We start from the raw sequence: 46,979 nt of genomic DNA, 5'->3' as shown, positions 1-46,979 counted from the left end.
ATTTCATAAAAATAACACCCCAAATGTTAGATTTTTCTGTCTAACTTTTGGGGTGCGGTTCAAAACATTTTCAACGTTTTGGTGAGAGTTTTGTAGTTTGATAAATACTAAGGAGTAGCAGTTGAACTAGAGGAACTTGAAGAGCTAGAGGAGCTAGAAGAGTCTCCGCTACTCTCTTCCTCACTGCTGGATTGGAATTGTTCAGGGTGCAGTGCTCGATAGCTTGGCGAATTGAATAAGTCAATGGAGGACACACCGCCACGTTTTGAGTAAAGGCTGGTCGATTGCTCTCCTTTTTCCTTCTCGATGGCTTGGAGAGCCTTGAAGGAGTTGATGTAAGAATAGTCCTCGGGATTGACTTTTCCTAAGTCATTGCCCGTGTAGAAGCGGAGCAGGTCCCCTGTCTGAATCGCATCGCTCATCTTCAGCTGGGTATTGGCTGCTGTCCGAATAGCTTCCAGTTCTGCAGTTGTGGATTCGTCGGGAAGGGTAATCTCGTCCCCAGTTTGTGTGTTGTAAATCCGTCCGCTGTAGCTTGTATATTTAGGGGTTACAAAGTTATTGGTTGAGCGGAAAGTCACGATTTGCTCATGCTGAGGTGAGAGTAGGTCTTGTCCGACTTGAAGGTAATTTTTTGAGTCAATGCCCAATAGATGCTCCAAAGTTGGCAGCATATCTATTTGTCCACCAAAGGTATCAATGATTTTTCCTTTCTCCATACCCGGTATCACCACCATATATGGGACCCGCTGCAGCATAGCGTTGTCATAACTAGACCAGGTTTCAGAGTCTTTGCCTAGAAGTGGTGCCAGAGCTGGATTGCGAGAATTGGAAATTCCATAGTGGTCTCCGTAAAGGACAATAATTGAATTTTCGTACAGTCCAGCTTCTTTTAAATAGTCAAAGAAGGCTTTGACAGCTGAGTCGAGATAGTTTGCGGTTGCAAAGTAGCCATTGATGGTTTCGTCTTTGGTATCTGCAAGCGGGAAACCAATTTCATCGCCAATCAGACTGGTCGTATAAGGATAGTGATTGGAGACGGTGATGTATTTGGCATAGAAAGGCTGCTGTAAATGTTCCAGATACTTGATGGAATCTTTCAGCATGATCTTGTCGTTCAAGCCGTATTGGAAGGAGTTAGTCTCGTCCTGTTTGGTGAAGTAGGAGGCATCAAAGAAATAATTGTAGCCCCATTGCTTGTAGGCGGTGTTGCGGTTCCAGAAGCTGCCAGTATTTCCATGGAAAACAGCAGATGTGTAATTTCCATTTTGAGAGAGGATAAAAGGAGCTGCTTGCTGGGTATTGGTACCACCGTAGTTTACCATGAAGGAGCCTTGGTTAAGACCGAATAGGCCTGTCTCTAGCATGGTTTCTGCATCGGATGTTTTTCCAGCCTTAACTTGGTTAAAGATGTTAGAAAAGGCCAAAGTTGAGTTGGAATGGTAAAGCGAGTTTAGAAAAGGTGTTACTTCGTATTCCTTGCCGTCCATCTGTAGTTTATAGTCAATTAAAAATTGTTGGAAGCTCTCTAAATGGAGATAAAATACATTGCGCCCCTTGGCAATACCATAGTATTCAGAGTTGGGTTCGGCATAGTGAGATTGAATATATTGTTCGACTGGCTCCAGATCTTTGGCAGAGGCTTTAGAGCGCTCTTTATTGGCACTATAGGTCTGATTGGCGCTGTAGCCTAGAAAAGCTGGCAGGCCGAGAGCTCGGACGACATAGTAATTTGAAAATCCGCGCGTCAGGAGCTCTGGACGATCAATCTCTGCTAGGAAAAGATTGGCTGAAAAGAGCATGGCTGACAGAGATGTTACGGCAAAGCTAGCCCGGATATTGAATGCACGATGATCCAAGCGGATATACTTTTTATAAAAAAGCCAGCCAAGGATTGGGAAATCAATGATATAAATGGCATCCCACGGACGGAAAAGCTCCATGGCCGCTGCTCCCAGACCTGCAGAAACCTTGCTGGAGGCCAGCATGGTATTGACCGTCACAAAGTCGGTAAACTCGCGATAGTAGATGGAGTTGGAGACCAGCCAGACAAAGAGCAGCATGTAAATAGCAGTGCTGACCCAATAAAAAAGCTTGGTCGGTTTGATATAAAGAGCTAGTCCAATCAGCAAAAGTCCGATGGGAAAAGGGTTAATCAGAGCCAGAAAAATCTGGTAGGCTCCTTGAATATCTAAACTAAAATCGACAGTATAGGCCCACATGGTTTTTAACCAGTAAATCGTGAGCAAACTCAAGACGAAACCTAGCCTTGTACTCATAAAATTGAGTAAATTCTTGGTTATTTTTTTCACAGAAAGGTACTTCCTTGTCTTATTTCCTAAAAATTCTCTACCTCTAAGTATATCATAATTTTTTCAGTTGAGGAAAGATTGAGGGTGAATAAGTGATTAGTTTATTTTATTTGTAAAACAATGAAGAGTATCTGTTCTTCTCCTAATTATAATAGAAAGTGGAAATAGGAAAACTCTTTATTAAAGTCCGCCTAATCAGGTGGCTTTTTGTTATAGCAAATAATAAAAATATGTTCCTCTTAAAGCCGATATTGGGTTAAAATAATAAATATGCTTTGAGAATTTTCACAATATTTGGTATAATAATGCTTATGAAGAAACTTACTGTTAAAAAACAGACAGAGGAAAAGTTGAGAAAAGGCATTTTAGTGTTAGATAAAAATGATTTTCCAACTCTTTCTCTCAATAATCAATGTGTGGAATTGCACAATCAGCAGGGGAAATTTTTAGGAACAGCCTATCTATCTTTGCAGAATAAGGGACTTGGTTGGCTGATTTCCTATGCTAAGGTAGAGTTGAACCTAGCTTTCTTTCAGAAGTTGTTTGAAAAGGCTAAAGATAAGCGCTTCTATTATCGCCATGCTGAGGATACAACAGCTTACCGACTGTTTAATCAAGAAGGTGATGGTTTTGGTGGTTTCACGGTTGATTTGTATGAGGGATATGTAGTTTTTTCTTGGTATAATTCCTTTGTTTTTTCAATCAAAGACCAGATAGTGGCTGCATTCCAGCAGGTCTTTCCTGAGGTCGCTGGAGCTTACGAGAAGATTCGCTTCAAGGGCTTGGACTATGAGTCTGCCCATCTCTACGGAGCAGAAGCGCCAGCCTATTTTACGGTTTTGGAGAATGGCGTGCGCTATCAAGTCTTCATGAATGATGGCCTGATGACTGGGATTTTTCTGGACCAGCACGAGGTGCGGGGGAGTCTGGTTAACGGCTTAGCTAGCGGAAAAAGTCTGCTCAACATGTTCTCCTACACAGCGGCTTTCTCGGTGGCAGCTGCCATGGGTGGCGCTAGTCAGACAACTTCTGTTGATTTGGCCAAGCGCAGTCGTGAGCTTTCCCAAGCACATTTTGAAGCCAATGGCTTAGATTTGGAGCCTCATCGTTTCGTAGTTATGGATGTCTTTGATTATTTCAAATATGCCAAGCGTCATGAGTTGAAGTATGATGTGATTGTCCTAGATCCGCCGAGCTTTGCTCGCAATAAGAAACAGACCTTCTCTGTTGCGAAAGATTATCATCGTTTGGTGGCTCAGGCTTTGGAAATTCTGAGTCCAAAAGGAACATTGATTCTCTCGACCAACGCAGCCAATGTCTCTAAAAGTAAGTTTAAAAAAGAAATTGAAAAAGGATTTGCAGGAGTTCCTCACCGCTATCTGGCGGAATATGGTCTACCAGCAGACTTTGTATACAATAAGAAAGATGAGAATAGTAACTACCTCAAGGTATTTACTATTAAGGTGGACAAATGAAATTAGTCGTTTCAATCATGCCCAGAAGTTTAGAAGAGGCTAAAGCTATCGATCTTAGCCGCTATGATGATGCAGACATTATCGAATGGCGAGCGGACTTTTTGCCCAAAGAGAGCATTTTAAACGTTGCTCCTGCTATTTTTGAGAAATTTGCTGGGCGTGAATTGCTCTTCACACTGCGGAGTCGGCAAGAAGGTGGCGAGCTTGATTTGTCAGATGATGAATATGTTGCATTAATCAAAGAAGTAGCGAGATTTTATCAGCCAGACTATGTTGACTTTGAGTATTATTCGCACAAAGATAAATTCGAAGAAATGCTTGATTTTCCCAATCTAGTCCTCAGCTATCATAATTTTGAGGAAACACCGGAAAATATGATGGAGATTTTGTCAGAATTGACAAGTTTGACACCAAAAGTGGTTAAAGTTTCTGTCATGGCTCACAATGAGCAGGATGTGCTGGACTTGATGAACTACACTCGGGGCTTTAAAACCTTAAATCCTGAGCAGGACTTTGTCACGATTTCCATGGGAAAAGTTGGAAAAATTTCTCGTATAGCAGCTGATTTGACAGGCTCTATCTGGTCTTTTGCCAGTCAAGAGGTTCCATCGGCTCCTGGGCAGATTTCTTTGGCCAATATGAAGAAAATTCAGGAGATTTTGAATGAAAATTGACGGTCACACTCGCTTAGCAGCTGTAATAGCCAAACCAATTAAACATAGCATTTCTCCCTTTATTCATAATCTTGCTTATGACCTAACAGAGATTAATGCTGTCTATGTTGCTTGGGAAATTGATAGGGAAGATCTGCAGCAATCTATTGAGAATATTCGTCGATATGATATGCTGGGGGCAAATATTTCAATGCCCTATAAGCAAGAAGTCCTGCAATATTTAGATGGTATTGATCAATCAGCACAGCTGATAGATTCTGTTAATACGATTGTAAATCAGAATGGTAGTTTGATTGGCTATAATACAGACGGATATGGATTTTTCCGCAGTCTGCCTGATTTTGATGTTAAAGACAAGACCATCACCGTTTTAGGTGCGGGGGGAGCTGCGTCAGCAATTATTGGACAGGCTGCTATAGAAGGTGCAGCAAAGATTCATGCTTTTGATCGCTCTCTGATCCTTGAGCAAACGAAGGTTAAAATAGATCAATTGGCATCGAGAGTTGGGCAGGATATCTTTCTGCATTCTGTCGAAGATGAAGAGGCTTTAAAGACATCAATTGCTCAGTCAGCTTTAGTTGTAAATGCCACAGGTGTAGGCATGGATGGTAAGTCTCTTCCTATCCCAAGTCAATTTGTCTTCCCTGAACATATTTTAGTTGCTGATTTAACTTATAATCCTGCTGAAACTCCGTTTTTGAGATTAGCGAGAGAGCAAGGTTTGCAAACAACGAATGGTTTTGGGATGCTGTTTCATCAAGCTAAAAAAGCTTTTGAACTGATGACAGGAAAAACAATGCCATCAGAAGAAGTTTGGGCAAGTTTGCTAGAGGAAATCAAGAAATAGTCTAATAAACATAGCATTATAGTGATGAAATAGATGTCCTCTTGGTTCTTCAATGATTTGGATGTCTATTTTTTTAACGATTTAGAGGCATTATTTGAAAATCAGCTCAAAAAATAAGTCAGCAGCAAATATACAGTCTTATCAGAAAACAAGCAGGATAAATTCAGGAGGTACTTATGAAACTGAATGTAAATCTCCCACATCATCCCTATGATATTCTCATCGAAAAGGGGTGTTTATCTCAGGCCGGAAGCTGGTTGAGTCAGCTTTGGCAACCTCAGAAGGTGGTTGTCGTCACGGACAATCGAGTGGCTCGACTCTATGCGGAAAAGGTCAAGCTGAGCTTGGAAGCTGCGGGTTTTGAAACCTATGTCTTTGACTTTTTGGAAGGTGAAGCTAGCAAGAACTTAAAGACGGTCAACAAGGTTTACGAGTTTCTGGTTAAGGTTGGTCTGACCCGCAGCGATGGTATTGTGGCCTTGGGTGGCGGCGTTGTTGGTGATTTGGCAGGTTTTGTCGCTTCGACCTATATGCGGGGCATTCATTTCGTGCAGATTCCGACCAGTCTGACAGCTCAAGTAGACTCCTCCATTGGTGGTAAGACGGGCGTCAATACACCTTGGGCTAAGAACATGGTCGGGACTTTTACCCAGCCCGACGGAGTTCTGATTGACCCAGATGTCTTGCTGACCTTGGGTCGGCGTGAATTGATTGAAGGCATGGGGGAGGTGGTTAAGTACGGTCTCATTGATGACAAGGAGCTTTGGCGAGAGCTGGAGGAGATGGATGGCAGTCCGGAGTCGATTTTGGAGCATGCGGAGAGTATCATCTATCATTCCTGCGATGTCAAGCGTAAGATTGTGGTCGAAGACGAGCTGGATAATGGCGTCCGCCTCTATCTGAATTTCGGCCATACTATTGGGCACGCCATTGAGGCGACTGCGGGCTATGGAAAAGTCATGCACGGTGAAGCTGTAGCGATTGGGATGGTACAAGTTTCCCTCGTCGCTGAAAAGAAAGGCCTTATGCCAACCGGGATTACAAAAGATATCATCCGTATGTGCCAGAAATTTGGCCTGCCGGTGGATTACCAGCCTTGGGATGAGAACGCTCTCTATCAGGCCTTGACCCATGATAAGAAGGCTCGAGGTAACTCTATTAAGCTAGTACTGGTGCCCGAGCTGGGCTCGGCTAGTATTCACCAGATTCCTCTGGAAGAGATGAAAGAATTTCTGAAGAAATAAGTGCCAGATAGAGCCTGAGACGAAATGGGCAGTTTGGATGAAAAGCAAACGGACTGTCCAGCTCTTCCCATCCCAGAAATAGGAGAAAATGTATGAGATACTTAACTGCAGGAGAATCCCACGGACCACGTCTGACAGCTATTATTGAGGGAGTGCCGGCTGGTCTTCCTCTGACCGCTGACTATATCAATGCTGAGCTCAAGCGTCGTCAGGGCGGTTATGGCCGTGGTGCCCGCATGAAGATTGAAAGCGACCAAGTCGAGATTACGTCTGGGGTTCGGCATGGCTTGACCATGGGCGGTCCGATTACCCTCAATGTCACTAATCTGGATCATCAGAAATGGCTGGATATTATGAATGTAGCGGATGTCGAAGATGAGAAAAAGGGGCTGCGCAAGATTACCAAGCCGAGGCCCGGTCACGCTGACCTAGTTGGTGGGATGAAGTACCGCTTTGATGATTTGCGAAATTCCCTAGAGCGTTCTTCTGCCCGCGAAACGACTATGCGTGTAGCAGTCGGAGCAGTAGCCAAGCGTTTGTTGGAAGAAATCGGTGTAGAGGTGGCTAGTCATATCGTGACCTTTGGTGGCATTGATATTGATGTGCCAGACAATCTGACTGTAGCAGAGATCAAAGAAAGAGCTGCTCAGTCGGAGGTTTCCATTGTCAACCCCGAGCGCGAAGAAGAAATCAAGGCCTACATTGATCAAATTAAGAAAGACGGGGATACCATCGGCGGTGTCATTGAGACTGTCGTTGGCGGTGTGCCAGTCGGTCTGGGTTCTTATGTCCAATGGGACAAGAAACTGGATGCCAAGATTTCTCAGGGAGTTGTGTCCATCAATGCTTTCAAGGGAGTAGAGTTTGGTGTGGGCTTTGAAGCTGGCCGTCTCAAGGGCAGTCAAGTCATGGATGAAATCCTCTGGTCGGAGGAAGACGGCTTCACTCGCCGAACCAATAATCTAGGCGGTTTTGAAGGCGGTATGACCAATGGTCAGCCCATCGTGGTGCGTGGGGTCATGAAGCCAATCCCTACCCTTTACAAGCCATTAATGAGCGTAGATATTGAAACGCATGAGCCCTACAAGGCGACAGTAGAGAGGAGCGATCCGACGGCTCTGCCAGCAGCAGGTGTTGTTATGGAAAGCGTAGTGGCAACAGTTCTAGCTACAGAAGTACTGGAGAAGTTCTCTTCGGACAATCTGGAAGAACTGAAGGATGCTGTAGCCCGACATCGAGAATTTGTCAAGAACTTTTAGGAAAATTCCAATGAAATAACTGAGCCATTTAAAAACCAAGGAGTGAAAATGGAGAAAAAAAGAGTCTATATCGCAGGTCTTGGCCTGATTGGAGCTTCGTTGGCTTTGGGCATCAAGCGTGACCATCCTGAGGTTGAAATTCTTGGCTATAACCGCAGTCCGGAATCACGCCAGATTGCCTTGGAACGTGGAATGGTAGATCGAGTGACGGATGATTTTGTGACCTTTGCACCTCTTGCTGATGTGATTATTCTGGCGGTACCTATCAAGCAGACGATTGCTTTCCTGGAAATGTTGGCTGGCCTAGAACTGAAGGAAGATGTTATCATTACCGATGCTGGCTCAACCAAGTCAGAAATTGTCGCGGCAGCAGAGAATTATCTGCAGAATAAGCCCGTCCGCTTTGTCGGTGCTCATCCCATGGCCGGTAGCCACAAGACCGGAGCCAGAGCAGCGGATGTTAATCTCTTTGAGAATGCCTATTATATCTTTACGCCTTCCAACCTGACCAAGGTGGGGACCATTGCTGAAATGGAGGAACTGTTGAGCGGTCTTCACGCTCGCTTCATCCAAGTTGATGCTGCAGAACATGACCGAGTGACCAGTCAAATCAGCCATTTTCCGCATATTCTGGCTTCCAGCCTCATGGAGCAGGCCGGGGCCTACAGCCAAAACCATGAACTGACCCAGTCCTTTGCAGCTGGGGGCTTCCGAGATATGACTCGGATTGCTGAAAGTGAGCCGGGCATGTGGACTTCCATTCTTTTGACCAATCCTGAAGCAATCTTGGAGAGGATTGAAGACTTTAAGGAGCGTTTGGATCAGGTAGCCGCGGATATTGAGGCTGGGAATGAAGATGCCATCTGGCAGTTTTTTGACCAAGGCCGACAGATTCGCAAGTCTATGGAAATTCACAAGCGAGCTGGTGTAGATAGTTTCTATGATATCTTTATCAATGTTCCTGACGAGGAAGACGCCATCTTGGGAGTTTTGGAACGTTTAAGAGGAACCTCTATTGTCAACATTCGCATCAATGAGGAAAATCGCGAAGATATCAACGGAATCTTGCAGATTACCTTTAAAAATCGTGAAGATTTGGAAAAATCTGCTAAAATAATCAGAGAGCAAACAAATTATCAAGTCTTTTTAGACTAATCTAGAAAATGGAGAACGATTTATGGCAAATATCTATGATTTAGCAAATGAACTCAGTCGCAGCCTGCGGGAACTTCCAGAGTACAAAGCGGTTGCTGAAAGCAAAAAAGCTGTGGACGCGGATAGTGAAGCAAAAACCATTTTAAATGAGTACCTTGCTTTTCAGCATGAATTGCAAGTAATGGCTCAAACAGGTCAAATGCCTACCAAAGAAGTTCAGGATAGAATGACCTCTTTTGGAGAAAAAATTCAGAGCAACTCAGCTTTGACGGACTTCTTCAATAAGCAACAGCAACTATCCATCTATCTTGCAGATATTGAGAAGATTATTTTTGATCCGGTTCAAGATTTGCTCAAATAAACTTAAAAGAGGCTGGGACAAAAGTCCGACCTCAAATATAAAAAGCGAACAAAACTAGTTTTCTGGTAATCAGAATTCTGCTTTGTTCGCTTTTTGCATTTAATTATAGATTTGAAGGGCTTAATAATTAAGATTTTTAAAAATTGAAATCTTTTTGTCCCAGCCTCTTTTTGGGGATTATAAGGCTGAAAGTGTGTCTGAATGACAGTGAATTTTGAGTTATTAGGTCTAGAATTGATTTGTCGACAGCAGTCATCTAACAATATATAATCTTGGTCTAGCTAGCCTTGTGTTTTCACCTTTTGAGTCATGAGTTTTCGCTTCAAACATGATATAATGTTTCTATATTTTGTTGTTGAAAAGAGACGGTATGAAATTACTCTATACGGATATCCGCAGTCCTTTGACGGCGCATTTGACTAAGCAAGCTCAGGACTTGGCAGCGGCCGGCAAGCGGGTCTTTTATATAGCGCCCAACTCGCTTTCTTTTGAAAAGGAGCGAGCAGTTTTGGAGGCATTGGAAAATCACGCGTCCTTTGCTATTACGGTGACACGTTTTACCCAGATGGCTCGGTATTTTGTCCTCAATGATGTTCAGGAAGGACAGCCCTTAGATGACATTGGTCTAGGCATGTTATTTTATCGGATTTTATCGGAAATGGATGACCGGGAGCTCAAGGTTTATGGACGGATCAAGAAGGATGCACAATTTATCCAGCAACTGCTAGACCTTTATCATGAGCTTCAGACAGCCCAGATGACCTTCGCAGATTTGAATTATCTAGAAGAGCCAGAGAAGCGTGAGGATCTGCTCAAGATTTTCACGGCTTTTTCGGTTGCTCTTCAGGCGGGAAATTATGATGCGACCTCTAAGCTCACAATTTTCGCTCAGCATATTCTAGCTGGTGATCTGGATGAGGAATTGGGCAATCTTGCGCTGGTTATCGACGGATTTACCCGCTTCTCAGCAGAGGAGGAATATCTAGTGGATTTGCTGCACCGCAAGGGAGTGGAGATTGTCATCGGCGTTTATGCCAGTCAAAAAGCCTATCGCTCCGCTTTTCGTGAGGGTAATCTTTACCAAGCCAGCGTGGACTTTTTGCTCAAGTTGGCTCAAACCTATCAGGTCAAGCCAGAGTATTTATCAGACGATCTAGGTCAGGTTGATGATACCTTTGGCAAGATTTCCAAGATTCTAGAGAGTCGCTATGATTTTTCTGAAACCCATGTGGAATTGACTGAGGAGGATCGGTCTCATTTACAGATTTGGTCGGTTCGCAATCAAAAAGAGGAACTGGAATATGTGGCCAAGTCCATCCGTCAGCGGCTCCATGATGGCGCCCGCTACAAGGATATCCGTCTGCTTTTGGGTGATGTGGAGGCCTACCAGCTCCAGCTGAAGACCATCTTTGACCAATATCAGATTCCCTTTTATTTGGGGCGGTCTGAGTCCATGTCCCAGCATCCTTTAGTCCAATTTTTAGAGTCACTGGAACGGCTGAAACGCTATAATTTTCAGACGGAAGATTTGCTCAATCTTCTAAAAACTGGTCTTTATGGTGGCTTGAGTCAGGAGGAGCTGGATAACTTTGAACAGTACCTTCGCTTTGCTGATATTAAAGGGGTAGCTAAGCTAGGGAGAGATTTTACCATTAATCGTCAGGAGAAATTTGACCTGAAGCGGCTCAATGCTATGCGTCGGAGTCTTATCACGCCTCTGTTGGATTTTTTCAAATCTCGTAGTCAGACAGCGGCTGGTCTCTTGGCTAAATTTACTAGCTTTATCAAAGAGGTTCGCCTGGATGCCAATCTGACTGATCTGCTGGAAGGAGTAAGTCAGCAGGAACTAGAACGGCAGGATGAAGTCTGGAAAACTTTTTGCCATGTCTTGGAGCAGCTTGCACAGGTGTTTGACGGCAGTAAGCTCAAGCTGGATGATTTCTTGGCTCTGATCCTGTCTGGTATGCTTCTGGCCAAGTACCGAATGGTGCCGGCGACAGTGGATGTGGTGACAGTTCAGTCCTATGATTTGATTGAGCCCATGGCTGCGCCTTATGTCTATGCTATCGGACTGACGCAGGAGCGCTTGCCCAAGTTAGCGCAAAATAAAAGTCTGCTCAGTGACGAAGAACGGCAGAGATTAAATCAAGCGACTGGGGACGAGTCTGAGTTGCAGGTAGCCAGCAGGGAAAATCTCAAGAAAAACCGATTTGCAGCGTTATCTTTACTTAATTCAGCGACAGAAGATTTGGTTCTGTCTGCCCCTGTCTTGATCAATGAAGTAGAGGATGCCATGTCTTCCTATCTGACGGAGCTGGGAATAGCGCCTATTTCCCTGCCCATTATCAGCAAGCGGCCACAGGCTAGTAGCGACGATATTGGGACTTATCGGGCTTTGTTGGCGCGCGTGATTGACCTCTATCAGGAGGATATTGACCGTGAATGGACGCCGGAGGAGCAGACTTTCTGGGCAGTGTCAATCCGAGTCTTGCGTAAGAAGTTGGCGGCTGAGGGAATCTCTATTCCCCAGATTAGCAAGGAGTTGAAGACGGAGACTCTCAAGGAGGAAACACTCCAAGCTCTTTATCCTAAAGAACAGCCTTTGAAACTGTCAGCCTCTGCCCTCAATGAATACTTTAAAAACCAGTATGCCTATTTTCTTAAGTATGTCTTGCGGTTGCAGGAGGAGTGGACGATTCAGCCGGATGCGCGCAGTCACGGGATTTTCCTCCACCGAATCTTTGAAAAAGTTATGAAGGAGCACTTGGAGCAGGACTTCGACACTCGCTTGCAACGGGCTATGGAGGAGACTAGCTGGGAGGCTGAGTTTGAAGCGGTCTATGGTGAAAATGGTGAGACCCAGTTTGCCCGCCGTTTGCTATTGGATACCGCTCAGGCTACTGGCCGTATCTTGGCTCAGTCTGAGGGGCTGGAGATCATTGGTGAGGAGACTGACTTTGGTCATGATGATCGGCCTTTCTTGCTTTTGGATAATGGCAGAGTTCTTCAAGTGAGCGGCAAGGTGGATCGGATTGATCGTCTGACTGAGACGGGGAGTCTGGGAGTTGTGGATTACAAGTCTGGCGATACCAAATTCAGCTTTGAGAAGTTCTTTAATGGGCTTAATTCCCAGCTGCCGACCTACCTAGCAGCTATCCGAGAAATGCCAGAATACCACGAGGACAAGGGACTTTTCGGAGCCATGTACCTACAGATGACGGAGCCTCTAGCCAGCCTCAAGGAGACCAAGGTACTGGACGAGGCTGTGAAGCAAGTCATGAAAAGTCAGGTTTACAAAGGCCTCTTTCTGGCTGACCAGACCAAGAACTTGGGAGCTAACTATGAGAAAAGCAAGGTTAATCTGCTGACTAAGGAAGAATTAGAAGTGATTTTGGCCTACAATGCCTACCTCTATCAGCAAGCCGCAGAAGGCGTTTTAGCTGGCCGTTTTGCCATCAATCCTTATACAGAAAATGGGCGCAGTATTGCCCCTTACGTGGACCAGTTTAAGGCCATTACAGGCTTTGAGGCCAATCTCCATCTGGGGCAGGCTAGAAAGCTGACCAAGTTAAACCTGGATCAATACGATAAACGGCCGACAGGCGAGAAGCTGTGTCAAGCCTGGATAGAAAAAATCAAGGAGGAGTTGGACAAATGAGACGGATTCCCTTTTTAAACGAGCAGGATATCCTAGTCAAGCAGGCTGAGGAAGCTGCCTCTGACAAGCCACAAAAGCGCACACCAGAGCAGATCCAGGCCATCTACTCCTCTGGTCAGAATATTCTTGTTTCGGCTTCGGCTGGCTCTGGTAAGACCTATGTTATGGTTCAGCGGATTATTGACCAGATTCTCAGAGGTGTGGAAGTGAGCCAACTCTTCATCTCCACCTTTACTGTCAAGGCAGCAGGTGAGCTCAAGGAACGGCTGGAGAAGGAGCTGAGTCTGGTACTCAAGGAGACTCAAGATCAGGAATTCCGCCAGCATCTGGCCCAGCAGTTGGCTGAGATTGCCAATGCGGATATTGGCACCATGGATGCCTTTACCCAGAAAGTGGTCAATAAGTACGGCTATTTGCTGGGGCTGGCACCGCATTTTCGGATTTTACAATCGGCCAGTGAACAGCTTATGCTACAAAATGAAGTCTTTGACCAGCTGTTTGATGCCTATTATGATAGTGATCGACAGGAATTATTCAGCCGCTTGGTCAAAAATTTCACTGGCAAGCGCAAGGACATTGCTGGTTTCCGCCAGCAGATTTATAGTATTTATAGTTTTCTCCAGTCTACCAGCAATCCGCGGAAATGGTTGGAGGAAACCTTTCTTCTAGGTTATGAAACCAGTGATTTTGGAGCAGAGCGGGAGCGAATACTATCTGGAGCTAGGCAGTCTTTGCTAGATTTAGAAGATTTTTTCCAGAGCCATCTAGCTCATGAAGGCCAAGCCTTTGCTGGGGCTAAATATCAGGAAAATGTTCAGGCGGCCTTAGATATCTTGGCTGAGCTGACAGAGCAGACTGGATCTGAGCAGTTGCTAGACCTAATTCAGCGCTTTTTAGAATTAGCCAAGACCTCTAACCATCAGGCTTTTACTGCCCGAGTTGGCAAGAATGCGGACGAGCTCAAAAAAGAGCTAGCTCAGACCTATAATGAAGCCCGCAAGCCCTTGATAGAGAGAATTAAAGAGCTGGATGTCCGCCTCTATCATCTGAACTTTATGGAGCAGCATCAGGTGGAAGCTCTTCCCCTACTGGATTTGTTGCGAGATTTTGTCCGAGATTTTTCATACGCTTATCTGGAGCGCAAAGTAGCGGAAAATGCCTTTGAATTTGGTGATATAAGCCATTTTGCTATTGAAATTTTAGAAAATTATCCAGAAGTGCGGCGTTTTTATCAGGATAAGTACTATGAGGTGATGGTCGATGAGTACCAAGACACCAACCATACTCAGGAGCGAATGCTGGAATTGCTGGCTCGAGGAAATAATCGCTTTATGGTCGGCGACATTAAGCAGTCCATCTATCGATTTCGCCAGGCTGATCCGCAGATTTTTAACGATAAATTTAAACTCTATCAGGCCGATCCTAGTCAGGGCAAGCTGATTATCCTCAAGGAAAATTTCCGCAGTCACATCGAGGTGCTGGAAGCGACCAATGATGTTTTTAAACGACTCATGGACGAGGAAGTCGGCGAGATTGACTACAATGAGACCCACTACTTGGTGGCGGGAAATCCAGCCAAACGGGAGCCCAATCCAGCCAATCAGGCGGAATTTCTGCTTTATGACGGTAGCGCTGATAGCGAAGAAGAGGATTCTGACCAAGGTCTGCCCAGCATTTCAGCGGGTGAGGTAGCCTTGGTAATCAAGGAAATCATCCGCCTTCATAATCAAGAAGGAGTGGATTTCAAGGACATGACCTTGCTGACAGCTTCGCGGACCCGCAATGATCTGATTTTGGCAGAGTTTGACCGGCATCATATCCCGATTGTGCCGGATGATGGCGAGACCAATTACCTCCAGTCAGTAGAGGTTATGGTGATGCTGGATACCTTGCGAACCATTAACAATCCTCTCAATGACTATGCTCTGACTGCCCTTCTCAAGTCACCGATGTTTGACTTTGATGAGGACGAATTAGCTCGGCTAGCCTTGCAAGCCTCCAGTACCAAGTCTATGGAAAATCTCTACGAAAAGCTGAGGAATGCTCTGGCTGATCAAGGTCTGGAACCTCAGCTCATCCATGGTGACTTGCGCAAGAAACTGCAGCATTTCCAGACAACGCTGGATGACTGGCGCAGCTATTCCAAGACTCATTCTCTCTATGATTTAATCTGGAAGATTTATCAGGATCGTTTTTACTATGATATGGTAGGGGCTCTGCCAAACGGTGAGCAGCGTCAGGCTAATCTCTATGCCCTGTCCTTGCGGGCCAACGACTATGAAAAGTCGAGTTTCAAGGGGCTATCCCGCTTTATCAGCATGATTGACAGAATTTTGAAAAATGAGCACGATTTGGCCAGTGTCCCTCTGGCTGCTCCGAAAAATGCTGTCCAGCTAATGACTATCCATAAGAGTAAGGGCCTGGAGTTTAAGTATGTCTTTTTGCTCAATATGGACAAGGCTTTCAATCGTCAGGATAGCAGCTCTGCTATTATCCTCAGTCGGAAAAAAGGCATCGGAATCAAATATGTGGCCGATGTGGTCGTTGAGGCTCAGAATCCTTATGCTCCCAAGCAGCTGCGGATTTCCATGGAGACCTTACCCTATCAGCAGAATGCTGAAGAACTTAAGCTGGCTAGCTTGTCTGAGCAGATGCGTCTGCTCTATGTGGCCATGACTCGGGCTGAGACCAAGCTTTATTTGGTCGGCAAGGGAAATCAAGCCAAGCTCCAAGAGCGCAAGTGGGGAGGCAGTCAAAATAGCCGCTTATCCAGCAGTCTCCGTAGCCAGCTGACCAATTTTCAGGATTGGCTCTATGCTATCCAGTCTGTGTTTGAGGGGGAAAATCTGGCTTATCAGACCCGCTTTGTGACCGATCAGGAGCTGACAGACGAGCAGATTGGCGTAGTAGAGCAGACTGACCCCATTCCGGTAGATGATTTGACTGGCAACCGTCAGTCAGAGGATATTCGTCGGGCTCTGGATATCTTGGAGAATGTAGACCGGCTCAACAGCCTCTATCAAGCAGCTATTGAATTGCCTAGTGTCCGCACACCTAGTCAAATCAAGAAATTCTATGAGCCGGTTATGGACTTAGAAGGGCTGGACATTATGGATGCGCCTCGAAGCTATCAGCCCCAGCTGTCTTTTGAACTACCAGACTTTGGCAAGAAGAAGCAAGTCACAGGAGCTCAAATTGGCTCTGCTGTCCATGAGCTCATGCAACGGATTCCGCTGGATCAGCCTGTCACTAAGACTAGCATTCGCCAAGCCTTGGCTCAGGTTCAGGCACATTCGGTGGTCAAGAAAGAGATTGATTTAGCTAAGATTGAGGCCTTTTTCGCTACAGAACTGGGTCAGCTAATCCAGCAGCAGGCCAATCATCTCCATCGTGAAGCACCTTTTGCCATGCTCAAGCAGGATCCAGCCAGCGGTCAAAACTTTGTGGTTCGGGGAATCTTGGATGGCTATTTGCTCTTTGATGACCGTATTGTCCTCTTTGACTATAAGACTGACCGCTATCATGAGCCGACAGAGTTGGTGGAGCGCTACCGAGCTCAGCTGGACCTCTATGCCGAAGCGCTCAGTCGTTCCTATGACCTTAGCCAAGTAGACAAGTATTTGATTCTACTGGGAGGAGCGGAGCTGCAGGTGGTCAAGGTGGACTAGTTTTGACAAAAGGTGAAAAGATTGATTAATCCTATGTTATCCTTCGGATTCTATTTATAGAAAGATAGATCGTTTAAAAGTTTGTGCATAAATGTACGCAAGAATAGTATGACTAGGAATAATCTGGAAAGGAGCTAGCTATGTCTCAACTGCAACGAATCCAAAAAATGGAAGAACATCTGAATAAATATTCTCAGGTCTTGGCGAAAGCTCAGGCAGCTTTAGCTGAGCTGGAGCGCTGTCAGTCAGATTATATCCAGCTGCGGGACTACTACACCAGTCAGGATTTTTTCGATGATCTGGCATTTTCTAATGGATCAGACTTTCCTACGGATGTAGCCTGCGGTGTCCTAGCCGAAGATACTGTTTATGACCTGATGGACGAGCATTTCCAGACCGCCCTGACCTTGTTGGACTTATCCAGTGCCATGCTGAAAGAGCGATAAAATCCTATTTAATGTCATTATGAAAGAAATGGAAAATTAATTTTTTTCCATTTTTCTCTTGCTTTTTCATAAAAATTCAGGTAGAATAATCAAAAATAAATTGAAAGCGATGAGAGAACTTGTTTAAGAAAGACTAAAAAATAAAGAACAGAGAGTGCCGGTAGCTGAAAAAGCACACCATTCTTAAACGTCACATTCTTGAGTGCGGATGCGAAATCACAGTAGTGTCCGACGGCTGATTCCCGTTACGAATCTGGAGTCTCGTACTCTGTGAGGGTTCTCAGGCGACTGAGGACCGAATAAAGGTGGAACCGCGTGTCAACGTCCTTGCAAGATAGATTTTTTGCGAGGGCTTTTTATTATATTCTAAACAACAGATGATTGAAACCGATGTGTACTGATGAATAGCGATGTGAAAGCGAGGTAGTAGTATGATCAAACTAAAAGGTCTCAGGCAGATTCAGCCCTATGTGGCAGGGCAGCAGCCTCAGGAAAGCAATATGATTAAGCTCAATACCAATGAGAATGCCTACGGTCCCAGCCCCAAGGTGGCAGAGGCCTTGCGAAGCTTTGATGCCCATGAGCTGCGGCGCTACTCTAGCCTAGATCAGGCAGCTCTTTCTCAGGCCTTAGCAGTCAATCTAGGTGTCAGCCCTGACCAGCTTATTATTGGCAATGGGAGCGATGATATCCTGTCCATGGCCTTCTTGGCCTTCTTTAATAGCGGTGAGCCAATCCTCTTTCCTGACCTAACCTACGGATTCTATAAGGTTTGGGCGGATCTCTACCATGTGCCTTTTAGGGAAATACCGCTGGCAGAGGATTTTACGGTGCGGACGGCCGATTATCTGGGGGGAAATGGTGGTATTATCCTAGCCAATCCTAATGCTCCGACAGGGATTTACAAGTCTCTGGAAGAATTGGAGGAGATTTTGGTGGGCAACCCAGATGTGGTGGTTGTAGTGGATGAGGCTTATATTCACTTTGGTGGTCAATCTGCCCTACCCCTGCTGGAAAAGTATTCCAATCTCTTTATCACTCGGACTTTTTCCAAGGATGCGGCCTTAGCTGGCCTGCGGGTGGGTTATGGCATTGGTCATCCAGACTTGATTGCTGTTATGAAAGCAATCAAGGACTCTATCAATCCCTATTCGGTGGATATGCTGGCAGAGCGCTTGGCTCTTGCGGCAGTAGAGGATTGGGCCTATTACCAAAAGACCGGTCAAGCCATCCAGGAAACTCGGGACTGGTTTGCGACAGAACTGTCCATGCTGGATTTTCAGGTTCTGCCCAGTCAGACCAATTTTATCCTAGTAAAGCCTAGTCAAATTCCTGCGGCAGCCCTTTTTCAAGAACTCCAAGAGCGCAAAATCTATGTACGCTATTTCCCGAAAGTAGCGCGTATCAAGGACTACTTGCGCATTTCCATTGGCAACCAAGAGGAAATGGAGAGGGTGCTGGCAGCCATCAAAGATATTATCAGAGCAAGTGAGGAAACCAGCCTATGAACCTGCCTATCAATAAAATAACCCTCCCCAATGGCATGCACGACAAGCTCTTTAAGCGAGCTCGTGTAACCTATGAGATTGAGCATGCAATCAGCGATTTTCTCATAGCTCAGGGATTCAATCGGATTGATACGCCAACCTTGGAGCACTTTGAAGTTTTCAGCGATCAGGTGGAGCCTTACCATTATCATCTTTTTGATAAGAAGGGGGAATTGCTGGCGCTGCGGCCGGATGTAACCAGCCAGATTGGCCGAGTAATCGCTTCGACGAGAGTCCATACTCCGACTAAATTTTCTTACTCTGGCAAGGTTTTTCATTATCATGAGGAGCTACGCGGTTTGTTAAATGAGCAGAGTCAGGCTGGTATCGAAATTATTGGCTATCCAGCCAGAGAGGCTGTGCTGGAAGCTATTCAGTCAGCCAAACAGGCTTTAGATCTGGCACAAGTTCAGTCCTATCAGTTTGAGTTTTCTCATGCAGCAGTGCTAGAAACAGTCTTAGTTACTTTGGATTTGGACCAGCCTGAGGAGGATCAACTATTGGATCTAATCCGTCGGAAAAATATGACGGGACTGTATGAATTTACAGCTCGCAGACCGAGTTCCTTTGATCGATTGCTTCAGGAGCTGCCCAATCTCTTTGGTCCCAGTCAGTTTGTATTAGAAAAAGCACGGAAATTAATTGAAAACGAAGAGCTTCTCCAAGCCCTTGAAGAGATTGAATGGATTTTAGACAAAGTATCAGATTTATTTCCTCAGACAACAATCGATCTAGGTCAAGTTCCAGATCTTCCCTACTATACCGGTCTGACCTTTAAGGTTTTCGGTGACCGAGTGCCCGACGCCTTTCTGTCTGGCGGTCGCTATGACAAGCTCTTTGAACGTTTTGGAGCAGAGGAATTGACGGCTATTGGCTGGTCCTTGAATATCGACAGTGTCTATCAAGCTATCCACGATGATCTTCCGGATGAGGCGGCAAAGGAGGCGAAATCATGAGTCAGATTACGATTGCCCTGACCAAGGGGCGGATTGAGAAAGATACGATTAAATTGTTAAGTCGGGCTGGCTTTGATCTGAGCTTTATGGCAGACAAGGGACGCAATCTCATTTTTGAAAGTCCAGACGGCCGTTTTCGTTTTCTGTTGGTTAAGGGACCAGATGTGACCACCTATGTGCGCCACGGAGTAGCTGATTTGGGGATTGTTGGTAAAGATATTCTCTTTGAGCATCCGACCGGCTATCTGGAGATGCTGGATCTGAACTTTGGCCTTTGTAAATTTTCTTTGGCCTCAGTGCCCAGCTATGATCCGCATGATCACAAGCGCAAGCGGATTGCGACAAAGTACCCGACAGTGGCGACTGATTATTTTAATCAAAAGGGAGAGGATGTAGAAATTATTTCCATTCAGGGCAGTGTGGAAATCGCACCAGTTTTGGGCTTGGCGGATGCTATTGTCGATATTGTGGAGACTGGCAATACCCTAGTAGCTAATGGTTTGGTTGTTTTTGATGATATCTGTCGAGTTTCAGCTCGGCTCATTGCCAATCAGGCTTCCTTGAAAAATAACCCAGACCTGATGCCCTTTGTCGCAAAGATTGAATCCCTAGTAGGAAGAAGAGAGGTGGCTTTTAAATGACAATTATCAAGCGTTTGAGTGGAAGTAATGAAGAAATTTCACGAATTTTATACGAAGAGCAGCTGCAGCTCAGCCAGCAAAACTTAGATGTAGAAGAAACGGTGGCTGAGATTATCGAAACGGTTAAACGAGATGGTGACCAAGCTTTAAGGAACTATACCAAGCTCTTTGATAAGGTTGAGGTGACAGATTTTGAGATTGGGCAGGAGCTGATTGACCAGGCCTTTGAGGAGATTGACCCAGAGGTCTTGGTCGCACTGAAAAATGCCCAAGCTAATATTGAATCTTACCACCGCCAGCAGTTGGAGACTGGTTTTGAGGATAGTCCGAGTGAGGGTGTTATTCGTGGTCAGTTGATTCGGCCGATTGAGCGGGTCGGCACCTATGTACCCGGCGGCACCGCAGCCTATCCTTCCTCCGTCCTTATGAATGTTATCCCAGCCAAGATTGCCGGTGTTAAAGAAATTATCATGATCACACCGCCACAGGAGCATTTTACCCCAGCGATTCTGGTTGCAGCAAAATTGGCGGGTGTTGATCGGATTTTTCAAGTGGGCGGTGCTCAAGGTGTGGCAGCTTTGGCCTACGGGACTGAGACCATTCCCAAGGTGGATAAAATTACTGGGCCGGGAAATATCTTTGTGGCAACAGCCAAAAAAATGGTTTATGGCCTTGTGGGAATTGATATGATTGCCGGTCCTTCTGAGATCGGAGTCATTGCGGATCGTTCAGCCAGTCCAGTTTATGTGGCGGCAGATCTTCTATCTCAGGCTGAGCACGATAAGCTGGCTCGGGCTATTCTGGTGACTGACTCAGAGGAGCTGGCAAATCAGGTCGAAGTAGAGCTGGACAGACAGCTGAAAGAGCTGCCACGAGAGGAAATCGCGCGTGCTTCTATTGAAAATAACGGTCGTATCATCCTTGCACCTTCTAAGGAAGCCATGTTTGAGCTCATGAATCAGGTGGCACCTGAGCATTTAGAGATTGCTATGGACGATGCCTACAGCTATCTGGATCAGGTTGAAAATGCTGGCTCAGTCTTTCTGGGGCATTATACCAGTGAGCCAATCGGTGATTACTATGCGGGAGCCAATCACGTCTTACCGACAACCAGCACCAGCCGTTTTTCATCAGCCTTGGGTGTCCATGACTTTATCAAGCGCATCCAGTACACTCAGTACAGTAGAGAAGCCGTCTGGGCAGCGGAAAAAGATATCACCAAGCTGGCTTATGCGGAAGGCTTGCAGGCTCACGCCCGAGCCATCGAATCCCGCAGGCTGGAAAAATAGGAGGAAAAGTTATGAGACAAGCTGAAATCAAGCGCAAAACACAGGAGACCGATATTGAACTGGCTGTCAATCTCGACCAACAGGAGCCGGTAGCTATCGAGACCGGTGTCGGATTTTTTGACCACATGTTGACCCTCTTTGCTCGCCACAGTCGGATTTCTCTGACAGTTAAGGCCGAAGGCGATCTCTGGGTGGATAGCCACCATACGGTAGAGGATGTGGGCATCGTGCTGGGTCAGGCTTTGCGTCAGGCTCTGGGAGACAAGGCTGGCATTAACCGCTATGGCACTAGCTTTGTGCCCATGGATGAAACGCTAGGTATGGCTAGTTTGGACTTATCAGGCCGTTCCTACCTAGTCTTTGACGCAGCCTTTGACAATCCCAAGCTAGGGAGTTTTGACACTGAGCTAATAGAGGAATTTTTCCAAGCCCTAGCCTTTAATCTGCAGATGAATCTGCACTTGAAAATCCTGCATGGCAAGAACAGCCACCACAAGGCTGAGAGTCTCTTTAAAGCGACTGGACGAGCTCTGCGCGAGGCTATTACGATCAATCCAGAGATTCATGGGGTTAATTCGACCAAGGGAATGCTCTAACCCCCATTTCTCCACTTAAAAAGGAAACAGATATGATAATTGTAATTGATTATGATGCAGGCAATACAGCCAATGTGTTGCGGGCTTTGGCTGCTATTGGTGCAGAAGCTAGGCTGTCTGCTAATCCGAAGGAAATTTTAGCTGCTGATGGCTTGATTTTGCCGGGAGTTGGTGCCTTTCGGACGGCTATGCAGGAGCTGCAGAAGCGTGATTTGATTGGTCCTATACAGGAGGCTGTATCTGGCGGAAAGCCCTTCTTGGGTATCTGCCTAGGCATGCAGCTCTTACTGGAGGTCGGGCTGGAAAATGGACAAACTTCAGGGTTGGGCTTTATTCCCGGTGTCTGCCGTCGGATTCCAGATCGGGCTGGTCTGCCTGTGCCTCACATGGGCTGGAATGACTTGCAGATTCAGCAGCCGTCTGCTTTAACAAATCGCTTGCAAGGGGAGGCTGTTTATTTTGTCCATAGCTACTATACAGATGTTCCAGAGGAGTACTTGGATGTGACGGCTGATTATGGGCTGCCAATTCCTGCCATGATTCATAGAGGCTCGGTCTTTGGCTGTCAGTTTCACCCAGAAAAGTCAGGTGCTGTCGGTCTCGGTATCCTAGAGAAGTTTAAGGAGTATGTCTATGAAAATACTACCCGCTATTGATATCAAAGACGGCCAAGCCGTCCGCCTTTTTAAAGGGGATTTTAGTCAGAAGACGGTAGTCAATCCCGATGTCTTGGAGCAAGCTCGAGTTTTCAAAGAAGCCGGGGTTACCATGATTCATGTGGTTGACTTGGATGGAGCCTTAGAAGGTTGGGCTGCAAATCGTGATTTGATTGCCCGTATCAAGGCGGAGACAGGACTGGCCATCCAAGTCGGTGGCGGTATCCGCAGTCTAGAACAGATTGAAGATTACCTAGCGGTCGGAATTGACCGTGTCATCATTGGATCCATGGCAGTCAAGAATCCGGCCTTTGTAGAAGCGGCTCTCCAGTGTTTTGGCAGTGATAAGATTGTTGTTGGTATTGATGCTAAAAAGGGTCTGGTTGCAACCGAGGGCTGGCTGGAAACCAGCGACCAAGACTATGTCAGTCTGGCTCTGGCTATGGAAAAAATCGGTGTTCGGCTCTTCGTCTATACAGATGTGGATCGAGACGGAACTCTGACCGGTCCCAATATCCAGCATTACCAAGAATTGCTGAAAGCTCTAAAACAAGCTCGGGTCATTGCCTCTGGAGGTATCCAATCAGCAGAAGATTTAGAGGAGCTGAAAAAGTTGGGCTTGGCTGGTGCCATTGTGGGCAAGGCTTACTATCAGGGAAATATCTCACTAAGCCAATTAAAGGAAATAGACGAGGATTAGCTATGCTGAAAAAACGAATCATTCCCTGTCTGGATGTTAAGGACGGCCGGGTAGTTAAGGGGATTAACTTTGTCAATCTGACCGATGTCGGAGATCCGGTCGATGCTGCCAAGGCTTATTACGAGGCTGGCTGTGACGAGCTGGTTTTTCTGGATATTACGGCTACCCATGAGGAGCGGGACACGACGGTCGAGATGGTTCGGCGCGTGGCGGAGCAGGTCTTCATTCCCTTTACTGTCGGTGGTGGCATTCGCACGGTTGAGGATATGAATAAGATGCTCAAAGCTGGGGCGGATAAGGTGGCAGTTAATTCCTCGGCAATAGCCAATCCTCAACTTTTGGCGGACTGTGCTGAGAAATTCGGCAGTCAATGTGTAGTGCTGGCTGTTGATGCTAAGAAAGAAGCGGATGGCAGCTGGCATGTCTATCTGGCTGGCGGTCGCAAGGACAGCGGTCGGGATCTTTTAGATTGGGTACAAGAAGCCGTCCGTCTGGGGGCGGGAGAGATTCTTCTGACCAGCATGGACAAGGACGGGACCAAGTCTGGTTTTGATTTGCCTATGCTGGAAGCCGTTTCTCAAGTCGTATCGGTACCTATTATTGCTTCGGGCGGAGCAGGCAATAGTCAGCACATTCTAGAAGTTTTTGAAAAGACTGCGGCAACTGGAGCATTGGCGGCTTCGATTTTCCATTATGGTGAGGTTTCTATCGCAGAGACCAAAAAAGCCATGCAGGAAGCCGGATTGGAGGTGCGCATCTGATGACAGAAGTAAAACTGGATTTTCAAAAGCAAGGCGGCCTCATACCTGCCATTATCCTAGACCACACCAGCAAAGAAGTACTCATGCTGGCCTATCTCAATGAAGAAGCCTACCAGCTGACCCGCACTAGCGGACAGATGTGGTACTGGAGCAGGTCACGTCAGGAGCTTTGGCATAAGGGAGCCACCAGCGGCCACTATCAAACTGTCAAAAAAATCACAGCTGACTGCGACCTAGATACTTTGCTGATTGAAGTCGAGCAGCTAGGAGCAGCCTGCCATACGGGTGCTAAGTCCTGCTTTTTCCATAAAATCTGGGATGAAGAAGACGGCAAAACTGACTAAAAGCTCCCTTGCTTTATTTTAGTACTTGGTGAATGCAAATATAAAACGAAGAAGTCAGCATCAAGATACCAGTATGCCATCGGAAAGAATTGATTTGTATAGTAAAATCAGAATTGTAATAAAGGAGATATGATGCTAGAAAACCTCTATCAAGAAGCCCTCAAACGCAAAAAAGAGCCCAAGGAAGGCTCCTACACCAGCTATCTCTATGACAAGGGGCTGGACAAGATTCTCAAAAAGGTCGGTGAAGAAGCGACGGAGGTAGTCATTGCGGCTAAAAATGCTGACAAGGATGAGATTGCCAATGAAACAGCTGACCTGCTCTATCATCTGGCGGTCGCCCTAGTCGAGACTGGGGTCAGTCTGAATCAGGTGGAGGCTGTCCTCCAAGCTCGTCAGGGCAGGCAAAGTCGGATTCATGACCGACCTGAAATTGATAATTACTAAACGGATACGAGATTAGCAGAAAGGCAGCAAGCATGCGTGACAACCATCTTCATACTTATTTTTCCTATGATTCCGAGGCGGATTTCTGTGACTATCTGGACCATTATGAGGGCGAGATTGTCACCACCGAGCATTATGATTTGTCCAATCCCTACCCTTACCAAGCTGCCTCGCCCCATGATGATGTGCCAGACTATGAGGCCTATTCAGCAAAAATAGCAGAGCTGAACCAGCAATATGACAACCGCATCAAAAAGGGCATTGAAATCGGCTATTATGCTCCGCGTAAGGACGATATTTTGGCTTTCCTAGCGGACAAGGATTATGACCTCAAGCTCCTGTCTGTCCATCACAATGGCAGTTTTGACTATCTGGAAGTTCCGGTCTTGCAGCTGGACAAGATGGAGCTGGTTCCCCGCTACCTAAGAGAGCTGGAAGAGGCTATTGAGGCTGTGCCAGCAGATGTCTTAGCCCACTTCGACTATGGTTTCCGAAAATTTGCGCTTACCGTAGAGGAGTTAAAAACTTTTGAACCAGAGCTGCGACAGCTTTTTCAAAAGATGATTGATTATGGTCTGGCCTTTGAGCTAAATTGCAAGTCCATGTATCTTTACGGTCATGAGGAACTCTATATCTATGCTCTTTCGCTAGTCAAGGAGCTGGGCGGTCAGCGCTTTTCAGTTGGCTCCGACGGTCACAAGCTAGAGCATTTTCGACTTAAGTTTGACCGCGTGGCTCAAATCCTCGCTGATGCCGGTATTGAGGAAGCCCAATTGATTTAAAGCATCCCGCGGCCTTCTCCATCATCTACTAAACGCATTTTTTGAATTTCAATCAGAATATGATATACTTAAGTGAATTAGAAAATACAAAAATTTGTTGATGTAGGAGAAAAAATGGCAGAGCCAGTGAAATTATTTCAGTATAATACTCTGGGAGCTTTGATGGCTGGACTTTATGGAGGGAGTATGACAATTGGTGAGCTCCTGAAATACGGCGATTTGGGGATTGGTACACTGGATTCCATTGACGGGGAGTTGATTGTTCTTGATGGGAAGGCCTATCAGGCGAAAGGTTCTGGAGATGCACCAGAAGTTGTGGAGGTCTCAGATGATGTGACTGTTCCTTACGCTGCGGTTGTTCCCCATCAGGCGGAAGTCATTTTCCGGCAGCGTTTTGAAATGACAGATGCAGAGCTGGAAAAGCGGATTGAATCCTATTATGATGGGGAAAATCTATTTCGCTCCATCAAGATTCACGGGGACTTTGCTCACATGCATGTGCGGATGATTCCAAAATCAACCTCAGAAAAAAAGTTTGCTGAGGTGGCAGTGAGTCAGCCAGAGTACCATGCAGACAATGTTTCTGGAACCATTGTTGGATTTTGGACACCCGAAATTTTTCACGGTGTCAGTGTAGCGGGATATCATCTTCACTTTATTTCGGACGACCATACCTTTGGTGGTCACGTATTGGATTTTGTTATAAAAGAGGGGATCGTGGAGCTGGGAGCCGTAGATCAGTTGGATCAGCGCTTCCCAGTCCAAGATCGCAAATACCTTTTTGCCAAGTTCAATCTTGATGAAATGAAAGAAGATATTCATAAAGCGGAGTAGTTTTTGAACGAAAAGTGTAAATTTTTATAAGGAAAATTAGATTGGAGCAGTCATGATTTATTTAGTAAATGCCAGTCCAAATAAGGACGGAAATAGTGTAAAATTTGCTAAGAAATTTCTAGCTGGAAAAGAATTTGAAACCGTACACTTAGTGGATTATCATATTGAGCAATATGGTCAAAAAGCAGAGCAGGATCAGTTCTTTCAAGTATATGAAAAGTTAAGTCAAGCGGATGTCCTCGTTTTCACAAGCCCGATTTATTGGTGGTCATTTTCTGGACTCCTCAAGACATTCTTAGACCGCGTTGCAGATGTGCCTTATCCGACTGAAGCACTGAAAGAAAAGCAGGTGTTCTTCCTTCTCCAAGGCTCACAACCAAGCAAGGAAGTAGAAATGCTAGACTATGTTATGAATCGTTTTTGTAGTAATTATGGTTTGCAATACCAAGGCCTAGCTGTCAGTGATTACGAGCTAAACGAGATTGAGGGCTGGGAACTAGCTCCTCTGCAGGAAAAATTAGCACAAGTTGTCGAAAAATAATAAAGCTAAAGCAAAAGATTTCTGATTAGTAATCTACTTGGGAAACTAATTTCAAATGCTGAAATAGGATAAAAAAACGAACAAATATCATTTTGGTAAGAGAACCAATTTGAATTTGTTCGTTTTCTTGCTTTATTTTGACAAGCTCTTAGACTGAATCGCTCGAAAGGGCGATTTTTATCTTTTCTATATCATTGAAAAATAGCGCTAAATCCGCTATAATAGGTAGGTTGAAAGGATTGGAATACTCCGATGTAAAATATAAAAAGTTCTACTAACATTCACCATTATCCTAAAATGAAAGAAAGAGAAGAAGATGACTTTACAAGAAGAAATTAAGAAACGCCGAACCTTTGCCATTATCTCCCACCCGGACGCGGGGAAGACGACCATTACGGAGCAGTTGCTCTACTTCGGGGGCGAGATTCGTGAGGCTGGGACAGTCAAGGGGAAAAAGACTGGTAATTTTGCCAAATCTGACTGGATGGATATTGAGAAGCAGCGGGGGATTTCTGTGACTTCCTCTGTTATGCAGTTTGACTACGATGGCAAGCGGGTTAATATCTTAGATACGCCGGGGCACGAGGACTTCTCAGAAGATACTTACCGGACCTTGATGGCGGTGGATGCTGCGGTCATGGTTGTTGACTCTGCCAAGGGTATTGAGGCTCAGACCAAGAAGCTCTTTGAGGTTGTCAAGCACCGTGGAATTCCAGTCTTCACTTTTATGAACAAGCTGGACCGTGACGGTCGCGAGCCCTTGGACTTGTTGGAAGAACTGGAAGAGATTTTGGGTATTGCCAGCTACCCGATGAATTGGCCGATTGGGATGGGGAAGAGCTTTGAAGGACTTTATGACCTCTACAATGAGCGGCTGGAGCTTTATAAGGGCGAGGAGCGCTTTGCAACCCTGGCAGAAGGCGACCAGCTGTTTGCTTCCAATCCTTTCTATGAGCAAGTCAAAGAAGATATTGAGCTCTTGAGCGAAGCTGGAAATGAATTCTCGGAAGAAGCAATTTTGGCTGGCAAGCTGACACCTGTTTTCTTTGGCTCAGCCCTGACCAACTTTGGCGTGCAGACGTTTCTGGAAACCTTCCTCAAGTTTGCTCCTGAACCGCATGGCCACAAGAAGACAGACGGTGAGGAAGTCGAGCCGCTCAGCCCAGACTTTTCAGGTTTTGTCTTTAAAATTCAGGCCAATATGGATCCGCGCCACCGCGACCGTATCGCCTTTGTCCGTATCGTTTCTGGCGAGTTCGAGCGAGGTATGAGTGTCAATCTGCCTCGCACTGGAAAAACGGCCAAGCTGTCTAATGTCACCCAGTTTATGGCCGAGAGTCGGGAAAATGTGACCAATGCCGTGGCTGGTGATATTATCGGGGTTTACGATACTGGAACTTATCAGGTTGGTGATACCCTGACTGTGGGCAAGAATAAGTTTGAATTTGAGCCTCTGCCAACCTTTACTCCTGAAATCTTTATGAAGGTTTCAGCTAAGAATGTCATGAAACAAAAATCCTTCCATAAGGGGATTGAACAGCTGGTGCAAGAGGGGGCCATTCAGCTTTACACCAATTACCAGACGGGCGAGTACATGCTGGGCGCTGTCGGTCAGCTTCAGTTTGAGGTCTTCAAGCACCGTATGGAAAATGAATACAATGCTGAAGTGGTCATGAATCCTATGGGCAAAAAGACTGTCCGTTGGATTTCACCAGATGACCTGGACGAGCGCATGTCTTCTAGCCGGAACATCCTAGCCAAAGACCGCTTTGACCAGCCTGTCTTCCTCTTTGAAAATGACTTCGCCCTGCGCTGGTTTGCGGACAAGTATCCGGATGTGAAGTTAGAAGAGAAGATGTGATTAAGATGCAGAGCCCGTTAGAAAGGCGAGAAGAAAATAGGAAAATTGACGAAGGAACCAGAGTTCCTATAAGATTTTATCTTTTTCTCGATGCTTTTAGGGCGTGTTCAGTTTAGCTTGTTCCTTTCCGAGGATTTAGTCCGAACTTAATTAGAGAAGATGTAACACAGCAAGTTTACTTGATTGCAGAGCAATCTAAGTAGGCTACGGCAACTCCTATGTGATTTTTCTAGCTGCCTTACACTTATGTTTAGAAAATAATATCGATTTACTTGGTTTCTTGTCGTGACATAAGATATTTGACTATGAACTTATGGGGGGAGCTAGGCATTAGCTACTAGACAATTATTCTACATCCCAGAAAGGAGCTCCATGTTTCTGGAAAGAAAACTAAAAGACCAATCTGTCTGGATTAACATTGACGCAGATGATATCGAAAAGAATGAACAGATTTATCAGGATTATAATATCGACCTTGAAACTATCGAGTATGCGCTGGATAAAAATGAGCGGGCTCACATGGACTACAACCGTGAGAATGGAACGGTTCTTTTCATCTATAATGTGTTGAATTTGGCGACAGAAAAAGATTATTACGAAACCTTGCCCATGACCTTTATTGTCCAAAGCAATCGTCTGATTACGATTAGTAATGAGGACAATGCCTATGTGGTCGATATGATGAAGGCCTACACGGAGCATCATGAGCCAGTGTCGGTCTATAAGTTCCTTTTTGCTAGTCTGGAGTTGATTTCTAATTCTTACTATCCAGTCATTGAGCAGCTGGACAAGCGTAAGGATGAGATTAACCGGATTTTGCGTCAGAAAACTACCAAAAAGCACCTGTTTTCCCTCTCGGACTTAGAAACCTCCATGGTCTATCTGGTGGCAGCAGCCAAGCAAAACAACATGCTTTTGGAGCACATCAAGAGTCATGCCGTTTATCGTGGCTTTGATGAACTAGAAACCGAGCAATTTGAGGATGCTATGATTGAGGCACGTCAGCTGGTTTCAATGACGGATTTGATTGCTCAGGTTCTTAGCCAGCTTTCGGGCTCCTACAATAATATCCTGAACAACAATCTGAATGATAATTTGACTGTCTTGACCATTATTTCGGTCCTTCTAGCAGTTTTAGCCGTTATCACCGGCTTCTTTGGTATGAATGTCCCCCTGCCTTGGGCAACGGACAAGAATGCCTGGCTTTACATTGTCACCATCAGTATTATTCTTTGGGCTCTATTGACCAAGCTCCTCAAATGGGTGGTCAATAAAGAATAATTTATAAAATACGATTAACGAATGAGGTGTTTTAGCTTCATTCGTTTTTTTGCGGCGTTAGCTGGAGTGTTTTTCCATATTTTATTTATTCAAAACCTAGAAGATTTTTTTTGTAAAGTAGGACAAAAAGATGAAAAACTGCTTTCAAAGTAGTATAATAATCTTATTATCATACTAGGAGGTTTTATATGCTTCATGTAGAAAAACTAGAAAAAAGTTTTGGGCAAAAGCAAGTTCTGTTCGGTATTGATTTTGAAGCCAAGTCGGGGCATATCCTTGGTTTGATTGGGAAAAACGGTGCTGGGAAAACAACGATTTTTCACAGTATTTTGCGCTTCCTAGACTATACTGGGGAGATTCGTTTCGAAGGGCAGGCGATCAAGCAGGATACTTATAGCAGGATTGGCTATCTGCCTGAAGAGAGAAGCCTGATGCCTAAGCTGACAGTCTTTGAGCAAGTGCGCTATCTGGCAAATCTAAAGGGAGTGCCGACAGCCGTTGTCAAAGAAAAACTGCCTCAATGGATGGAAAAGCTACAGGTCAAGGGCAAATTAACCGACAAAATCAAGAGTTTGTCCAAGGGGAACCAGCAAAAGGTTCAGCTGATTATCACGCTCCTGCATGAGCCAGACTTGATCATCTTAGATGAGCCTTTCAGCGGTCTGGATCCTGTCAATACTGAAATCCTGAAGGAAGTCATTGTTGAGGAGAAAAAGCGCGGAGCGACGATTATCTTCTCGGATCATGTCATGACAAATGTGGAAGAGCTGTGTGATGATGTCTTGATGATTCGTGACGGGCAAGTGGTTCTCAATGGCGATGTACAGGCAGTCCGTAACCAATATGGCAAGACTCGTCTTTTCGTCTCAAGTGACCTGTCTCAGGCTGAATTAGAAGCCCTGCCTCATGTTGTCAAAGTGACGCAGACCAAGCAAGGAATCTGGAAATTGATTCTAGATGATGAAACAGCTGGTCCTGAATTGTTTGATCGCTTGACTCAGGGAAGCTATGTGGCAACTTTCGATCAGCAGGCACCGACAATTGATGAAATTTTCAAATTAGAATCAGGGGTGGAAGTATGAAACAAATGTTAATCGTAATCAAAGAAACCTACCTGCGTCATGTCAAGTCTTGGAGTTTTGTCTTTATGGTCTTGTCTCCTTTTCTCTTTCTTGGGCTGAGCTTGGGGATCGGTTATCTTCAGGGAAGCTCTATGGCTTCCTCTCAAAAGGTAGCAGTCCTGACCCAGCTTGATTCTGTCAGAGAAGTGTTAAGAGCTGAAGAACAGCTGAGTTTTCATTACAAAGATGAAGCCGCAGCTAAACAGGCTGTAAAAGATAAGAAAATCGCGGGCTATCTGACGATTGAGGAAAGAGATGGACAGCTTTCTGCTACCTACTATGCAGAAACCAGCATGAATGCTGCTACGAAAATGGCTCTGTCCAATTCCCTTATTCAGGTCCAGCAGGCTTTAAACTTGGCTCAGGCCCATTTATCAGATGAGCAGAGTCAGATTCTTGCGCGGACAGTCCAGTTTGAAGAAAAAATCGATGAAAATAAAGAAAGTAAGAAGATGGTTCAGACCTTTGCTGCAATAGGACTGGGCTTCCTGCTCTATATGATTTTGATTACTTATGCCAGCGTTACTGCTCAAGATGTGGCCAGTGAAAAAGGCACAAAAATCATGGAAGTCATCTTCTCCAGCATTAAGGCAACAGATTATTTCTATGCCCGTATGATTGGGATTTTTGCAGTGATTCTTAGCCATCTAGGTATTTATGTCCTTGGTGGATTGGCAGCCTTTCTCTTTGCGGACAGGATTCCTCTTGTATCCCAAGTCTTGAAGAGTAATCCAGCCATTCAGCAGTATATCGGAGAAGCTGTGTCTTTGAATACCCTAGCTTTTGTAGCTGTCAGCATCTTTATGTATGTCGTTTTGTCGGCCTTTCTTGGTTCGATGGTGGCGCGAGCAGAAGATACAGGAAAAGTCCTTTCGCCGGTTATCATGCTGATTTTAGTTGGCTTCATGGGAGTTTCAGCTTTGGGGGCAGCAGGAGATAATGTGATTTTGAAGGTTGGTTCTTATCTTCCTTTCATCTCAACCTTTTTCATGCCTTTCCGAGCTATCAATGGTTATGCGACGAGCTTGGAATCTTGGATTTCTCTAGGAATTACAGCTGCTTTTGCGATTATCATGACAGTCTTCATCGCGCGGATTTACTCAAGCCTTGTCTTGCAGACGGATGACTTGGGAGCTTGGAAGACCTTCAAACGGGCTTTAAAATATAAATAAATCACAACTTCACTGGAGTCATCTGGTGAAGTTTTTAGATTATTCTTATTTGGTTCGGCAGTTTCATTCACAACTGTAAAGCTTCATTGGAGTTTGGGTTTAGTTAGTAATCGTTTTTGATGCTAAAAAAGACTGAGCAGGCTCAATCTTTTGTTTCTAATAACTATCTCAAGAGAAGTTTTGCTAATGTACTCGACAGAGAGGGGTTCATAGTCTTATTTAATGATCAGGCAATCAACAGCATCCAAGATTTGTTGGCGACTGACAATTTGTTTTTCTTCCACATTGCTCATGCTTTAAAGGATTTTTTCTAAAATAGTTTCTTGTGGCTTGAGTCCTTGTCGCTCGTAAAAGCGCACTGCGCCGTCGTTATCATTCCAGACGTTAAGAGTTAGATTATAGCAGCCGATTTCTCTGGCATACTTTTCAGCAAAGTCAAAAAGCTGCTCACCGATTTTTTGGCCACGAGCTTGCTCATCTACACAAAGATCCTCAATGAAAAGGGTTTTGACTGGATTGAGAACGGGGCTGGTGGTTTCTTTGATGGAGCAGAAGAGATGGCCTAAAAGTCTGCCCTCTTCATTTTCATAAACGAAAATAGGTGTATGCTCTTGCGCCATCAGTCTTTCCAGTTCTTCATCGGTAAATTTTCTTCCTTTGTCCTTGAAAATATCTGGCCTCACCTGATGGTGGACCAGCAGAATTTGCTGGAGGAAACGGTTTAATACAGGAATATCTTGAGGAGTTGCTTGACGAATAGGCATTTGGATCTCCTTTATATGATGGTGGCTAGCTACTGTTGTCAATAGTCCATAATCATCTTTGCTTATTATTAGCCTACAAATCGAAATAGGGCAGAAAAACGAACAAATGCAGTTTGGAAATTGCTCCAAATTAAAATTCGTTCGTTTCAGATCTTTTATATTATCTCTTTGACCAAGTCTTTGGTAAAAAGAGCAGAAGGATTGGATAGATTTCTAAACGTCCTGCAATCATGGCAAGAGAAAATAGGACTTTAGAAAATGGGCTGTAGATAGAGAAACTATCAGTCGTTCCAATCATGGGACCGATATTATTAATGCAACTTAGCACCGCGCTTACAACAGTCATAAAATTATTATTGTCCATACTGATAATGAAAATCAAGCTAACTATAATCAAAATATAAACTGCTAAATATTTCAGCACCTTGTGTTGAGTGTCTTTGTCCACAACAGTTCCATTGACATGCATCGTTAGGACCCGATTTGATGAAAGAGTGGAGAGAATTTGATTCTTGGCGATACGAGCGATGATAATCCCTCGAATAAGCTTGAAACCACCGGCAGTTGACCCAGCCGATCCTCCGAGGCACATAAGAATAAGGAGGATGACTTGAGCAAAAAGTGGCCATTCAACAGTATCGCCATAACCAAAACCAGTTGTAGTAATGATATTCGATACTTGGAAGAAAGAGATCTCCACGCTCTTAGCAAATCCATCATAGAGATGGGCGATATTAAAGGCAATCAAGGCTGTTGAAAGAAAGACAATCCAGAGATAGTTTCGCAGTTCTTCATCGCTAAAACAGGTCTTGAATTTGCGGATTAGGAGGTAGTAATAGAGGTTGAAATTGACACCGAATGTCAGCACTCCAAAGCTAACCAGATAAGTAATAAGCGAGCTATTGTAATGTGCTATTCCATCGTTGTAGACGGTAAAACCTCCGGTACCAGCGGTTCCCATAGCAATCACTAGACTATCATAGAGTGGCATGCCTGCCAGATAATATAGCACAGCAAAGAGAGCAAAGAGGGCCAGATAGATGATATAGAGAATCTGCGCAGTATTTTTCAATTTGGAAACGACTTTTCCGAAAACTGGACCTGGCACCTCGGCTTTCATGACTTCCAGATGGCCGTTCTTGGCATTGTCCATAATGGCTAGGGCAAAGACCAGCACCCCCATTCCTCCAATCAGATGGGTAAAGCTGCGCCAAAAGAGCAGAGAATGAGAAAGAACAGAAACGTCATTTAAGATAGTAGCTCCGGTTGTTGTAAAGCCTGAGCTGACTTCAAAGAAAGCATCAATGATATTGGGAATCTGACCAGAAAAAACAAAGGGCAAGGCGCCAAAGAAGGACCAGAGAATCCAGCAGAGGGCAACAATCAGCACACCTTCCTTAGCATAAATATGGACATCTTTGGGCTTAAAGCAGCTGCCCAGACCTCCCAAAGCCAATAAAATAGCCATGGTGGAGCCGATTGCGATAAAAATATGCAAGGGCTCACGGTAAATAAGTGCAACGATGGTCGGGACAATCAAGAGCGCGGCCTCAATTAACAATAATTTTGAGAGTAGATAGCGAATCATAGACTTGTTCATGGAACTACCCCTCTAGTAAATCATAGATTTTGGTAATATTGTGAATCAAGGTTGTTACGATAATCTTATCACCGACTTGAAGAGAGTCATCTCCAGTTGGGAAGATTGCTTTTCCTTGACGAATAATGGCAGCAATCAAGATACCTTTTTTCAATTTAAGCTGAGCTAGGGGACGACCGGTCATCTTATTTTCTTCCTTGATTTGGAATTGCAATGTCTCGATTTGGCCATTAGCCACATGGTGCAGAGCTTCAAGGCTTGAAAATTGAGCATTGTAACGTCCGCGGATAAAGTGCATAATAGCATCTACAGCGATTCCCTTTGGAGTAACGATACTTGCAAAATCTTGCTTGTCAATAATTTCTAGGAGACTGGTCCGATTGACTTTGGTGATATTTTTTTGGACACCAAGATTGTTTAAGAACATGGATGTAATGATATTTTCTTCATCGACCCCAGTTAGAGTAGCTACAGCATCATAATTAGTGGCACTTTCTTCCAGCAGAATATCCTTAGCAGTACCATCTCCATGGACGACATAAACTTCAGGAAATTCCTGACTGAAAAATTCAGCACGTTCACGGTTAGTTTCGATAACCTTAAGGTCAATTTTACTATTTTTGAGGATGCTGAGAAGATAGTAGGCAATTTTTCCTGCACCAATAATCATCAGACTTTTTACGACTCTTGGACGGACTTGATTGTGGAAAAGCATGATTTCGAGGCGATTTCCAGTGACAAAGATCTTATCATTTACCTGAAGGGTGAAGTCGCCATCTGGAATCATCAGCTTGTCATCTCTTTCAATAGCACAGACGATGATATTGCCAAATTTTTTTCTAAAATGTGAGATGTTCATATGACAGAGATGGCTGTCATCTTTAATTTTGAACTCCATGAGTGCAACTCGCCCGTTAGCAAAGTTTTCTACAGAAAGAGCGTTTGGAAAATCAATGATATTAGCAATGTAGCGAGCAGCCAGAAGCTCAGGGTTCACCACAAGAGAGAAACCTAAGATATTTTTCTCCTTGAAGTAGATGTTTGAGTATTCTGGATTCCGTACGCGGACAATCGTTTCTTTTGCCCCCATTTTCTTGGCTAGTACAGCAGCTACCATGTTTACTTCATCATATTCTGTTATAGAAATAAAGATGTCACAATGCTCCACATCAGCTTGCTCCAACATTTTGAAGTTGGCGCCATTTCCGACAATACCAATAATATCATAGCGTTTAGTGATATGGTTCAAAACGGCTTCGTTTTGTTCAATTAAGACGACATCGTGTTTTTCAGCAACTAAAGAGCGACAAAGAGCCGTTCCGACCTTTCCGCCTCCAACTACTATAATTTTCATGAGATACCTCCCGAATATGTATCTATCATACCCTTTTTTCGTGAAAATTTCATCTATAAATTGGATAATTCCAGATTTTCCTGCTCTTTCATTTGTTTTCTTCATAATTTTGCCAATAAGTAGCTAGTTTCTGTAACATGCCATGCTTTAGCAAAATTTGCTAAAGTGTAAAAAAATATAATTTTTCAAGTCTTTTTTGTTGACTTGTAAAAAGAAAGTGATATACTAAGGAAGTACCTTCATTGATTTACCTCAAACCTGTTGTGATGTAAGTTAATGATGCCTTAACCACGCTGTTTGCTGAGCTTGACTCCGGGCAGTGTGGCTATTTTTTTATTCTAATGAAAATCAGGAAAGAATCATGTCTCACCAAAATCATATCGTCCTCTTTGAACCACAAATTCCACAGAACACAGGCAATATTGCCCGTACTTGTGCAGCGACTAATTCGCCGCTTCATATCATCAAACCCATGGGCTTTCCTATTGACGACCGCAAGATGAAGCGGGCGGGGCTGGATTATTGGGATAAGCTGGACATCACCTACTATGAGAGTCTGGACGAATTTATGGAGCAGATGGATGGGCGACTTTATTTGATTTCCAAATTTGCAGAGAAGGTTTACTCGGAGGAGAACTTTGCAGCAGAAGAACCGCACTATTTTATGTTTGGCCGTGAGGATAAAGGCTTGCCAGAGGTATTTATGCGTCGCCACCCAGAAAAGGCTCTGCGTATTCCCATGAATGACCAGCATGTCCGTAGCCTCAATGTATCGAATGCTGTCTGCATGATGGTTTATGAAGCTTTGCGTCAGCAGGACTTTGCTGGATTGAATTTGGTGCATGAATATGAAGTGGATAAGCTGAAATAAAATCCGACTGTAGGACAATTGAAACTATTTCGATTACATCAGATAAAAAGCTTGCTCTGGCAGGCTTTTTTTGTTATGATAAGAATGTCTTCAGGGCAGGGTGAGATTCCCGACCGGCGGTAAATTTGACTAGCTATTTTAGCTTTCTCGTCGTTGTCTTGTCTCGATATACTTTAAGTATTATCTTCGACTGCGACGCCTAGATAAATCTAAAATATCTTAGCCAAATAAGTCCGCGAGCGCAAGCTGATGTGGTGCGATTCCACAACCGACAGTATAGTCTGGATGGGAGAAGACGAAAGGCGTTAAGTGCCGGACCGATTGGTCGTTTTAATCTTATTTTAAGGGGCATTTTATATACTCTTATAAATTATGAAAGGATTTTTTCGGGTCTGGTATTAACAGCCTTCCAGCTTCTCTAATTTTTATAAATTGGAGGAACCTGTTATGACAAATACGCGCAAAATGGCGACAGTAGCGGTTTTAGCTGCGCTGTCTTTCCTGCTCATGTTCTATCAAATCCCTTTGATAGCCGAGTTTTTAAAATTGGATTTTTCGATTATTCCGATTTTGTTAGCCTTGGTTCTCTTGGATTTTAAGAGCTCTGTAGCAGTCCTGCTTATTCGCTCTGTTTTAAAGTTGGCCTTAAATGGTCATGGAGTGGAAACCTTAATTGGTATGCCGATAAATATTGCGGCTATTCTGGTCTTTGTCATCTTCTTTGCTCTTTTCTGGGAGAAGAAAAGAGATCTGACGAGCTATTTGCTGGCATCATTCCTGGGAACTTTGGGTCTGACTGCAAGTATGCTTGTACTGAATGCTTTTTATGCTATTCCGCTTTATGCTCGCTTTGCAAACTTTGATATCGGTCAGGTTTTTGGTGTAGGTAAATATCTGTTGACCATGATTGTCCCCTTTAACCTGTTAGAAGGAGTGATTTGGGCGGTGGCTTTCTGGCTGATTTACACGCTTTTGACGCCCGTTCTAAAACGCTATGAAAAATAAACAATCTTATCTAACAAAGGGCTCTTTTGCCCTTTTACTTTTCGTCATATTAGGCTACATAGTCAAGTTTTATCCTGAGCAGCTGGTGGGCTTTGATAGCCCGATTCAAACTTGGCTGCGGGGGGACTTGCCCGCCTTTTTGACGACATTTTTCAAACTGGTCACCAGTTTAATTGACCCGTTGGGGATTATAATCTGGGTTTCAGCTCTTTCCCTGTTTTTCCTTTATAAAAAATGGAAGCTGGAAGCTGCCTTGCTAGCGGGAAATCTAATCTTACATGGGATTTTGATTAAGCTGATTAAACTGGTTTACCAAAGAAGCCGGCCGAGTCTTTCGCATTTGGTCGAAGAGGGCGGTTACTCTTTCCCGAGCGGACATTCTATGGCGACAGCTATTGTGGTGGGGAGTTTGATTATTATCGTCCAGCAACGGATGCAAAATCAACACATCAAGCGTCTGGTACAGGGCTTGCTCTTGCTCTTTATCTTGACCATTATGGCATCCAGAGTCTATTTGGGAGTGCACTATCCAACTGATGTTATCGGAGGTGTCTTGATGGGCTTTGCCATTCTCAATATCGAATTTCCCTTTTACGACAAGCTGCGCTTTCAATGGCGTTTCAAAGGAAAGCAGAAATAAATATAGATGAGAAAGGTTGGCTTTGCCAGCCTTTTTGTCTTGACAAAAAAAGTTGGATTTTTTAAGATAGGAGCAAGTGAGATGAGGAGGTGATTGTCCGTTTTGAATGCTGAAATCCTCAAGTCGGTTTTAGTTCTTGTGGATGAGATTCCTGCTGGGCGCGTGGCGACCTATGGCCAGATTGCTCGCTTGATTGGGCGCCCCCAAAATGCCCGCTTGGTGGGAAAGATTCTCAGTCAGTCCGAGCTTTATGGTGGCAAGCATCCTTGCTATCGGGTGGTCAATGCAACAGGGGTCTCGCACCTGGCTGGGAAGACCAGAGACACTTGCTTTGGGCAGAGGGAGTGGATCTCAAGGCTAATGGCTGTGTGGACCTTAAGCATTATCAGTGGGAGCGATGATTTCCTTCTTTCTTGGCGAAAGAGGAAATTTTTGTTTCTAGACTCCTTTTTGTGGTAGAATGGAAGGTATGAAATCTTACAATTCTTTGAATGATTATTATCGAAAACTTTTTGGAGAGAAGACTTTTAAGGTGCCTATTGATGCGGGCTTTGACTGTCCCAATCGAGATGGGACGGTGGCACATGGAGGCTGTACTTTCTGTACCGTTTCGGGCTCTGGTGATGCCATTGTGGCGCCTGATGCGCCCATTCGCGAGCAATTCTATAAGGAAATTGACTTTATGCACCGCAAGTGGCCGGATGTTCGCAAGTATCTGGTTTATTTCCAGAACTTCACCAATACACATGAGAAGCTTGATGTTATCCGCGAACGCTATGAGCAAGCCATTAACGAGCCAGGCGTCGTTGGACTCAATATCGGGACTCGGCCAGACTGTTTGCCGGACGAGACTATTGCTTACTTGGCTGACCTGTCTGAGCGCATGCATGTGACCGTAGAGTTGGGGCTTCAGACTACCTATGAGGAGACCTCGGACCTCATCAATCGTGCCCATTCTTATGAGCTCTATGTGGAGACGGTCCAGCGCATCCGCAAGCTTGCTCCCAAGGCAGAGATTGTCTCCCACTTGATTAACGGCCTGCCGGGAGAGACCCATGACATGATGTTGGAGAATGTCCGCCGCTGTGTGACGGATAATGACATTCAGGGGATTAAGCTCCACTTGCTTCACTTGATGACCAATACCCGTATGCAGCGGGATTACCATGAGGGGCGATTGCAGCTGCTCAGTCAGGAGGAATATGTCTCTATCATCTGTGATCAGCTAGAGATTATCCCTAAGCATATTGTCATTCACCGTATCACGGGCGATGCCCCGCGGGATATGTTGATTGGTCCTATGTGGAGCCTCAATAAATGGGAAGTTCTCAATGCCATTGAGACAGAAATGTGTCGCCGTGGCAGCAAGCAAGGCTGTAAAGCAAAGGAGCAGAAATTCGTATGTTAAGACCCTTACAGATGGCGCATGCATTTTTGGCGGAAGTCGTGACCAAGGAAGATGTCGTTGTGGATGCTACCATGGGTAATGGGCATGACACCCTCTTTCTAGCTAAGTTGGCCAAGCAAGTCTATGCTTTTGACATTCAGGAGCAGGCTGTGGAGAAGACTCGGCAGCGCTTGGCAGAAGCTGGCTTGGACAATGCCCAGCTAATCTTGGCAGGCCATGAGACTCTGGACCAATACATAGACCATTTCAAGGCTGCTATTTTTAATCTTGGCTACCTGCCTTCAGCGGACAAGTCTGTCATTACACGACCCGATACGACTCTGGAAGCTTTGGAAAAGGTTTGTCGAGGCTTGGAAAAAGGTGGCCGCGCAGCTATCATGATTTACTATGGGCATGATGGTGGAGAAGTTGAAAAAGATGCGGTGCTAGACTTCGTCAGTCAGCTGCCCCAGCAGGACTTCACCGTTGCCCTCTACAAGACCATCAATCAGATTAACAATCCGCCTTTCTTGGTCATGATTGAGAAATTAAAAGAAAAATAAGGTTTCCAAAGTTGTTAAAAACTTTCTGAGGAATCATTTGGAGAAAAAATGGACAAGCAATATTTGCATGAAAAATTGGCTGGATTACGAAACAAATACGTCGAGTCTGCCAACGAAGAAACGACTGCTGGCTTTTTAGATGAAGCCAAGATGAATAAAAAAATGCTGCGAATCAAGAAAAAATTGGTGAATTTAGAAATGGAGCGCTGCCAAAAGATGATTGAGCACCGCGACCTATCCAAAATTGATCAAAAGATTTCGGCGCAAAAAGAATTGTTTAAAGAGTGCTGCCAGCAAAGATAAAGGAGGTTCAAAGTGGAAATCCTTCTCTACACGATTGTTTTTTTGCTCCTGTTGGTTGTATCTAATGTGACCAATCGTATCCTGCCTCAGCTACCGTTGCCCTTAGTGCAGATAGTGCTGGGAATTTCGCTTGGTTTTCTCCTTCCTCAGGAGAAATTTCACTTGGATACAGAGCTGTTTTTGGCCTTGGTGATCGGGCCATTGCTCTTTCGGGAGGCTGAAGAAAGTAACATTACTAGTATTCTCAAGCATTGGAGAATCATTTTATATTTGATTTTTCCGGTTATTTTTATTTCAACCGTGAGTTTGGGTTATCTTGCCCATGTCCTTTGGGGAGCCTTGCCCTTGGCAGCCTGTGTCGCCGTAGGAGCAGCTCTGGGGCCGACAGACTTGGTTGCCTTTGCTTCTCTCTCAGAGCGTTTTTCCTTCCCCAAGCGGGTGCAAAATATCCTGAAAGGGGAGGGCTTGCTCAATGATGCTTCTGGTCTGGTAGCTTTCCGTGTAGCCCTTCTGGCTTGGGCGACAGGGACTTTTTCTCTAGAGAAAGCCAGTGTTTCATTGTTCCTCTCTATCATCGGTGGTTTTGCTGTCGGGATGGTCAGCGCAGCCCTCAATCGTTGGCTGCATAAGCTCTTGATGAGTGCACGAGTGTCAGATATTGCCAGTGAGCTCTTGCTAGAGTTGAGCCTGCCCTTAGTTACCTTCTTTTTAGCAGAGGAAATCCATGTTTCAGGGATTATCGCAGTAGTCGTCGCTGGTATCTTTAAGGCCAGCCGTTTCAAGCGGATTACGCTTTTGGAAGCGCAGGTGGATTCGGTCACGGAAACCATCTGGAACACAGTGAATTTTATGCTCAACGGCTCGGTCTTTATCATTTTAGGGATGGAGCTGGAAATGATTTCAGAGCCAATCTTAAAGAGCCCAATTTACGATAATCTCTTGCTGCTAGTGAGTATTGTTCTTCTGACTTTCCTGCTCTTTGCCCTTCGTTTTGTCATGTTGTTCACTTTTTACTTTATTCGAATCAGAAGGCTACATAAGAGCTTAGGAAACTACCTGAAGGAAATGCTGCTACTCACTTTTTCAGGTGTCAAAGGAACGGTATCCATTGCAACCATTCTCTTGATACCGACCAAGCTGGAGCAGGATTACCCTTTGTTGCTTTTCTTGGTTGCAGGTGTCACCCTTCTCAGCTTTTTGACAGGCTTGGTGGCTCTTCCTCGTCTAGCTGAAGCGAGAGAAGAGGAAGCAGAGCACCTGATGCACATTGCTATTTTGAATGAAGTGGTAGAACAGCTGGAAGCGGAACTTAAGCAAACCAAGGCTAAGGCGCCTCTCTATGCCGCCATCGACAATTACCATGGCCGGATTGAAAATCTGATTCTTGAGCAGGAAGATAAGGCCACTCAGCAAGATTGGGCTTCTCTAAAATTACTGATTTTGAGTATCGAAAATGATGGTCTGGAGCAAGCTTTTGAGGAAGGGAAAATTAGCGATCGCAGTTATCACCTTTATCAGCGCTATCTACAAAACATAGAGCAGGGCATTAACCGAAATCTAGCTTCGCGCTTCACCTATACGTTTCTGGTGACGCTGCGCCTGCTGCGTATGCTTCTTCATGAGATTGTAACCCTTGGAGTTAGGTTGCGAGCCTGGAATCAAAGAGGTGCCAAGCGTCTGACTGCTACGGATATTGAAGAAATAGCAGAGCTTTACTTGTCCAATACCGAAGTCATTATTGAAAGTTTGGAACATCTAAAAGGCATCTACAAATCCTCTCTGATTACTTTTTTGCAGGATTCTCGGTTGCGTGAAACGGAGATTATCGGAAGCGGTGCTTTTATTGAGCGAGTCATTACGCGTATCAAACCCAATAACATTTCTGAAATGATGTGGGGCTACTATCTGGAAAGAAAAACAATCTTTGAATACGAAGAAAAGAAATTAATCTCAGCAAGCTATGCCAAACGCCTGCGTCAAAATGTCAACAATCTAGAAAATTATTCGCTTAAAGAAAGAGCCAATACCCTGCCCTATGACATGGTCAACTATGCCAGAGGGCACTAGCAGAGCTAGAAGACAAACCGAATGGCTCTATGAATGCAAACGATTCAATCAGAATGCGAAATGAAAAATCACTTGAAAATTGACTGCTATTAGTCGATTGTTTCAAGTGATTTTTCTTATTTTCGTTTTATTGGTAACCAATGTGCGTAATTTTCAGTCAGCCAGGTCAGACTTTCTGCCACTGTAGGCAGTAGAAGTAAGACATAGATATAGACATACTGGCTTTTTGTTTCCCAAAAGAAATGAAAAAGTCCACCGCCCAAGAGAAAGATGAAAGGATAGAGGTCAAAAGGCGTTAGCTTTTCCTCGGCGACGAAAAATTTATGCAGGATAAAGAAACAGGAGAGCAGATAGATGCTGGCTAGCAGAATTAAGAGCAGGAAATTAACAATCTGATAACCTTTTCTCTCCTCATAAATGCTGCGCAAGATAGTCGGCCTCATATATTGCTGGCGTTCAATCTGCGGTCCAGTCCAGATGGACTGGAAAGTTGGCTCTGTCCAGGTAGATTTAACTTTTTCGTAGAAGAACTTGAGTGCATAGTCTGGATGTTTGGAAAAGTTCAGCAAAAGATCTTTCAAATCCTGAGTTGCCATGGCAGTTGCTTTTTTTTCATCGTACTTGTTGCGTTTGAGAATTTTAGTATTATAAGCATCATACCAGCCACCCAGAGTTTGACGATTGGGATCATCTCTCAGACCCATGGTAATATAGGCAATCTTAGGAGTTCCAACACCAATTTCCTGTCCGATTAGGTTTTCATAGTAGGTATTCAAAGCCTTATTTGAAAAGACAATCCCAGTGATAATCAGCAGAATAGCCAGCGGTTTTTTCCAAGACCATTTGTAGAAAATGGAGAGGAGATAGATTCCAAGCAGCATGATAGCAAAGATAATATAATTATTTCGCAGAAGACAGGCTAAGCTGATACTGGCTGCACCGAGAAGGAGGTAGAGCAGATTGCCATTTTGCTCCAATTTGATAAAGGCATAAAGACTAAGCAGACAAAAGAACAGGCCTGGGATAGTCCCATAAATAAAAAGTACGAAAAAAAGTTGGGGCAGGAAAAGGAAGGTCAGCAAGATTGTGTATTTTTGAATAATTTCCTTGCGATTGAGCAAAGCTGCAATCTTATAGATTAGAAAATTACTGAGCAAGCTCCAGATGACATTCATGCCAAAGGCAAACCGAGTTGTCGGGGAGATATAAGCATAGAGGCGCTCTAAGGTCATCAGCCCCAGCTGATGTGGATTGCGGTACATATAGCTACCGACGGTCGTAAGCGAGCTGTAATCGCCCTGATTGAAGGCTAGAGCTGCATTAAAGACATGTTTGGCATCTGCTCGAATAATGCCGCTGTAGGAGGTGATGAGAAAGAATGCTGCTGCGATATAGAGCAGGCTCAATCCGACTAAAAGGTAGGGAATCTTTATCTTCTCCAAAAGCGGTCGAAGTCCGAAGAGCGCGAAAAGAAAGAGAATAAGAAGGGGATAGAAGTACCAAGGATTAGTGACGAATTTGACGCCTTCTGCAATATGCAGCGGAATATAGGTATGAGAAATCAAAATCTGCCCGGACAGGAAAAGGAGGGCGATGGCTGTCATCGTCAAGACGAGAAAATAGCCTAAATTAAAAAGGATATTTGTAAATTGCTTCATGAAATATTACCTTCTACTTTCACAAAACAGCGTCCCTCACCTAGATCAATTAATTGAACTGGCTGTGGATAAAAGCGATTCAGTATTTCTTTTGTCAAAATCTCTTCTTTGGCTCCTTGAGCAATGATTTCTCCATCTTTTAAGAGTAGGACATGATCCATCACAGAGGTGATTTCCTCGGCATGGTGGGTCACATAGAGAATGGTGGGAGCTTGCTCTAGCCGAGCAATATTCTCAATCTGCTGCAAGAGTCGTTCGCGGGCAAATAAATCCAGACCACTGGTCGCTTCGTCTAAAATCAAGAGGTCGGGTGTTTCCATCAAGCTACGAGCGATTAAGAGCAGCTGTTTTTCACCCTGCGACAGACTGGCATAATCTCTGCCGATCAGCTCCTGTTCCCCGATAGAAAGCAGCATTTCTCGAGCTTCATTCAGCTCAGCTTCTCCATATTGGCGGTAGAGGATGCTGCTTTTGTATTTGCCGGTCAGGACAATCTCTTCCGCCAGCATCCGACTGGGCAGGCGTTCAGCGATAAAAGAGCCGACAACTCCGATTTTAGTTCTCAGTTCAGGAATGTCTCCTTGTCCGAATGTGGTGCCCAGAACCGTCAGTTCCCCCTCGGTTTTCCAATGTTCGGCCATGAGCAAACGCAGCAGGGTGGATTTACCAGAGCCATTCAATCCCAAAATAGCCCAATTTTCTCCTTTTTTCACCTGCCAATTCAGATCTTTTAAAATTGTTTGACCATTCTTAACTAGCCAAACCTTTTCCATGCTGATAATGTTTTCCATTTTTATTCTTTCTTTTGTAAAATCCCCTCTATTTTATCATAAATTATGGTAAAATAACTGAGAGGAGAGTATAAATGTTTCATAAAAGTAAGTTAATGTTTTGGACTAGTGAGGTTTTACTGCTGACGATTATCTTCTTTATCTGGCGCCAGATGGGAGACATGATTACGCCAGTAGTAAGTGTTATCAATACCATCTTAATCCCCTTTCTTGTGGGGGGCTTCCTCTATTATATCACGAATCCTCTGGTAACATTTTTAGAAAAAAAGTTAAAAATTAAGCGTATTTTTGGAATTTTGATCACTTTGTTCCTGCTGTTTGGCTTATTGACGATTGGTGTCATCTACCTTTTGCCAATTTTGATTAATCAGCTGAGCAGTCTGATTAATTCGACTCAGGGCCTCTATTGGGAAATTCAGAGCTTTGTTAATCAATTATCCAAGAATCCTTTATTCAAGAGTTTAAATATTCAATCTACCATTCAGCAACTCAATCTGTCCTATGTGGATATTCTGCAAAATATTTTAAATGGTGTAACCAATAGTCTGGGCAGTGTGGTATCTGCAGTCGTTAATACCATTATGATTTTAATTATGACGCCGATTTTCTTGGTTTATTTCCTCGTGGATGGTCAGAAATTGCTGCCGATGCTGGAGCGGACAGTTCTCAAGCGGGATAAGCTCAATATTTCCAAACTGTTAACTAATCTGAACGCCACGGTGGCTCGCTACATCAGTGGGATTTCGATTGATGCGCTGCTGATTGGAACTCTGGCCTTTATTGGCTACAGTGTGATTGGTCTCAAGTATGCTTTGGTCTTTGCGATTTTCTCAGCTTTGGCCAATTTAATTCCTTATGTAGGACCAAGTATCGGCTTGATTCCCATGCTGATTACCTACGCCTTTACTGATCCGCAGAAAATGCTGGTTGCACTGATTTATATGCTTATTGTCCAGCAGATTGACGGGAATATCCTTTATCCGCGGATTGTCGGCGGCGTTATGAAGGTTCACCCTATTACGATTATGGTTCTTTTGCTCTTGTCCAGCAATATTTATGGTATTATGGGCATGATTGTGGCCATTCCGACTTATTCAATCCTAAAAGAAATCGTAAAATTCTTGGCTAATCTTTACGATAATCACAAGGAAGCACAGCTGCAAAAGAAAAATGAGGAATTTGGTATTATAAAAAAATAGGAGAAGGCGAGTCCTCTTCTATTTTTTTTCTTGCATTTTTTATAACATAAAATTGTATATTTATGCTAAAATAGTGATAATAGCATAAAGGAGGCATTCTATGTAAAAAGTCAAGAATAATTTTTTAAAATATCAATTATTTTTTACAG

41 protein-coding genes, 1 pseudogene and 1 riboswitch are annotated in these 46,979 nt (G+C 44.5%); of the genes and pseudogenes, 36 read left to right on the top strand and 6 right to left on the bottom strand.

The features are described from left to right. Nucleotides 1-107 precede the first annotated feature (107 nt). The gene (locus SSIN_RS03145) at nucleotides 108-2,312 is read right to left on the bottom strand and encodes an LTA synthase family protein (protein WP_037615644.1); all 2,205 of its coding nucleotides are present in this window, start codon (nucleotides 2,310-2,312) and stop codon (nucleotides 108-110) included. 311 nt (nucleotides 2,313-2,623) lie between these two features. On the opposite strand from SSIN_RS03145, the gene SSIN_RS03140 reads away from it, so the two are divergent. The 27 genes from SSIN_RS03140 (at nucleotide 2,624) to SSIN_RS03010 (ending at nucleotide 32,628) form a co-directional block, all read left to right on the top strand. After that, nucleotides 2,624-3,787 carry a class I SAM-dependent rRNA methyltransferase gene (locus SSIN_RS03140; RefSeq protein WP_037615637.1) on the top strand — a complete coding sequence of 388 codons (1,164 nt, stop codon included), beginning with the start codon at nucleotides 2,624-2,626 and terminating at the stop codon, nucleotides 3,785-3,787. After that, nucleotides 3,784-4,461, top strand: coding sequence for a type I 3-dehydroquinate dehydratase (gene aroD, locus SSIN_RS03135; RefSeq protein WP_037615635.1), 678 nt, complete (start codon nucleotides 3,784-3,786; stop codon nucleotides 4,459-4,461). Before SSIN_RS03140 ends, aroD begins: the two co-directional genes overlap by 4 nt. Continuing rightward, on the top strand, nucleotides 4,451-5,308 hold the full coding sequence (locus SSIN_RS03130) for a shikimate dehydrogenase (RefSeq protein WP_037615634.1): 858 nt from the start codon (nucleotides 4,451-4,453) through the stop codon (nucleotides 5,306-5,308). Before aroD ends, SSIN_RS03130 begins: the two co-directional genes overlap by 11 nt. A gap of 176 nt (nucleotides 5,309-5,484) precedes the next feature. Then, entirely contained in the window at nucleotides 5,485-6,552 is a 1,068-nt protein-coding gene (gene aroB / locus SSIN_RS03125; RefSeq protein ID WP_037615633.1) for a 3-dehydroquinate synthase, read from the top strand. 92 nt (nucleotides 6,553-6,644) lie between these two features. After that, the gene (aroC, locus tag SSIN_RS03120; protein ID WP_037615632.1) at nucleotides 6,645-7,811 is read left to right on the top strand and encodes a chorismate synthase; all 1,167 of its coding nucleotides are present in this window, start codon (nucleotides 6,645-6,647) and stop codon (nucleotides 7,809-7,811) included. Nucleotides 7,812-7,859: 48 nt separating this feature from the next. Further along, nucleotides 7,860-8,966 carry a prephenate dehydrogenase gene (locus SSIN_RS03115; protein ID WP_037615631.1) on the top strand — a complete coding sequence of 369 codons (1,107 nt, stop codon included), beginning with the start codon at nucleotides 7,860-7,862 and terminating at the stop codon, nucleotides 8,964-8,966. Between the two features lie 22 nt (nucleotides 8,967-8,988). Continuing rightward, nucleotides 8,989-9,327: a YlbF/YmcA family competence regulator gene (locus tag SSIN_RS03110; protein ID WP_037615630.1), complete on the top strand. Its 339-nt coding sequence runs from the start codon at nucleotides 8,989-8,991 to the stop codon at nucleotides 9,325-9,327. A gap of 370 nt (nucleotides 9,328-9,697) precedes the next feature. Then, entirely contained in the window at nucleotides 9,698-12,985 is a 3,288-nt protein-coding gene (gene rexB / locus SSIN_RS03105) for an ATP-dependent nuclease subunit B (RefSeq protein WP_037615629.1), read from the top strand. Then, nucleotides 12,982-16,653, top strand: a complete 3,672-nt coding sequence (addA, locus tag SSIN_RS03100; protein WP_037615627.1) for a helicase-exonuclease AddAB subunit AddA — start codon at nucleotides 12,982-12,984, stop codon at nucleotides 16,651-16,653. The genes rexB and addA overlap by 4 nt, the downstream gene beginning before the upstream one ends. Before the next feature lie 140 nt (nucleotides 16,654-16,793). Beyond that, nucleotides 16,794-17,099 carry a DUF4298 domain-containing protein gene (locus tag SSIN_RS03095; protein WP_037615625.1) on the top strand — a complete coding sequence of 102 codons (306 nt, stop codon included), beginning with the start codon at nucleotides 16,794-16,796 and terminating at the stop codon, nucleotides 17,097-17,099. Nucleotides 17,100-17,530: 431 nt separating this feature from the next. After that, nucleotides 17,531-18,607 (top strand): histidinol-phosphate transaminase, encoded by a 1,077-nt coding sequence (gene hisC, locus SSIN_RS03090; RefSeq protein ID WP_037615621.1) that lies wholly within the window; start codon nucleotides 17,531-17,533, stop codon nucleotides 18,605-18,607. Between the two features lie 8 nt (nucleotides 18,608-18,615). Continuing rightward, nucleotides 18,616-19,602, top strand: coding sequence for an ATP phosphoribosyltransferase regulatory subunit (locus SSIN_RS03085; RefSeq protein ID WP_037615648.1), 987 nt, complete (start codon nucleotides 18,616-18,618; stop codon nucleotides 19,600-19,602). Next, complete coding sequence (gene hisG, locus SSIN_RS03080; protein WP_037615618.1) at nucleotides 19,599-20,243, top strand: ATP phosphoribosyltransferase; 645 nt, start codon at nucleotides 19,599-19,601, stop codon at nucleotides 20,241-20,243. The genes SSIN_RS03085 and hisG overlap by 4 nt, the downstream gene beginning before the upstream one ends. Further along, a complete protein-coding gene (gene hisD, locus SSIN_RS03075) occupies nucleotides 20,240-21,532 on the top strand; it encodes a histidinol dehydrogenase (protein WP_084578609.1) in 1,293 nt (430 codons plus the stop codon). Before hisG ends, hisD begins: the two co-directional genes overlap by 4 nt. A gap of 11 nt (nucleotides 21,533-21,543) precedes the next feature. Next, complete coding sequence (gene hisB, locus SSIN_RS03070) at nucleotides 21,544-22,128, top strand: imidazoleglycerol-phosphate dehydratase HisB (protein ID WP_037615615.1); 585 nt, start codon at nucleotides 21,544-21,546, stop codon at nucleotides 22,126-22,128. A 32-nt stretch (nucleotides 22,129-22,160) separates the two neighbouring features. Then, nucleotides 22,161-22,784, top strand: a complete 624-nt coding sequence (hisH, locus tag SSIN_RS03065) for an imidazole glycerol phosphate synthase subunit HisH (RefSeq protein ID WP_037615611.1) — start codon at nucleotides 22,161-22,163, stop codon at nucleotides 22,782-22,784. Beyond that, nucleotides 22,762-23,484 carry a 1-(5-phosphoribosyl)-5-[(5-phosphoribosylamino)methylideneamino]imidazole-4-carboxamide isomerase gene (gene hisA / locus SSIN_RS03060; protein WP_037615600.1) on the top strand — a complete coding sequence of 241 codons (723 nt, stop codon included), beginning with the start codon at nucleotides 22,762-22,764 and terminating at the stop codon, nucleotides 23,482-23,484. The genes hisH and hisA overlap by 23 nt, the downstream gene beginning before the upstream one ends. Before the next feature lie 2 nt (nucleotides 23,485-23,486). Further along, entirely contained in the window at nucleotides 23,487-24,245 is a 759-nt protein-coding gene (gene hisF / locus SSIN_RS03055; RefSeq protein WP_037615596.1) for an imidazole glycerol phosphate synthase subunit HisF, read from the top strand. Then, complete coding sequence (gene hisI, locus SSIN_RS03050; protein ID WP_037615595.1) at nucleotides 24,245-24,589, top strand: phosphoribosyl-AMP cyclohydrolase; 345 nt, start codon at nucleotides 24,245-24,247, stop codon at nucleotides 24,587-24,589. Before hisF ends, hisI begins: the two co-directional genes overlap by 1 nt. A 132-nt stretch (nucleotides 24,590-24,721) precedes the next feature. After that, the gene (hisE, locus tag SSIN_RS03045; RefSeq protein ID WP_037615594.1) at nucleotides 24,722-25,036 is read left to right on the top strand and encodes a phosphoribosyl-ATP diphosphatase; all 315 of its coding nucleotides are present in this window, start codon (nucleotides 24,722-24,724) and stop codon (nucleotides 25,034-25,036) included. A 32-nt stretch (nucleotides 25,037-25,068) separates the two neighbouring features. Then, a complete protein-coding gene (locus SSIN_RS03040; RefSeq protein WP_037615593.1) occupies nucleotides 25,069-25,818 on the top strand; it encodes a PHP domain-containing protein in 750 nt (249 codons plus the stop codon). A 114-nt stretch (nucleotides 25,819-25,932) separates the two neighbouring features. Beyond that, complete coding sequence (gene budA / locus SSIN_RS03035) at nucleotides 25,933-26,652, top strand: acetolactate decarboxylase (protein WP_037615591.1); 720 nt, start codon at nucleotides 25,933-25,935, stop codon at nucleotides 26,650-26,652. Nucleotides 26,653-26,704: 52 nt separating this feature from the next. Continuing rightward, nucleotides 26,705-27,193, top strand: coding sequence for a flavodoxin family protein (locus SSIN_RS03030; protein ID WP_037615589.1), 489 nt, complete (start codon nucleotides 26,705-26,707; stop codon nucleotides 27,191-27,193). A gap of 316 nt (nucleotides 27,194-27,509) precedes the next feature. Beyond that, complete coding sequence (locus SSIN_RS03025) at nucleotides 27,510-29,054, top strand: peptide chain release factor 3 (protein WP_037615586.1); 1,545 nt, start codon at nucleotides 27,510-27,512, stop codon at nucleotides 29,052-29,054. Nucleotides 29,055-29,426: 372 nt separating this feature from the next. After that, nucleotides 29,427-30,335 carry a magnesium transporter CorA family protein gene (locus tag SSIN_RS03020; RefSeq protein WP_037615584.1) on the top strand — a complete coding sequence of 303 codons (909 nt, stop codon included), beginning with the start codon at nucleotides 29,427-29,429 and terminating at the stop codon, nucleotides 30,333-30,335. Between the two features lie 188 nt (nucleotides 30,336-30,523). Beyond that, nucleotides 30,524-31,417, top strand: coding sequence for an ABC transporter ATP-binding protein (locus SSIN_RS03015; protein WP_037615582.1), 894 nt, complete (start codon nucleotides 30,524-30,526; stop codon nucleotides 31,415-31,417). Next, complete coding sequence (locus SSIN_RS03010; RefSeq protein WP_037615580.1) at nucleotides 31,414-32,628, top strand: ABC transporter permease; 1,215 nt, start codon at nucleotides 31,414-31,416, stop codon at nucleotides 32,626-32,628. Before SSIN_RS03015 ends, SSIN_RS03010 begins: the two co-directional genes overlap by 4 nt. A gap of 296 nt (nucleotides 32,629-32,924) precedes the next feature. On the opposite strand, the gene SSIN_RS03000 is transcribed toward SSIN_RS03010, so the two are convergent. The 3 genes from SSIN_RS03000 to trkA all read right to left on the bottom strand — a co-directional run bounded on the left by SSIN_RS03000 (nucleotide 32,925) and on the right by trkA (nucleotide 36,346). Continuing rightward, a complete protein-coding gene (locus SSIN_RS03000; protein WP_037615574.1) occupies nucleotides 32,925-33,392 on the bottom strand; it encodes a GNAT family N-acetyltransferase in 468 nt (155 codons plus the stop codon). 160 nt (nucleotides 33,393-33,552) lie between these two features. Further along, nucleotides 33,553-34,992: a TrkH family potassium uptake protein gene (locus SSIN_RS02995; RefSeq protein WP_037615571.1), complete on the bottom strand. Its 1,440-nt coding sequence runs from the start codon at nucleotides 34,990-34,992 to the stop codon at nucleotides 33,553-33,555. A 4-nt stretch (nucleotides 34,993-34,996) separates the two neighbouring features. Then, nucleotides 34,997-36,346: a Trk system potassium transporter TrkA gene (trkA, locus tag SSIN_RS02990; protein WP_037615568.1), complete on the bottom strand. Its 1,350-nt coding sequence runs from the start codon at nucleotides 36,344-36,346 to the stop codon at nucleotides 34,997-34,999. A gap of 361 nt (nucleotides 36,347-36,707) precedes the next feature. Between trkA and SSIN_RS02985 the strand changes: the two genes are divergently transcribed. The 8 genes and pseudogenes from SSIN_RS02985 to SSIN_RS02950 all read left to right on the top strand — a co-directional run bounded on the left by SSIN_RS02985 (nucleotide 36,708) and on the right by SSIN_RS02950 (nucleotide 43,182). Further along, on the top strand, nucleotides 36,708-37,217 hold the full coding sequence (locus SSIN_RS02985; RefSeq protein ID WP_037615565.1) for a tRNA (cytidine(34)-2'-O)-methyltransferase: 510 nt from the start codon (nucleotides 36,708-36,710) through the stop codon (nucleotides 37,215-37,217). A gap of 82 nt (nucleotides 37,218-37,299) precedes the next feature. Further along, nucleotides 37,300-37,518: riboswitch (FMN riboswitch) on the top strand. A gap of 146 nt (nucleotides 37,519-37,664) precedes the next feature. Then, nucleotides 37,665-38,222 carry an ECF transporter S component gene (locus tag SSIN_RS02980; RefSeq protein WP_037615562.1) on the top strand — a complete coding sequence of 186 codons (558 nt, stop codon included), beginning with the start codon at nucleotides 37,665-37,667 and terminating at the stop codon, nucleotides 38,220-38,222. Continuing rightward, on the top strand, nucleotides 38,212-38,862 hold the full coding sequence (locus tag SSIN_RS02975; protein WP_037615560.1) for a phosphatase PAP2 family protein: 651 nt from the start codon (nucleotides 38,212-38,214) through the stop codon (nucleotides 38,860-38,862). Before SSIN_RS02980 ends, SSIN_RS02975 begins: the two co-directional genes overlap by 11 nt. Before the next feature lie 93 nt (nucleotides 38,863-38,955). Further along, nucleotides 38,956-39,263 (top strand): annotated as a pseudogene (locus SSIN_RS02970) (MGMT family protein). Nucleotides 39,264-39,322: 59 nt separating this feature from the next. After that, nucleotides 39,323-40,270, top strand: coding sequence for a tRNA modification radical SAM protein MnmL/YtqA (mnmL, locus tag SSIN_RS02965; protein ID WP_037615557.1), 948 nt, complete (start codon nucleotides 39,323-39,325; stop codon nucleotides 40,268-40,270). After that, the gene (mnmM, locus tag SSIN_RS02960) at nucleotides 40,264-40,812 is read left to right on the top strand and encodes a tRNA 5-(aminomethyl)-2-thiouridylate-methyltransferase MnmM (RefSeq protein WP_037615549.1); all 549 of its coding nucleotides are present in this window, start codon (nucleotides 40,264-40,266) and stop codon (nucleotides 40,810-40,812) included. Before mnmL ends, mnmM begins: the two co-directional genes overlap by 7 nt. Nucleotides 40,813-40,860: 48 nt before the next feature. Then, nucleotides 40,861-41,115: a hypothetical protein gene (locus tag SSIN_RS02955; RefSeq protein ID WP_037615547.1), complete on the top strand. Its 255-nt coding sequence runs from the start codon at nucleotides 40,861-40,863 to the stop codon at nucleotides 41,113-41,115. 12 nt (nucleotides 41,116-41,127) lie between these two features. Then, nucleotides 41,128-43,182, top strand: a complete 2,055-nt coding sequence (locus SSIN_RS02950; RefSeq protein ID WP_037615546.1) for a cation:proton antiporter — start codon at nucleotides 41,128-41,130, stop codon at nucleotides 43,180-43,182. Nucleotides 43,183-43,298: 116 nt separating this feature from the next. Here SSIN_RS02950 and SSIN_RS02945 read toward each other — a convergent pair whose 3' ends face one another. Then, nucleotides 43,299-44,840 carry a beta-carotene 15,15'-monooxygenase gene (locus SSIN_RS02945; RefSeq protein ID WP_037615543.1) on the bottom strand — a complete coding sequence of 514 codons (1,542 nt, stop codon included), beginning with the start codon at nucleotides 44,838-44,840 and terminating at the stop codon, nucleotides 43,299-43,301. Next, complete coding sequence (locus tag SSIN_RS02940; RefSeq protein WP_037615541.1) at nucleotides 44,837-45,631, bottom strand: ABC transporter ATP-binding protein; 795 nt, start codon at nucleotides 45,629-45,631, stop codon at nucleotides 44,837-44,839. The genes SSIN_RS02945 and SSIN_RS02940 overlap by 4 nt, the downstream gene beginning before the upstream one ends. A gap of 74 nt (nucleotides 45,632-45,705) precedes the next feature. On the opposite strand from SSIN_RS02940, the gene SSIN_RS02935 reads away from it, so the two are divergent. Next, a complete protein-coding gene (locus SSIN_RS02935) occupies nucleotides 45,706-46,830 on the top strand; it encodes an AI-2E family transporter (protein ID WP_037615539.1) in 1,125 nt (374 codons plus the stop codon). The last annotated feature ends 149 nt before the right edge of the window (nucleotides 46,831-46,979 follow it).

The organism is Streptococcus sinensis (assembly GCF_000767835.1).
Classification (GTDB): Bacteria; Bacillota; Bacilli; order Lactobacillales; family Streptococcaceae; genus Streptococcus; species Streptococcus sinensis.
This window is presented reverse-complemented; position numbering and strand designations above follow the sequence as displayed.

Coding starts and splice junctions, on each gene's coding strand:
- SSIN_RS03140 (WP_037615637.1), top strand. CDS start 2,624: ATGAAGAAACTTACTGTTAAAAAACAGACAGAGGAAAAGTTGAGAAAA.
- aroD (WP_037615635.1), top strand. CDS start 3,784: ATGAAATTAGTCGTTTCAATCATGCCCAGAAGTTTAGAAGAGGCTAAA.
- SSIN_RS03130 (WP_037615634.1), top strand. CDS start 4,451: ATGAAAATTGACGGTCACACTCGCTTAGCAGCTGTAATAGCCAAACCA.
- aroB (WP_037615633.1), top strand. CDS start 5,485: ATGAAACTGAATGTAAATCTCCCACATCATCCCTATGATATTCTCATC.
- aroC (WP_037615632.1), top strand. CDS start 6,645: ATGAGATACTTAACTGCAGGAGAATCCCACGGACCACGTCTGACAGCT.
- SSIN_RS03115 (WP_037615631.1), top strand. CDS start 7,860: ATGGAGAAAAAAAGAGTCTATATCGCAGGTCTTGGCCTGATTGGAGCT.
- SSIN_RS03110 (WP_037615630.1), top strand. CDS start 8,989: ATGGCAAATATCTATGATTTAGCAAATGAACTCAGTCGCAGCCTGCGG.
- rexB (WP_037615629.1), top strand. CDS start 9,698: ATGAAATTACTCTATACGGATATCCGCAGTCCTTTGACGGCGCATTTG.
- addA (WP_037615627.1), top strand. CDS start 12,982: ATGAGACGGATTCCCTTTTTAAACGAGCAGGATATCCTAGTCAAGCAG.
- SSIN_RS03095 (WP_037615625.1), top strand. CDS start 16,794: ATGTCTCAACTGCAACGAATCCAAAAAATGGAAGAACATCTGAATAAA.
- hisC (WP_037615621.1), top strand. CDS start 17,531: ATGATCAAACTAAAAGGTCTCAGGCAGATTCAGCCCTATGTGGCAGGG.
- hisG (WP_037615618.1), top strand. CDS start 19,599: ATGAGTCAGATTACGATTGCCCTGACCAAGGGGCGGATTGAGAAAGAT.
- hisD (WP_084578609.1), top strand. CDS start 20,240: ATGACAATTATCAAGCGTTTGAGTGGAAGTAATGAAGAAATTTCACGA.
- hisB (WP_037615615.1), top strand. CDS start 21,544: ATGAGACAAGCTGAAATCAAGCGCAAAACACAGGAGACCGATATTGAA.
- hisH (WP_037615611.1), top strand. CDS start 22,161: ATGATAATTGTAATTGATTATGATGCAGGCAATACAGCCAATGTGTTG.
- hisA (WP_037615600.1), top strand. CDS start 22,762: ATGAAAATACTACCCGCTATTGATATCAAAGACGGCCAAGCCGTCCGC.
- hisF (WP_037615596.1), top strand. CDS start 23,487: ATGCTGAAAAAACGAATCATTCCCTGTCTGGATGTTAAGGACGGCCGG.
- hisI (WP_037615595.1), top strand. CDS start 24,245: ATGACAGAAGTAAAACTGGATTTTCAAAAGCAAGGCGGCCTCATACCT.
- hisE (WP_037615594.1), top strand. CDS start 24,722: ATGCTAGAAAACCTCTATCAAGAAGCCCTCAAACGCAAAAAAGAGCCC.
- SSIN_RS03040 (WP_037615593.1), top strand. CDS start 25,069: ATGCGTGACAACCATCTTCATACTTATTTTTCCTATGATTCCGAGGCG.
- budA (WP_037615591.1), top strand. CDS start 25,933: ATGGCAGAGCCAGTGAAATTATTTCAGTATAATACTCTGGGAGCTTTG.
- SSIN_RS03030 (WP_037615589.1), top strand. CDS start 26,705: ATGATTTATTTAGTAAATGCCAGTCCAAATAAGGACGGAAATAGTGTA.
- SSIN_RS03025 (WP_037615586.1), top strand. CDS start 27,510: ATGACTTTACAAGAAGAAATTAAGAAACGCCGAACCTTTGCCATTATC.
- SSIN_RS03020 (WP_037615584.1), top strand. CDS start 29,427: ATGTTTCTGGAAAGAAAACTAAAAGACCAATCTGTCTGGATTAACATT.
- SSIN_RS03015 (WP_037615582.1), top strand. CDS start 30,524: ATGCTTCATGTAGAAAAACTAGAAAAAAGTTTTGGGCAAAAGCAAGTT.
- SSIN_RS03010 (WP_037615580.1), top strand. CDS start 31,414: ATGAAACAAATGTTAATCGTAATCAAAGAAACCTACCTGCGTCATGTC.
- SSIN_RS03000 (WP_037615574.1), bottom strand. CDS start 33,392: ATGCCTATTCGTCAAGCAACTCCTCAAGATATTCCTGTATTAAACCGT.
- SSIN_RS02995 (WP_037615571.1), bottom strand. CDS start 34,992: ATGAACAAGTCTATGATTCGCTATCTACTCTCAAAATTATTGTTAATT.
- trkA (WP_037615568.1), bottom strand. CDS start 36,346: ATGAAAATTATAGTAGTTGGAGGCGGAAAGGTCGGAACGGCTCTTTGT.
- SSIN_RS02985 (WP_037615565.1), top strand. CDS start 36,708: ATGTCTCACCAAAATCATATCGTCCTCTTTGAACCACAAATTCCACAG.
- SSIN_RS02980 (WP_037615562.1), top strand. CDS start 37,665: ATGACAAATACGCGCAAAATGGCGACAGTAGCGGTTTTAGCTGCGCTG.
- SSIN_RS02975 (WP_037615560.1), top strand. CDS start 38,212: ATGAAAAATAAACAATCTTATCTAACAAAGGGCTCTTTTGCCCTTTTA.
- mnmL (WP_037615557.1), top strand. CDS start 39,323: ATGGAAGGTATGAAATCTTACAATTCTTTGAATGATTATTATCGAAAA.
- mnmM (WP_037615549.1), top strand. CDS start 40,264: ATGTTAAGACCCTTACAGATGGCGCATGCATTTTTGGCGGAAGTCGTG.
- SSIN_RS02955 (WP_037615547.1), top strand. CDS start 40,861: ATGGACAAGCAATATTTGCATGAAAAATTGGCTGGATTACGAAACAAA.
- SSIN_RS02945 (WP_037615543.1), bottom strand. CDS start 44,840: ATGAAGCAATTTACAAATATCCTTTTTAATTTAGGCTATTTTCTCGTC.
- SSIN_RS02940 (WP_037615541.1), bottom strand. CDS start 45,631: ATGGAAAACATTATCAGCATGGAAAAGGTTTGGCTAGTTAAGAATGGT.
- SSIN_RS02935 (WP_037615539.1), top strand. CDS start 45,706: ATGTTTCATAAAAGTAAGTTAATGTTTTGGACTAGTGAGGTTTTACTG.